Source organism: Streptomyces asoensis (assembly GCF_016860545.1).
Classification (GTDB): domain Bacteria; phylum Actinomycetota; class Actinomycetes; order Streptomycetales; family Streptomycetaceae; genus Streptomyces; species Streptomyces asoensis.
Window position 1 is genome coordinate 1374608 of sequence record NZ_BNEB01000002.1, and the last position, 57671, is coordinate 1432278.

Below are 57671 nucleotides of genomic sequence, written 5' to 3' on the forward strand. Positions count from 1 at the left end.
GTGACTTGGGGGACGTGTGAGGGGGTCGAGGTGACCATCGGGCGCGTGTTCGACGGGCTGATGTTCCAGCGTGTCAGGCCTGTGATGCAGGTCACATCAATTGGACACCGCTTTCGCGTAATGCAAAAGGCCCTCAGGAGGTCGTACATGCATGGACGTCACTCTGGAACAGCCTGTCCGCGCCCGCCTGATCACCTCGGAGGACCAGGAGCTGCCGGTACCGGCCACGCTCCGCTACGACTCCGCCGACCCGTTCGCCGTGCACGTCGACTTCCCGCCGGAGGTGTCCCTGGCCGGCGAGTCGGTCACCTGGACCTTCGCCCGGGCCCTGCTGGAACAGGGCGTGGACGGTCCGGCCGGCAGCGGTGACGTGCACATCTGGCCGTGCGGTCCGGTGCGGACCGTGGTGGAGTTCCACTCGCCGCTCGGCCTGGCCCTGCTCCAGTTCGACACCGGCGCCCTGCGCCGCTTCCTGCTGCGCAGCTACGCCGTGGTCGCGGCGGGCCGGGAGGACGTGGGTGCCGCCGTGGACCGGGGACTCGAGGCCCTGCTCGGCAACGTCTGAGGGCCGCCCGGTGTCAGTGACCGTCCAGGGCGTACAGGTCGGGCCGTGGGGCCGGTTCGACGGGGACGCGGGCGCCGCTCTCCAGGGCCCGGACGCCGGCCTCGGCGACGACGGAGGCCGCGTAGCCGTCCCAGACGGACGGGCCGGTGACCCGGCCGAGCCGGGTGGCGTCGACCCATGCCTGCACCTCGCGGTCGTAGGCGTCCGCGAACCGCACGAGGTAGTCCTGGGGCACGGCCGCGCCGGCGCCGCCGCCCGTGGTGACGAGCACGCCCCGGTCGTCGCCGATGCGCGCGCTGCCCGCCTCGCACACGGCCTCGCAGCGCACCTGGTAGCCGAAACCGCAGTTGACGAAGACCTCGACGTCGACCAGGGCGCCGCCGTCGGTCTCGAAGAGCACGAACTGCGGGTCGAGGAGTCCTCGCGGGGCGCCGGAGGAGGGGCGCGGCCGTCGTACCGTGACCGAGGTCAGCTCCTGGCCGAGCAGCCAGCGGGCCGCGTCGATCTCGTGGGACACCGAACTGTCGATCAGCATCGCGCTGGTGAAGCCCGGCGGTGAGGAGACGTTGCGGTGCACGCAGTGCAGCATCAGCGGCCGGCCGAGCCGCCCGCCGTCCAGCAGGGCCTTGAGCCCGCGGTACTCCTCGTCGTAGCGCCGCATGAACCCGACCTGCGTCAGCCGGCGGCCGAGTCGGGCCTCGGCCTCCAGCACGCGCAGTGCCCCGGCTGCCTCCGGCACCATGGGCTTCTCGCACAGCACCGGAAGTCCGCGGGCGAAGGCCGCGAGGAGCGCCTCCTCATGCGCGGGGCCCGGCGAGGCGACGATCACGGCCTCGACCCCGGGAGCCGCGAGCGCGGCCTCCGCCTCGGTGTGGACGCTCACCCCCGCGATCGCGGCGACGGCCTCCTTCGCGCGCTCGGCGTCGGGATCGGCCACCGCGACGACCCTCGCGCCGCTCACCACGCGATCGAGGCGGCGTATGTGGTCGGCTCCCATGTGTCCGGCACCCAGTACGGCAACGCCCAGCAGGTCACCCACGCGCCCTCACCCTCCCCGTCGACGATCATCCGCAGCGTACGCCGCGGGGAAAACCGCTGAACAGGGGCTCGGGCGGGGTCTCAGTAGCGCAGCACCCCCGCCATGCCGTCCGCGTCGACCAGGGCACCGTCGGGCACGAAGCGCACCTGCGCGCCGGTCTCGAGGCACTGCTCGACGATCTCGTCCACGATGTCGTCGCGGGTGTCCGGGTCGCCGCTCGCCGCCGGGACCAGGTGGTCCCCGCCGTCGCGCACCGTCACGCGGTAGTTCTCCTCGACGGCCAGCAGCCGGACCCGGCCCTCGCGCGCGCTCTGCCAGAGCTCGTCGACCCCGGCCGCGAACGTCTTGTGCCCGCGGGCCGAGTCGAGCTCCCGGGCCACCGCGGCGGCGTCGCGGCGGGCCTCTGCGTCGAGCAGCGGACGCATCGCCTGCCACACGGCCTCGGGCGTGGCGTGCGAGAGCCCGCCGTGCGCCAGGTGGACGGCGTCCCGGGTGACTCCGCCGAGCTCGTCCAGGAGCGAGAGGGCCGCCTGCTCGCCGGTGACGTACAATGGGCGCGGTCGGCCGCGCAGCAGCGCGCCCAGGGCGGTGTCCGCGTCGCGCAGGAACCGGCGGGTGTCCTCGTCGCGGAAGGTGCTGGGCAGGTCGCCGGTCCGCTCCATGCGCTCGGCGTCGAAGTTCTGCCGGCGCCTGACCGCCGGGAAGCCGCCCGTGCGCTCCTCGGTGACGCGGTCGGCGCCGCCGTTCCACAGGGTGACGTGGTCGGCGGAGACCGACAGCACCCAGAACGACCGCTCGGCGGCCTGGGCGGAGACGAGGTTGCGGGTCAGGAAGGTGTCGGAGAGCACGACGCGCTCGGGAACGGCGCGGCCCAGGGACCACACCTGGTGCTCACCCGGCGCGGCGTAGATGACCAGGCCGTCCTCGCTGTGCGCGAGATCGACCTCCGCGAGGGCCCGGTCGAGCTGGTCGGCGACGTCGGCGCGCCGCTCCCGCGTGATGTCCGGGTCGCTCTCCAACTGCTTCTTGGCCTCGGCGACGACATTGCGCAACCGGACGCGGTCCTGGGCGTTCTCGGGTTCGCGCCGGTGCGTCGGCGTCAGCACGGACACCGCGGGATAGGGGCGCGGGCGGCGCAGTTCGGAGAGGATCGCGGGGCTGAGTGCGTTCTCCATATCAGCACCATAGGGCGGATCCACGGCCGGGGCATTCGGGGAACGAGGCCGTGGCGCACCCCTGTTGGACACGCAGGGTTTACATATGTTCGACACACTGTGCGCACGGGCTTGCTAGGGTGTTACTCGCCGGTAGCAAGCCGGGTGGGGGCGGCAGGCATGCCATGTGACGGGCCGTCACGCGTTCCCGCTCGGCGGTCGCCTCGCGAACTCCCGTTCCCGCGCCTCCACATCCAGACAGGTGAGACTCGTCAACATGGCTCGTTCCCTGGTCGATCTGCTGACCGCGCACGCCGCACACCAGCCCGGGCGGACCGCCTACCGCCACCTCGTCACGGGCGACTGCGACGGAGAGATCCGGGAGATCTCCTACGCCCGCCTGGCCACCCGCGTCCGGGCCGTCGCCGCCTGGCTCCAGGAGCGCGGACTCGCCGGCTCCCGCGCCCTGCTGCTCCACCCGCCCGGTCCCGGGTTCGTCACCGCCTACCTCGGCTGCCTGGCGGCCGGCGTGGTCGCCGTGCCCGCGGTGCCCCCGCAGGGCCGCTCCCGCAACCACCGCACGCTGACCCGGACCAGACGCCTGATCGCCGACTGCGACGCCCGGGTGATCCTCGGCGGCCAGGAGATGATCGCCGAACTCGGCGGCCTGGCCGAGCACCTCCCCGAGCTCGACGGGATCACCCGCGCCGTCACCGAGGAGATACCCGACGAGGCGGCCGCCTCCTGGCGCGAACCGGACCTGGACGCCGACTCGGTCGCCTTCCTCCAGTACACCTCCGGCTCCACCTCCGCGCCGCGCGGTGTCGTCGTCACCCACGGCAACCTGCTGGACAACCAGCGGGTCATCACCGCACGCATGGGCCACACCCAGGACGTCATCGACGCCCACGACGGCGAACTGTTCGTCAGCTGGCTGCCCGTCTACCACGACATGGGGCTCATCGGCCCGGTCCTGAACACCCTCTACCTGGGCGTCACCGCCACCCTCTTCTCGCCGCTGCACTTCCTCCAGCGGCCCGACCGCTGGCTCACCGCGATCAGCCGCTACCGTCCGCACACCAGTGGCGGCCCCAACTTCGCCTACGAACTCGCCCTCAAGCACGCGACTCCCGCGCTCCTGGACGGTCTGGACCTGAGTTCCTGGAAGGTCGCCTTCAACGGGGCCGAGCCGGTGCGCGCCGCCACCCTGCGCCGCTTCACCGAGACCTTCGCCCCCGCCGGGTTCCGCGGCGAGGCCCTGTACCCCTGTTACGGCCTGGCCGAGGCGACCCTCATGGTCACCGGCGGCACGGTGGGCGCACCCCCGGTCCTCCTCGAGCCGGGGACGGGCACGGCGGACACCGCCGCCGTCGGCTGCGGACGGCCCGGCGAGGGCGTCACCGTGGTCATCGCCGCCCCCGAGGGGACCGGAGAGCGGCCCGAGGGGGAGACCGGCGAGATCTGGGTGCAGGGCGCGAGCGTCGCCAAGGGGTACTGGCGCAACGCCCTCGCCACCCGCGAGTCCTTCCGCGCCACCCTCCCCGGCCACGAGGGGCGCTTCCTGCGCACCGGCGACCTGGGCTTCCTGCGCGACGGCGAACTCTTCGTCACCGGCCGGCTGAAGGACCTCATGGTCGTCGACGGACGCAACCACTACCCGCAGGATCTCGAACTCTGTGCCGAGGCCGCCCACCCCGCGCTGCGGCCCGGCTGTACCGCCGCGTTCTCCGTGGACGGCGGCACCGAGGGCGAACAGCCGGTGCTGGTAGCCGAGTTGGCGCCGGAGGCGATCGGTGAGGCGGAGAAGATCACCGACCTGATCCGGGCCGCGGTCGGTGACGCCCACGGCCTGTCCGTGCACGACGTCGTGCTGGTCCGCCCGGGCACCGTCCCCAAGACCTCCAGCGGCAAGATCCAGCGCCGGGCCTCCCGCGCGGCCTACCTCGACGGCGCCCTCGCCCCGGTCGGAGCCGCCGGCTCCCCCTGACCACGGCCGCCGGGCCTCCCGCCGCGGCGGGAGGCCACGCCACCGTCCCTTTCACCTCCGTACGCCGGACGACCGCGCGCCGACGCGTCCCGTGCCGTACGTCCCCGCCGCGCACCCCGTTCACGAGGACTCTCCTTCCCGATGCCTGCGAACGCGTCCCCTCACCGGAGCACCGACTTGTCCACGACGACCCCCGAAGCCGTACGCGCCTGGCTGGCCGAGGCCGTGGCGAAGGCGGCCGGCCTCGACCCGCGACACGTCGACCCGCACCGCCCGATCGCCGAGTTCGGCCTCGGATCACGGCAGTTGGTGAGCCTGGGCGGCGAGCTGGCCGAGTGGACCGGCCGCCCCGTCGAGGCCTCGCTCGTCTTCGACCACCCGACGATCGCCGCGCTCACGGACGCCCTGTTCGCGCACGCCCCGTCCGACGCGGGCCCGTCACCCGCCGCCGGACGGCCCTCCCCGCCGGACGCCTCCGGGCGCTCCGCCGGTGACACGGCCATCGTCTCCATGGCCTGCCGCTTCCCCGGCGGAGCCGGCGACCCCGAGGCGCTGTGGCGGCTCCTCGACACCGGCCAGGACGTCATCTCCGAGGTACCGCAAGGGCGTTGGGACACCCACGGCCTGCTCGACCCCGACCCCGGGGCGACCGGCAAGGCCTACAGCCTGCGCGGCGGCTTCCTCGACGGCATCGACCGCTTCGACGCCTCCTTCTTCGGGATCTCCCCGCGCGAGGCCGCCGCCATGGATCCGCAGCAGCGGCTCCTGCTCCAGACCGCCTGGGAGACCTTCGAGCGGGCCGGGATCGTCCCCGCCACGCTGAACGGCAGCAACACGGGTGTGTACGTCGGCCTCTACGACAGCGGATACCTGGCCGCCGCCTCCCTCGGGCAGCTCGACGGACACGTCGGGACCGGTTCGGCGCCCAGCGTCGCCTCCGGGCGCATCGCCTACACCCTCGGCCTCCAGGGCCCCGCGGTCACCGTCGACACCGCGTGCTCCTCGTCCCTGGTCGCCCTGCACCTGGCGGCCCGGGCGCTCGCGGCCGGTGAGTGCGACCTCGCCCTGGCGGGCGGCGCGACGCTGCTGGTCACCCCGCGCGGCCACGTGGAGTTCAGCAGGCTGCGGGGCCTGTCGCCCTCCGGGCGGTGCAGCCCGTTCTCCGCCGACGCGGACGGGGTGGTCTGGGCCGAGGGATGCGGCCTGGTGCTGCTGAAACGGCTCGACGACGCCCGCCGGGACGGCGACCGCGTCCTCGCGGTCGTCAAGGGCTCGGCCCTGAACCAGGACGGCCGCAGCCAGGGCCTCAGCGCTCCCAGCGGCCCCGCGCAGGAACGGGTGCTGCGGGCCGCGCTGGACGCCGCCGGGCTCCGTCCGCGGGACATCGACCACGTCGAGGCGCACGGCACCGGCACCCCGCTCGGCGACCCGATCGAGGGCAACGCGCTCGCCGCCGTCTTCGGCCAGGACCGGCCCGCCGGCCGTCCGCTGGGGGTCGGCTCCCTCAAGTCGAACATCGGGCACAGCCAGGCGGCGGCGGGTGTCGCCGGGGTCATCAAGACGGTCCTGGCCCTCGCCCACGAGCGGGTCCCGGCCTCCCTGCACGCGCACCCGCCGACCCGCCACATCGCCTGGGACGGCGCCGGTCTGCGCGTGCAGGACACGGCCGAGGCCTGGCCGCGCCGCGCCGACCGGGTACGGCGAGCGGGCGTCAGCGCGTTCGGCATCAGCGGCACCAACGCCCACGTGATCCTGGAGGAGCCACCCCAGGACACCCTCCTGCCCGACGACGGCCCGCCCGCGGCCGAGGGACCGGACGGGGTGCCGCCCGGCCGCGACGGGTCGCGGCCGCTGTACTTCCCCCTCTCGGCCTGTGACCTGACCGCCCTGCGGGGGCAGGCCGCGCGGCTCGCGCGGGCCGTCGGGGACCACCCCCACTGGCCGCCGGCCGCCGTCGCGGCGACCCTCGCGCACCACCGCACCCACTTCGGGCACCGGGCCGTCGTCCGGGCCGCGGACCGCGCGGAACTCCTCGCCGCACTGGGCGAACTGGCCGACGGCCGGTCCGACCCCGAGCGCACCGCCGGGCCCGCGCAGGCCCTGCCGGGCGGGAAGGTGGCCTTCGTCTTCCCCGGTCAGGGCGCCCAGTGGACCGGCATGGCCCGCGACCTGCTGGCCCACGATCCGGTGTTCGCCGACGAAATCGACCGCTGCGACGGCGCGTTGCGCCCCTTCACCGAGTGGTCGGTCGCGGCCGTGCTGCGCGGCGACCCGGGCAGCCCGTCCCCGGACCGGGTGGACGTCGTCCAACCCGTCCTGTTCGCCGTGATGGTCTCCCTGGCGGCCGTGTGGCGGGCGAGGGGGGTCCGCCCCGACGCGGTCGTCGGGCACAGCCAGGGCGAGGTCGCCGCGGCCTGCGTCGCCGGAGCCCTCAGCCTCAGCGACGCCGCCGCCGTGGTCGCGCTGCGCGCGCGGGCACTGACCGCGCTGTCCGGCACGGGCGGCATGGCCGTCGTCGGCCTGCCCCGCACCGAGGTCGAGGAGCGCCTCGCGGGCCTCGGCGCAGGGGTCTGCGTGGCCGCCGTCAACAGCGGCCGCTCCACGGTCGTGGCGGGTGAGCCGGGGCCGCTGCTCGGCCTGATCGAGGACCTCGAACGGGAGCAGGTGTTCGTCCGCCGCCTCGACGTCGACTACGCCTCCCACAGCGCCGGCGTGGAACCGGTCCGCGACCTGATCCTCGACGAACTCGACGGCGTGACCGCCTGCCCGGCCTCCGTCGCCTGGTACTCCACCGTCACCGGTGAGCCCGTCACCGAGGAACTGGAGGCCGGCTACTGGTACACCAACCTGCGCGAGCCCGTCCGCTTCGCGGCCACCGTCGAACGCCTGGTCGCCGACGGCCACCGCTTCTTCGTCGAACTCGGCCCTCACCCCTCCCTGTCCACCGCCCTGCGCACCGTCGACGAGGACCTGGTCGTCGTCGCCTCCCTGCGCCGCGACGCGGACGGTCCCGCCTGCCTCGACCGCGCCGCCGCCGAACTCCACGTCCACGGCGGCCCGGTCGACCGGCGCCGCCCGGCCCCCGGCACGGCCCCGCTGCCGCTGCCCACGTACGCCTGGGACACCCGGCGCTACTGGACCGAGCCCGAGACGGCGAGCGCCGGCCCGGGACTCCTCGACCGCGCGGCCCACCCGCTGCTCGGGATCCAGCTCCGGTCCGCCGACGCGTCCCGCTGGACCTTCCGGGGCGAGTGGTCCCCGGCGACCGCCGGCTGGCTGCCCGACCACACCGTGTTCGGCCGGACCGTCGTCTCGGGCACCACCCTGCTCGAACTGTGCCGCGCGGCCCTCGGCACGGCGCGGCCCGACGAGCCCGGCGACCTCACCGGGCTGCTCCTCCTGGCCCCGCTCACACTGCCCGCCACCGGCACGGCCGAGGTCTCCGTCGAGGTCGTCGTGGAGGGTCCCGGCGCGGAGATCACCGTGCACAGCCGACCGCGCGGCCAGGAGGCCGCGGGCTGGACCCTGCTCGCCACCGCCTCGGCCGCCCCCGCCGTCCCGGCGCCCGCGGACCGGCCCCCGGCGTGGCCCGAGGACGGCACCCCGGCCTGGACGCCGGAGACCTACGAGCGGCTGGCCGGCGCCGGCCTCGGATACGGGCCCGCCTTCCGGGGCGTGCGCGAGGCCGTGCGCACCGGTGACGGCGAGCTGATCGCCCGGCTCTCCCTGCCCGGAGCGGCCCGGGACTCCGCCGACCCCTACCCGGTCCACCCGGCCCTGCTGGACGCCGCGCTGCACACGGCCGCGGCGTTCGGCGCCGCCGACGGCCGGGTGCACCTGCCGGTCGCGGTGGGCCGCTGCGTGCTGCCGCCCGGCGGCGCCGGCGAACTCGTCGCCGCCGTCCGCCGCACCGGGACCACGGCCACCGACCTCACCCTCGACGTCACCCTGTGGGACACCGACGGCTTCCCGGCGGGCCGGCTGGAGGACGTGCGGCTGCGCGCCGTGACCCCCGCGGACCTCACCGGCGGCCCGGCGAACGCCGGGCACCTGTACGAGGTGGCGTGGACGGCCGTCGACCCGGTGGCGGCCGCTCCCGGCGCGTGGACGCTCGTCGGCGCCCCGCGGGCGCTGCCCGGGTTGCGGGCGGCCGGGATCCGGGTGGGCGACCGCGGCGCCGACGTCGCCGTACGGTTCTGGCCGGGCACCGGCGCGGGCGCGGAGCCCGGCGCGGCGGCGCGGGAGGGCGCCGCGGAGGCGTTCGCCGAGCTGCGGGAGCTCATCGCGCTCCCGCCCGGCCGGGCACCGGCGCGGACCGTGTGGGTGACCCGCGGGGCGATCGCCGCCGGTGCGGGGGACGCCGTACCGGACCTCGCCCGGTCGGTGCTCTGGGGCCTGGCCCGCACCGCCCGCTCCGAGCATCCCGGTCTCGGCCTGAGCCTGCTGGACATCGAGGGGTCCGAGGGCGTGGAGGAGGCGCTGATCGCCGCCGCGCAGTCCGACGAGCCCGAACTGGCCCACCGCGGGGGCGCGCTGCTGGCACCCCGGCTGGTCCGGGCCCGCCCGGCGGACGGCGGCGCCGTGCCGGCCGACGGCACCGTCCTGATCACCGGCGGGCTGGGCGCGGTCGGCCTGCACATCGCCCGGCTGCTGGCCGAACAGGGCGTGCCCCGACTGGTGCTGACGTCCCGTCGGGGCGCCGCCGACCCGCGCGCCGCCTCGGCCGTCGCCGAACTGGCCGCACTCGGCGCCGAGGCCGAGACGGCGGCGTGCGACGTCACGGACGCGGACGCCCTGGCGGACGTCGTCGCGAGCGCGGGCGAAAGGTTGCCCCTGCGCGGGGTCGTGCACTGCGCCGGGGTCCTCGACGACGGGGTGCTCGCCGAACTGACCCCCGAGCGCCTCGCCCGGGTCCTCGGCCCCAAGGCCGAGGGCGCCGCCCACCTGCACCGGCTCACCGCCGGTCTGCCACTGGAGATGTTCCTGCTGGTCTCCTCGGCCGCGGGCGTCCTCGGCAACGCGGGCCAGGCCAACTACGCGGCCGCCAACGTCTTCCTCGACCAGCTCGCCCACCACCGGCGCGCCCGCGGCCTGCCCGGCGTCTCGGTCTCCTTCGGCGCCTGGGCGGGCGAGGGCCTCGCCGCCGGACACGCCGACCTGGCACGCATGGCCCGCCTCGGACACCGTGCCCTGACCGCCGAGCAGGGCCGCGACCTGGTCGCACTCGCCGTCCGCCGCGACACGCCCCACCTGGTCGCCTGGGCCCTGGACCTGCCGAGGCTGCGGGAGTCCGTCGCCGGGGACGCCCTGTGGCGCGATCTGCTGCCCGCGCCGCGGGCCGCCACCGCGGCGGGGGAGGGGCTCGCCGGACGGCTGGCCGCGCTGCCCGAGGACGAACGGGCCGCACGGCTGCTCGCCCTGGTCCGCGAGGAGGCCGCGCGCGCCCTCGGTCTGCGCTCGGCCGAGGCCGTCCGCCCCGACCTGCCGCTGCGCGAACTCGGCATGGACTCCGTCACGGCGGTCGAACTGCGCAACCGCATCAGCGGCCGCCTGTCCACCCGGCTCCCCGCCACCCTCCTGTTCGACCACCCCACCCCGACCCGGCTCACCACCCACCTCCTCGCCACCCTGCCCGGCGCGGCGCCCCGGCCGACCGCGGCGACGGCCCCGGCCGACGACACGGCGGGCAGAGCCCACGACGAGCCCGTCGCGATCGTGGCCATGGCCTGCCGCCTCCCCGGCGGCGTGCACGACCCCGACGCGCTGTGGCGCCTGGTCGCCGAGGGCCGGGACGCCGTCGGCCCCTTCCCGGCCGGACGGTGGGACGTCGAGTCCCTCTACGACCCCGACCCGGACGCCCCCGGCAAGACGTACGCCCGCGAGGGCGGCTTCCTCGACGACATCGAGTCCTTCGACGCCGGCTTCTTCGGCATCACCCCGAAGGAGGCCGCCGCCATGGACCCGCAGCAGCGGCTGCTCCTGGAGACCGCGTGGGAGGCCCTGGAGCGCGCGGGCATCGTGCCCGCCGCCCTCGCCGGCAGCACCACCGGCGTCTACGTCGGCATGTTCGGCAGCGACTACCTGTCGGGCTCACGCCTCGACCAGCTCGACGGGTACGTCGGCACCGGCTCCGCGCTCAGCGTCGCCTCCGGCCGGCTCGCCTACGCCCTCGGTCTGCACGGACCCGCGCTCACCGTCGACACGGCCTGCTCGTCCTCCCTGGTCGCCACCCATCTCGCCGCCCAGGCGCTCAGGGCGGGGGAGTGCGACCTCGCGCTCGCCGGCGGTGTCACCCTGATGGTCACCCCGCAGACCTTCGTGGAGTTCAGCCGCCTGCGCGGGCTCTCCGCCACCGGCCGGTGCCGCTCCTTCTCCGACGGCGCCGACGGCGCCGTCTGGGCCGAGGGCGCCGGCCTGCTCGTCCTGAAGCGGCTCGGCGACGCCCGGCGCGACGGCGACGAGGTGCTCGCCGTGCTGCGCGGCACCGCCGTCAACCAGGACGGCCGCAGCCAGGGACTGTCCGCCCCCAACGGGCCCGCGCAGGAGTTGGTGCTGCGCCGCGCCCTGGAGCTGTCCGCGCTCACGCCCGACGACATCGACCTCATCGAGGCGCACGGCACCGGCACCACCCTCGGCGACCCCATCGAGGCCAACGCCCTCGCCGCGGTCTTCGGCCCCGCACGGCCACAGGACCGGCCGCTGTACCTGGGCTCCCTCAAGTCCAACATCGGCCACACGCAGGCCGCTTCGGGAGTCGCCGCGCTGATCAAGACGGTGCAGTCGCTGCGCCACCGGACCCTGCCCGCCACCCTGCACGCCGGCACGCCGAGCAGGCACGTCGACTGGGACGGCAGCGGGCTGCGGCTGCTCCGGGAGGCGCGGCCCTGGACCGTGGCCGACGGACGGGTGCGGCGCGCGGGGGTCAGCGCCTTCGGCATCAGCGGCACCAACGCGCACGTCGTCGTCGAGGAAGCCCCCGCACCGGAGCTCCCGGCCCCGACCGCGGAGACCGGCACCGGCCCCGCGGAGCGGCTGTTCGTGCTCTCCGGACGCGGCGAGGCCGCCCTGCGCGGGCAGGCCGCGCGGCTCGCCGCGTACGTCACCGCGGACACGGACCTGCCGGACCTCGCCCACACGCTGGCCCGGCACCGCAGCCACTTCGAGCGGCGCGCCGCCGTCGTCGCGGACACTCCCGGCGAACTGCGCTCCGCACTCAAGGCGTTGGCGTCGGGCCGGACACCGCTGTCCGGAGCCCGTGAGGAACGCACCGGCAAGGTCGCCTTCGTCTTCGCCGGCCACGGCGGCCAGTGGCCGGGCATGGGCCTGGACACGATGGACCGGTCGCCGGCCTTCCGCGCCGAGCTGACCCGCGTCGACGAGGCGATCCGGCGGCACGTCGGCTGGTCCGTGCTCGACGTGCTGCGCGCACCGGAGGAGTTCTCGCCGCTGGCGCGCACCGAGTACCTCCAGCCCGCGCTGTTCGCCGTCAACGCCTCCCTGGCCGCCGCCTGGCGGGCCCTCGGGGTGCACCCGGACGCCGTCGTCGGCCACAGCCTCGGGGAGATCGCCGCCGCCTACAGCGCGGGCGCCCTCACCCTCGACGACGCCGTGACCGTGGTGACCGCGCGCGCCCGCGCGGTCGTCCCCCTGGTCGGACACGGCGGGATGATCGCCGTCGGACTCCCGCACGACGACGTCGCGGAACTGCTCGCACCCTACGCGGGCCAACTGTTCGTCGGCGCCGTCAACAGCGCCCGCTCCACCGCGGTCACCGGCGCCGCCGGCGCCCTCGCCGACCTGCGCGCACTGCTCACCGGGCGCGAGGTCACCGTGCGGACGCTGTCCACGCCGTTCGCCTCGCACAGCCCGCTCATGGAACCCCTGCGCGCGGACCTGCTCGACCGCTTCCGGACCGTCCGGGGCACCCGGACGGACACCCCGCTGTACTCGGCCGTCCTGGCCGAACCCGTGCCCGGGGACCGGCTGGACGCCGCGTACTGGTACGCCAACCTCCGCGAGCCGGTCCGCTTCGCGGACACCGTCGCCCGCATGCTGGACGACGGGTACCGCTTCTTCGTCGAGCTCAGCCCGCATCCCTCGCTCACCCCCGCGATCGAGGCCGTGGCCGCCGAAACCGGCGTCGACGCCGTGGGCATCGGCTCGCTGCGCCGCGGACAGGGCGGCCACGACGCCCTGCTGCGCCAGGTCGGCGCGCTGTACACGGCCGGACACGAACCGGACTGGGCCACGCTGTTCCCGCGCGGCCGCCGACTCGACGCGCCCACCTACGCCTTCACCCGCGAACGGCACTGGCTCACCCCGGCGCCCGCGGCCGCACCCGGCGCCTCCCCGCTGCTCGGCACCCGCGTCCAGGCCAGCGACGAACCCGGCCGGGACCTCTTCCAGAGCGAGATCGACCTGCGCGACAACCGCTTCACCTACCTCACCGACCACCGCGTCACCGGCGAGGTCTGGCTGCCCGGCGCCGCCTTCCTCGGCATGGCCCTGGAGGCCGCCGCCGCCACGTCGCCGGACGGCGCCGAAGTGAGCCTCGCGGACGTGCGGTTCCTCAGGCCCCTGCGCCTCACCGAGGACGCCCCCGTACGGCTCCAGCTCGTGCTGCGGCCCGCCGCCGACGGCACCAGGGTGTTCACCATCGCCTCGGCGGCCGCCGCCGGCGGCGACTGGGAGCGGCACGCCGAAGGCCGCGTCACGACCGGCGCACCTCCCGTCGGGGCCACCCTGGACGAGATCCGCCGGCGCTGCGAGGAGGACGTCGAACTCGACGCCGTCTACGCCCGGTTGAACGCCCTGGGCATCGACTACGGGCCCGCCTTCCGCAACCTGGAGTCGGGCCGCCGCACCGGCAGCGCCGCGATCGGCCGGCTGACCGACCGGCCCGCCGCCGGACACCTCCTGCACCCCGCCGTCCTGGACGCGGCCCTGCACGCCGCCGCCCTGCCGGGCGACGCCCCCGAGGGACGGGCGTTCGTGCCCGCCGGGTTCGGCCGGGTCCGCCGCACCGGCCGCCGCTCCGCACCCGCCTGGGTGACGTGCGTCCTGCGCGCGGTGGACGGGGACACCGCCGTCCTCGACCTGCACCTGTGGGACGAGGACGAACAACTCCTCCTGGAAATCCAGGAGTTCCGTCTCGCCGCCCTCTCACCGCTGGACGGCGCCCTCTTCGAGACCCGCTGGCGGCCCCGCCCCGACGCGCAGGAACCGCCCGTCGACGGCGGCTGGCTGATCCTCTCCGACACGACCGGCACCGGCAGCGATCTCGCCGCCCGCCTCGGCCCGTCCGCCGAGCCGCTCGTGATCGCCCGCCCCGGCACGGAGTTCGCCCAGGAGGGACCGGGCCGGTACGTGCTCGACCCCGCCGACCCGGAGCAGCTGCGCCGCCTGCTCGACGAGGCCTGCCCCGGCACCCTGCCCGCCCGGATCGTGCAGCTCACCGCACTCGACGCACCCGCCGTCGTGGACACGGAGACCGCCGGCGAAGCGGCCCGGCTGTGCTGCCTGAGCACCCTGCACCTCGCGCGCGCCCTCGCCGGACGCGCACCCGGCCGCTCTCCCCGGCTGTTCACCGTCGTCCGGGGCACCCAGGCCGCCGGCGACAGCGAGCAGGTCGTCCACCCGCAGCAGGCGCTCGCCTGGGGCTTCGGCCTCGCGCTCGCCCAGGAGCACCCCGAGCTCTCCGTCACCCTGGTGGACCTTCCCGCCGAGGGCGGCGCCGACGCGCTCCGGACCCAGCTCCTGCACGCCGACGACGAACGCCTCGTCGCCCTGCGCGCGTCGGGCCGCCTCGTCCCCCGGCTCGCCCGCACCCGCCCCGACGACACGGGCGACCTCGCGCCCGACGGCGTCCACCTGATCACCGGCGGCCTGGGCGGACTCGGCCGCGTCGTCGCCGAACGGCTGGTCCGCCGCGGGGTCCGCCGCCTCGCCCTGCTGGGCCGCGGCACCCCCGACCCCGACACGGCCCGCTGGATCCAGGAACTCCGGGAGCGCGGGGTCGCCGTGCACCTCGCGCGCGCCGACGTCGCCGACCGCGACGCCCTCTCGGCCGCCCTGGACGCCGTACGACGGGAGGCCGGGCCGCTCACGGGAATCGTCCACGCGGCCGGAGTCCTCGACGACGCGACCCTGGCGAACCTGACCGAGGACCGCGTCCTGCGGGTCCTCGCCCCCAAGGTGCTCGGCACCGCCCTGCTCACCGAACTGGCCCCGGAAGCACGCAGCCTGGTCCTCTTCGCCTCCGCCGCCGGACTGTTCGGCTCGGCCGGGCAGAGCCCCTACTCGGCGGCCAACGCCTTCCTCGACGCCTGGGCCCACCACCTCTCCCGCACCGGCCGGCGGGCGCTGAGCCTGGACTGGGGCGCCTGGTCCGGCGTCGGCATGGTCGCCGGGTCCGGCACCCGGGCCGCGCAGACCGGCCGCTCCGGCCTCCTCGCCTTCTCCCCGCAGGAGGGCGGAGAGCTCTTCGACCGCGTCCTTTGCTCCGCGCGCCGCCAACTGGCCCCCCTCGCCCTGGACCGCGAGCTGCTCGCCCTCGCCCCGGACCTCGCCCGCACCCGGCCGATCCTCGCCGGACTCGTCGGCGCCCCCACGGGCCCGGGCGACACGGACGGCCTCGTGCGGAAGGTCTTCGCGGCGGCCACCGCCGAGGACCGCGCCGTCTGGCTCGACGCCTATGTCCGCGCCCGGGTCGGCGAGGTGGCCGGCGGCGCCGTGGACGGCGGTGCGAACGCCGCGCTGAAGGAACTCGGCCTGGACTCCCTCATGCTGGTGCGCCTGCGCAACGCCTTCACGCGCGAGCTCGGCGTCGAACTGCCCACCGCCGAGATGTTCGCCGCCGCCGACATCCGCGGCCTGGTCGCCACCCTGGCCGGTGCCCTGCCGGAACGGCCGGTCCCGGCACCGGCGGCCACCCCGGCGCGGGAGGTGCCGGCGACCGAGGTGCTCCCCGTCACCCGGGACGTCGTCCGCCTGCTGCGCAGCGCCGCCCCCGGCATGCCGCAGGCGGCCCACGCCGTAGGCCTCGCCGTACGCCTCACCACACCCACCACCCGCGAGACCCTGACCGGCATCGTCGCCCGGCTCACGGCGCGGCACGCGGCCCTGCGCACCGCGGTCGTCACGGACGCCGGCGGACGACGGCTGAGCGTCGTCCGGGAACCGGCGGAGCCGCTGCTCCGGTGGACCGCCGTGGACGGCGAGCCGGACGCGGCCGCCCGGCTGCGGACCCTGCTGGAACCGCCGTTCGACCTGGCGGCCGCACCCCTGTGGCGGTTCCTGCTGCTCGACGGCGCAGCCCACGGTCAGGTCCTGGTCTTCGGAGCGCATCACGCCGTCAGCGACCTCCAGTCGCTGCTGCTCGTCGCCACGGAGATCGACACCGAGCTGTCCGGCACCCCGCTCGGCTCCGACGTCACCAACCGGGACCTCCACCTGCTGATCCAGGCCCAGCAGACCGTCGGCGCCGGGCCCGCGAGCGGCGAGGAAGGGGAGCCGGCGGCGGACGGCACGGCCTCGGCCGAGTGGCGCGCCGCCTTCGACGGCAGCGAACGCCTCGACCTCACCCTCTCCGGTCCACGCCCCGCCGAGCGGTCCTACCGGGCCGGCAGCGTCACCGTGCCGCTCCCCGAGGGGCTCACGGACCGGGTGGCGGCGGCCGCGAGCGCCCTCGCCGTCACCCCCGCCGCGTTCTGCCTCGGCACCCTGACCGTCCTGCTGGCCCGCGCACGCGAGAAGGAACGGTTCGTGCTCGCCGTGCCGGTGGACACCCGCCTGCACGCCGACGCCTTCGACGCGGTGGGCTTCTTCGGCGTACCCGTCCCCTTCCCGGCCGAGGCGCGCCCCGCCGAGCCCGTCGCGGACGTGCTGCGCCGCACCGACGCCCGACTGCGGCGGCTCCTGACCCCGGGCGCCATGTTCTCCGACGTCCTCGGCACGCTGGCCCGCCAGAACCTGCACCGGCCCGACGCCCCGCTGGTCGAGGTGTACTACAACCACGTCCGGCACGGCGGCCGCCTGGACCGTCTCGACGTCCTGCCCGCCGGGACGGGCCACACCGACCTGGACCTCATGATCACGATGCTGCCCGACGCGGGCCGCGTCCGGCTCGACCACAACCTCGACATCCTGGACACGGCGGACACGACCGCGCTGGCCGACGCGTTCCTGCGGCTGCTGGAGGAGACCGTGCGCGACACCACGGCCGCGGTACGCCCGCCCGCTTCGCCCGCCGCGTCCCGGGCCGCGGCGCCCCGGACGGAACCGGCCGCCGGGGAGCACACCGCCCCGCCGGCCGCCGCCGCTCCCGGCCGCACCCTCGTCCTCGCCGCGACCTTCGCGCTCGGCAACCTCCCGCCGATGTGCCGCGCGGCCCTCGGGGACGACGCCCCCACGGTCGTCGAGGCGCCCTACCACCAGGTGCTCTCCGCCCTTCGCGACCCCTCCGGCGTCTTCGCCGACCCCGCCACCACGGTCGGCGTGGTGCTGCTGCGGGCGACGGACCTGGACCGGTTCGGCCCGGTGGACGACACCCTCCTCGCCGAACTGCGCGAGGCGTACCCGGCCGCGCTGCGGGCCGCCGCCGAACGCACCCGCCGGCCGCTGATCGTCGGCTTCCTGCCCTCCGGCGCCGCGTCCCCGCACGACGACGGACGCCTCGCGAGGTGGGAACGCGAAGTCGCCGACGAGCTGACCGGGCTGCCCGGTGTCGCGGTCCTCGACACGGACCACTGGACGCTCCGCCACCCCGTCGAGGAACGCTTCGACGAACGCACCGAACGGCTCGCCCATCTCCCCTTCACCCCGCGGTTCCAGGCGGCGGTGGCGCTGTCCCTCGCCGAGACCGTACGGGCCGTGCTGCGGCCCGCGCCCAAGGTGATCGCGGTCGACGGCGACGAGACCCTGTGGGGCGGGGTGGCCGGGGAGAGCGGCCCCGACGCCGTGGACCTGTCCGGACCGCGGGCCCTGCTCGCGCGCAGACTCCTGCGGTGGCGCGAGGCCGGCACGCTGCTGGCCCTGATCAGCAACAACGACGAGGAGACCGTCCGGGCCGTGCTCGACCGGCCCGAAAGCCTCCTGAAACCCGAGCACTTCAGCGTCCTGTCCGCCGGCTGGGGGCCGAAGCCCGCCCGGCTGGGGGAGGCCGCCCGCACCCTCGGTCTCGGCGTCGACAGCTTCCTCTTCCTCGACGACAACCCCGCCGAGATCGCCAGGATGCGGGCGGAGCTGCCCCGGGTCCTGGCGGTGACCTGCCCGCCGCAGGCCGGACTGGCCGCGTTCCTGGACCGGTTGTGGCCGCTGGTGCCCGCCGCCGCGACCGCCGAGGACGCGTCGCGGGCCCGGTTCTACGACCAGGAACGGGAGCGGGACGCCGTCCGGGAACAGGCCGGGTTCGAGGAGTTCCTCGACCGGCTGGAACTGGAGGTCGACATCCGCCCCCTCGGCGACGAGGACGTCGAGCGGGCCGAACAACTGGTGCGCCGCACCAACCAGTTCACCCTGCGGGCCCGTTCGTCCGACGGCGCGGACCTCGCCCGGTGGCGCGGGCGGGGCGAGGTGTGGACCGCGTCGGCCCGCGACCGCTTCGGCGACTACGGCCAGATCGGTCTGCTCGCCGTGCGCGTCGAGGGCGACCGGCTCGACGTACTGGCCTGGCTGATGAGCTGCCGGGCGCTGGGCCGGGGCGTCGAGGAACGGCTCCTGGGGTGGCTCGCCGACCGCGCCGACACACTCGGCTGCTCGAAGATCGGCCTCACGGCCCGGCGCACCCCGCGCAACGCGCCGGCCCGCCGGATCGTCGCCGCGCTCGGTGGAGGCGAGCCCGACGACGAGCTCCTGGAGACCGTGGCCACGCCGGAACACCTGCGGGCGTTCCGCTCCTGGCAGCAGCAGTGACGAAAGGACCGTGCACACCGTGAAGGGCTTCCATGCGTGACATGAACGAGGACGCGGCGGTCGGCGCCGCCCAGCGGGCGACCGCCGAGGCGATCGAGGGCGTCGGGGACCAGGGCCCGAGCGTGACGGACCTCCTGTCCATGCTCACCCCCACGCCCCCGCCGACACCGGCACAGGCCGCATCGCCCGGCCTCGCGGCCGCTGAGCCCGGCTGCGCGGTGACAGCGGACACCACACCACCCCGACCTGCGCCTTCGCCGACCGCGCCCGCCGCCGGGCCGGTTGCGCCCGCATCGCCCGGTCCGGCGGCGGCCGAGGCTGCCGTACCGGCTTCGCCGGCCGCGGACGGCGTTCCGGCCGCGGAGCGGGCGCCCGTCCCGGGTCGGGGTAAGGCTTCCGGGGCGGGTGGGTCCGACGCGTCGATCGCGCCCGTCCCGGACGTGCGGGGTCTCGCCCTCGCCATCGCCGACGCGGCCGGACGCCATCTGCCGAAGGGGCGGCTGGACCTGGATACCGACTTCTTCGACGCCGGGGGCGGCTCCGTGCACGCGGTGGAACTCGCGGCGGAGCTGGAGCGCGATCTGGGCGTCGAGCTGAGCCTGGACGACGTGTTCGCCGACGCGCGCCCCCTCAGCCTGGCCCGCCGCTGGCTCGCGGCCACCGGCCTCACCACCGGTACCGTCCCCGAGACCTCCGGGGAGGCGGCCGCGCCGTCCGGAGCCGGGACACCGGCCGTCGCCGTCGTGCCCCGTGGCGCCCAGCCGGTCACCACCCTTGCCCTGCCCGACTTCCCGCCGTCCGGCGAGCCCCCGCACTCCCGGGCCCGGCAGGAGGACCTGGAACAGATCCTGGCCGATCTGGCCCTCGCCGACCGGCTGCCCTTCGTCCGCTCGCCCGAGCCGCTGCCGCCCCGGCGGATCCTGCTCACCGGCGCGACGGGCTTCCTCGGCGGGCATCTGCTGCTGGACCTGCTCCGGCACAGCGACGCGCACGTCCACTGCCTGGTGCGCGGCGCGGACGAGGCGTCGGCCGCCGCCCGCCTCGGCGAGAGCCTGCGCGGCTACCGGCTGCCCTGGAACTCCGAGATCCGCCGCCGCGTCACCGTCGTCCCCGGCGATCTGCGCGAGCCCCGTCTCGGTCTCTCCGAGGAGCAGTGGCTCACCCTCGCCCGGGAGCTGGACAGTGTCGTCGGCGTGGCGGCGGCCGTGGACTTCCTGCGCGGCTACCGGTCCCTGCGGTCCGGCAACGTGCTCGGCACCCTCACCCTCGCCGAACTCGCCGCCACCGGACGGCCCAAGCCGCTGCACCACATCTCCTCGATCGCCGTGTTCAACGAGGTGGGCATCACCTCCATGGGGGAGGACGACCCCTTCGCGCACGTGGACGGGCTCGTCGCGGGCTACGACCAGTCCAAGTGGGCCGCCGAGACCGCCCTGCGCCGCGCCCGCGACCACGGCCTGGTGGTGTCCGCCCTGCGACCGGGCGGCATCGGCGGCCACAGCAGGACCGGCGCCTACAACCCCCAGGACCTGAGCAGCGGACTGATCTCGGCCTTCGGCCGCTTCCGCACGGTGCCGGCGTTCCGTCACCTCAATGTGGCACCGGTCGACTGGGTCAGCCGCGTGGCCGCGGCCGTCGTCTGCGAACCGGACGCGTGGGGCTTCGACTACCACCTCACCGGTGTGCCCGGCACCCTCGACGACGTCGTCCGGGACATGGCGTCGGGCGGCATGCACGTCCGGGTGCAGGACTGGGACGCATGGCGGGCCGACGTCCTGGCCCGTCTGGAGGCCGAGCCGGTCCCCGAACTCGGTTTCCTGACCCGGGTGTTGCGCAGCCCCACCGCCCTGAAGCTGTGCGAGGCCACGCTCGGCGGCCCGGCCGCCGTCGCCGCCCGCACCGACGCCCTCGTCGAGGCGCTCGGCCTGCCGCCCGCCGCGCGCTACGACGCCCGCGCCCAGCTGCGGACGTTCGAGAAGCTCGCCGAGGACGGTCTCGGCCGCCTCCCGGGCAAGGGCGACCAGCCCTACCTGTGGTTCGCCGAGACCGCCGAGGGCAGCGTCCGCGCCCTGGACGGCGGCACGGACGACACGCCCTGTGCCCTGTCCCTCACGCTCTCCGTCGCGAGCATGCACCAGCTCGTCGAGGAGCGCAGGATCGACGTCACCGGCGAGGTCGTGTGCCCGGCGATCCACGGCCGCCCGCTCACCGTCGTGTCCGGCGACGTCTGGGTCCGCCCCGACGAGGGCATCCCGCGCCATCACGGCCTCAAGCACCAACTCCTGCGCTACCGGATCGCGTTGAGTGACGAGGACGGCGAACTGTGGTGGCTGGAGGGCCACAAGCACGCGCGGGCCCGCCGTGACCTCTGGCACCAGACCCGCGCCCTGACGATCGAGGCCGGCCGCGAGGGCGGACCCGCCGTCCTGGCCGGCGAGGTCGTCGTCCCGGCCGACTCCTACGTGCGGGACCAGATCGACGGCATCAAGGTCGCACCGCACCTCACCGCGGGGGAGAAGCGCGCCGCCAAGCTGACCTGGCTCGCCTGGTTCGGCCTGGAGATGGGGCGCGGTCTGCTCGGCCCGTTCGCCCGGGCCGCCGCCGACCTGCTCGACCTGCGCCGCACCCCGAACCTCACGGAGCAGCACCGATGATCTTCCGGACCACCCCCGCCCGCCGGCCGGCCCTGCGCAGGGTGCGGACCACACCCGCGCCCCGGCCCCTGCGCCACCGCCTCGACCCGGCCCGCGTCGAGGAGATCCCCCTGCGGGCCCCCGACGGCGTCCGCCTCGGCCTGACCCGCATCCACACCGGCGACACCGGACGCCCGGCCGTGCTGCTCCTGCACGGTCACACCGCGTCCGCGGACATGTTCCTGCTCCCCGAGACCCGCAACCTCGTCGACTCGCTCCTCGACGACGGCTACGAGCCCTGGCTGCTCGACTGGCGCGGCAGCTGCCGCCTGCCCTACAACGAGACCGGGCAGCGCTACACGTACGACGACGTGGCGCTGTACGACGTCCCGGCGGCGGTCTCCCACATCCGGGCGGCCACCGAGGACCGGCCCCTGTTCGTGGTGGCGCACTGCATCGGCTCCCTCGCCCTGTCGCTGAGCATGACGGCCGGACTCGTGCCCGGGCTCGCCGGGGTCGTCTCCCAAGGGGTGTTCCTCACGCCGAAGCTGGCGGGGCGCACCTCGCTGCGGATGTCCGTCGCCGGGGAGCTGCTGAAGACCCGGATCGACCACATCCCGGTCGACTTCCGCAAGGTCGGCCTGTGGTCCCGGTACACCCCGCTGTTCGCGCTGGCCTCGCGCGGGGCGACCTGCCCGGACCCGACCTGCCAGATCCTGCACAACTCGGCCTGGGGGACCGGGGCCTCGCTCTTCGTCCACGAGAACCTGAGCGCGGCCACCCACGACCGGCTCGCCGAGCTGCTCGGCCCCGCCCCGCTGTGGATCCTGCCCCATCTGCGCCGGATCGAGCTGGCCCGCAGCGTGGTCCGCTGGCACGAGACCGACCGGCGCTACGCCGCACTGCCGCCCAACGCCCTGGACGCGGCCGGCCGCGTCGACGCACCGGTCCTGCTGCTGTCCGGCAGCGAGAACGGGCTGTGGCTCGATTCCCAGCGGCTCTGCCACGACGTCCTCGCCCACCGGCAGCCCCACCTGGACGTCCGGTACACGGAGATCCCGGGCTACGGTCACCTCGACACCTTCCTCGGCCGCGGCGCGGCGCTCGACGTCTTCGGACACATCCTCGAATTCCTGGGCGAACGACGGTGACGGCAGCCCCGGCGGCCGGTTACCGTACGCGTCAGTAACCAGGACCGCACCGCAGGAGGCACCATGCCGCAGCTCGAAGTCGCCGGCGCAGCACTGACGTACGACGACGAGGGTCCGCGCGACGGCGACGGCGTGCCCCTGGTGTTCGTGCACGGGTGGACGGCCAACCGGCACCGCTGGGACCACCAGGTGGCGCACTTCGCGCGTAAGCGCCGGGTGGTCCGGCTCGACCTGCGCGGGCACGGCGAGAGCGGCGGGGCGGGCGTGAAGACGGTCGCGGAACTGGCCGCGGACCTGCTCGCGCTCCTCGACCACCTGGAGATCGAGCGGTGCGTGCTGGTCGGCCACTCGATGGGCGGCATGATCTCGCAGACCGTCGCCCTGTCCCACCCGGAGCGGGTGGAGCGCATGGTGCTGGTCAACTCCATCGGGCGGATGACCTACAGCCGGGGCCGGGGGCTGCTCATGGGCGTCTCCACCCTCGTCCCCTTCAAGCTGTTCGTCGCCGCGAACATCCAGCGCGCCTTCGCCCCCGGCTACCCCCGCGAGGAGATCCGCGCCTACGTCAAGGCTTCCGCGGACACCCCGCGCGAGGTCGTGATGACGCTGTACGGCGCCATGCGGGCCTTCGACGTCCTGGACCGGGTGGGGGAGATCCAGGCCCCGACCCTGATGATCCACGGCTACCACGACATCCAGCTTCCGGTGCAGCAGATGCTGCGCATGGCCAAGGCCTATCCGGACGCCACGGTCCGCATCCTCGACGCCGGACACGAACTCCCCGTCGAGAAGCCCGCCGAGCTGACGGCGGCGATCGACGCGTTCGTCGGCGGCAAGCCCGCCTGACCGCCCGCCGGGGGGACCGCGTCCCGGTCCGCAGCGTGCGCACGCCGTCTCACCGCCTGCGTGTCAGCAAAAGCCGTCCGGGTCCGCCGCCTTCCAGTCCGCCTCCCAGGACCGCGGCGGCCCGGCGAGCAGCTCACCCGGCGCCAGCCACTCGTACAGTTCCGCGTACGAGCGGGCCGGACCGGTGTCCGACCGCCGCACCAGATGGGCGGGGCCGAGCCCGCCGGGGTCCCGCACGCCCATGGCCGCCATGATCCGTACGGCGTCGCGCACCGTCTCGTGCTGATGGAGCCGCACCCGCCGGGCCCCCTCGGCCACGTGCAGGGCGCGGGTCCGCAGCGGGTCCTGGGTCGCGACACCCGCCGGACAGCCGCCCGTGTGGCAGCGCAGGGCACCGACGCAGCCGAGGGCGCGCATCATCGAGCGGGCCGCGTTGGTGTAGTCGGCGCCCTGCGCGAGACGCCGCACGATGTCGGCGCCCGTGGCCACCCCGCCGCTCGCCCCGATCCGGACCCCGCCCCGCAGCCCGACCCCGGTCAGCGCGTTGTGCACCGTGATCAGCCCCTCGGTGAGCCGCATGCCGAGGTGTCCGGCCAGGCCCGCCGGAGCCGCGCCCGTACCGCCCTCCGAGCCGTCCACGACCACGAAGTCCGGGGCGACGCCCTCCGCCACCATCGCCCTGCACACGGCGAGGAACTCCTGCCGCGACCCGACGCACAGCTTGAACCCGGTCGGCTTGCCGCCCGCCAGCTCCCGCAACCGGGCCACGAACAGCACCAGTTCACGCGGCGTCGCGAACTCCCGGTGCCCCGCGGGCGACACCACCGTCTCGCCCGCCGGCACCTTCCGCTCCCGCGCGATCTCGGCGCTCACCTTCACCCCGGGGAGCACCCCGCCGGTGCCCGGGGACGCCCCCTGCGACAGCTTGAGCGACACGCACCTCACCTCGGGCAGCGCCGCCTTGTCCGCGAACTCCCGCGCGTCGAAGCCGCCGTCGGCGTCCCGGCAGCCGAAGTACCCCGTCCCGATCTCCCAGACGAGGTCGCCCCCGCCCCGCAGATGGTGCTCCGACAGCCCGCCCTCACCGGTGTCCTGCGCGAAACGCCCGAGCTCGGCACCCCGGTTGAGGGCCAGGACCGCACGCGCCGACAGCGCGCCGAAGCTCATCGCGGACACGTTCAGCAGCGCCATGTCGTAGGGCCGGGTGCAGCCCGGCCCGCCCACCCGCACCGACGGCGGCTCCTCGGACGCCTCCACCGGCCGCAGCGACGACACCAGGTACTCGTCGTCCGGGCCGTGCGCGACGCCGACGGGTACGGCGCGGACCTCCACGCCGTCGCCGGACGGCTCCCGCGCGCCGGCCGGGACGCGGCGCACCGCGGCCGGCTCCGGGCGGTACCGCAGACGGCCGACGAGCGGGTGGTTGCGCAGGACGGGGCGCCGCCGCTGGAGCAGGTCGCGGCCGCCCAGACAGGCCGCCGCCAGCAGCGGGACGGCCACGGTCCACCACCACGGGGACCGTGCGAGCGAGGCGAGCACCGCCCCGGTCCCGAGCACCCACACCAGGAGCAGTGGCAGGAACCGGCGCACTCAGCCGTCGTCCTCGTCGGGCCCGCAGGAACTGCCGGTGGGCGGGAGCGAACCGTACAGCAGGAAGTCGTCGACCTTGCGGTGCACGCACTTCGACGACCCGTACCCGGTGTGACCGTCGCCCTTGTTGTCGAGCACCACCGCCGAGGAGCCGAGCCGCTCCGCCGTCTCCACGGTCCAGCGGTAGGGCGTCGCCGGGTCCCCCCGTGTGCCCACCAGGAGCATCTTCGGGGAGTCCAGGTCTTTCACCTCGTCGCGGATGAAGTCCGTGCCCCTGGGGCGGCCGTAGCACATCAGGACCTCGTTGAGGCGGTAGCGGCCGAACACCGGGGACGCCTTGTCGTAGGCGGCCCGCAGCCTGGTGAGATCTGCCTTGACCTGCGCGGCCGTGGGGCGGTCGGGGTCGTCCGCGCAGTTGATCGCCATCAGTGCCGCGGGCAGGTTGTCGAGGGGGACGTCCTCCTCGTCGACGAGCGCCCCGGGGGAGGGGTCGGGGCGGCCCGCCGTGCGCAGCGGCAGCGGGAGGGCGGAGCCGCCGCCCGCGAACCCCAGGACCCCGCTCGCGTCGCCGCTCTCGACGAGCTGCGCCAGCGCCCGCTCCAGCAAAACCCACAGTTCCCGGCTGTACAGGCCCTGACCGAGGGCGGCGACGAGGTCCTGGCCGGAGAAGTCGGCGCCGAAGTCCGTCGGCACCGGATCCTCGTCGAGCGAGCGCACGAGCCGGACGACCTCCTCGCGGCCCACGCGCGGATCCTGCCCGAACGGACAGGCGATGTCCTTCGTGCACCAGCCCACGAAGTCGTCCAGCGCCACCTGCTGCCCCCTGGCGCCCGCGACGCCCTGCTCGGTGAGCGGCTCGGTCAGGGTGTCGACACCGTCGAGCACCAGCCGGCCCACCCGGTCGGGGAAGCGGGCGGCGTACACCGCGCCGAGCCGGGTCCCGTAGGAGAAGCCCAGGTAGTTGAGGTCCTTGTCGCCGAGCGCCGCGCGCAGCACGTCGAGGTCCTTGGCCGCGTCGACCGTGCCGATGTGCGGCAGGACCGGACCGGAGTGCTCGGCGCAGTCGGCGGCGACCCGCCGCAACCGGTTCAGCAGGCCCTGGGGGTCGGTGAGCGCCGAGGCGTCCTCCAGGGTGCTCAACCCGCTGTCCTCGCCCTCCCCGCAGCTGACGGGGGAGGAGCGGCCCACCCCGCGGGGATCGAAGGACACGACGTCGTACTCGTCGGTGAGGTCCATGAACTGTTTCCCGCCGTAGGCGAGTTCGGGGACACCCGCGCCCCCGGGGCCGCCGAAGTTGAGCACCACCGAACCGCGTTTGTCACCGGTGGCGCGGTAGCGGGCCAGCGCCAGCTCGAGCGTGCCGGCCCCGGGGCGGCCGTAGTCGAGCGGGACGGTCAGTCGGGCACACTGGAGATCGTCGGGCATGCCTTCGCCCTCGCAAGCCGACCACGCGATCTTCTGTCCGTAGAACCGGGACAGGTCGGGACGGTCGCCGCCGTCGGCGTTCCGGTTCGCGGTCGCGGTGGGCAGTCCCGCACCCACCAGGGTCAGGGCGGCGGTCGCGGCGAGCGCGCAGCGCCGCAGTCCGGGCCGCGTCGGCAGCTTGGCCAGCATCAGTGCCTCCAGGGACGCCCGCAGCGGTCCGGGAACGGCGCCCGAGCTCACGATAAGCGGCCCGCGGAAGGCCCGCCTCCGGGCGGGCGGGGCCTGGTCGCAGGCCCGCCGGGGCCCGTGGTCCGCCCGCCGTGCGGCGCCCGTACGAGGGGTTCGACACCAGTTCGAGGAGACGTCCCGTGAGGGACCCCCAAGGGGGTGAATGGACGCGCGGGCATTACCCGCCCCGGTCCGGCGGCGTTCTACGGGTGCGGGCGAGTGCCCGCGATCCATGTCTGGAAGGCAGGGACCCATGAGACGGGTTACCCGAACCGGTGTGATGGCCGTCGCCGCAGTGTCGGGCGCGATGGCCGTGGCACTGCCCGCGCACGCCGACTCCGCCGCGGACGGCTCCGCGGCAGGCTCGCCCGGACTGATCTCCGGCAACGGCGTGCAGCTGCCGGTGCACCTCCCGGTGAACCTGTGCGGGAACACCGTGAACGTGGTCGGCGTGCTGAACCCCGCCGCGGGCAACACCTGCGCCAACCAGGGTGCGGGCGGGACGTCCGGGAAGCACGGCGCGTCCTCCGGCGGCGGAGCCACCGCGCGGGGCGCCGAACAGGGTTCGCCGGGCGTCGTCTCCGGCAACGGCGTCCAGCTGCCGGTCCACCTCCCCGTCAACGCCGGCGGCAACAGCGTGAACGTCGTCGGCATCGCGAACCCGGCGTTCGGCAACCGTTCCGTCAACGTCTCCGACGAGGAGCCGCAGCCGCCCGTCGAGCCCGAGCCGCGGCCTCCGGTGCGGCACAACCCGCCCTCGCAGGCCCAGCACCCGGGCCCGCGGACCGACCCGCCGGCGCCCGCGGTCCGGAGCACCGTGCCCGAGGCCGTCGGCTCCCTCGCCCACACCGGTTCCGACGCCGCGGCGCCCGCGGTCGCCGCCGCGGCCCTGCTGCTCGGCGGAGTGGCCCTCCAGCGGCGCTTCCGGCCTCGCCCGCAACGCTGAACGCACCGCGTCCGGCAGCATCCGCCGACCCCCTCGTACCCCGGCCGGTCGGGACACCCCCGGTCGGGACACTCCTGGTCGGGACGACCCCGGTCGGGACAGGGGGCCTGCGACGCACCCGCTCAGGGCGACGACCGCGGCGGCGGCCCGGGCCCGCCCCGGGCCGCCGCGGCCGGACCCGGCCGTCATGGCCGGTCCACCCCCATCCTCGGGAAACCCGACCGGGCGTCAGGACCGGCCCGGGCCTTCACGGGTGGACCGGGACCGCGCACCCGAGGCCGGGCGGGGCGCCCGGCCTCGGGCCCGCCGAGGCACCGGACCCTGACCCCGCCGCGCGGACCCTGCCCTCACCGCGCCGACCATCTCCGGCTCCGCGCCGGGAAAGCGTGGGCCCGGCCCGCCGCGACGGCCGTGAGGGCCGGCGCGACCAGCGGCAGCGCCGTCCACGGCAGGACACCCGGCCCCCGCGCGTCCAGGACGACACCGCCGAGCAGGGAACCGCCCGCTGCTCGACTCCGGCCTGACCACCGAGATGATCCGCACGCTCCTAGCGCCAACCTGGCGGCCGTGCGCCCGGACGGCGGCGCCGCGGACCGCCGTCCCGTGGCGGGACCGTAAACCCGTTGTGGGGGCCGGTCGGGGATGCTGGAGTGAGGCCATGGATCACGCTGCGGTACTCGCCCTGTACGACCGGGACATGCGTGAAGGCGCGCGCCCGGAGAGCTCCGACGCGCGCGTCGAACGCACCGGGGGCGTGGTCCGTCACGTCGGCGGCGAGGACGGCTGGAGCGGGGTGCTCTGGTCGGACCTGGACGCGTCCGACGCGGACGCGGCGATCGCGGAACAGATCGCCTACTTCACCGGACTGGGGCACGAGTTCGAGTGGAAGCTCTACGGGCACGACCGCCCGGCCGACCTGGGCCGGCGGCTCGTCGCGGCGGGTTTCACGGCCGATCCCGAGGAGACCCTGATGATCGGCGAGACCGCCGACCAGCTGGTGGACGCGCAGCCGCCCGAGGGTGTCCGCATCGTGCCCGTCACCGACCGTGCGGGTGTCGAGCTCATGGTGGAGGCGAACGAGAAGGCCTTCGGCCGTGACGGCTCCTGGCTCCGCGACCTGATGGACGCCCGGCTGTCCAGCGACCCGGACGCGATCGTCGCCCTTCTCGCGACGGCCGACGGCGTGCCGGTGAGTTCGGCGCGGATGGAACTCCTGCCCGGCGCCCGGTTCGCGGGCCTGTGGGGCGGCGGCACCGTCGAGGCCTGGCGGGGCCGGGGGATCTACCGCGCGCTGATCGCCCACCGCGCCCGCATCGCCGCCGAGCGCGGGTACCGCTACCTCCAGGTCGACGCCTCCGACCAGAGCCGCCCTATCCTGGAACGCCTGGGCTTCGCCCCTCTGAGCACGACGACACCGTACGTCTACACGGGGGGCGACCGGCGTCGCGGGTAGCGCGGACGGGGCCGCCGGGTCCGCCGGACCGGCGGACCCGGCAGGCAAGTGTCGACGTTTTCGCTCACGTTATTGCCCGCGTTTGATGTTCACCGGTCAGTCATGCCATGTACCTTTCAATCGTTCCACGCGGGTAGAACCATCGAATCCGGTGTCTACGCGCGAAGATTTGGCGCCCGCACCCGCCTCGTGTCCCCCACCTCACGGAGGTTCGCCGGATGCTCGGATCACAGCGACACCGCCGCAGGGCCACCAGCGCCCTGGCCGGCCTCGGACTGCTCGCCACCGCGGTGGCCCTTCAGGTCGGTACCGACGCCACACCCGCCCACGCGGCCACCCCCCACCGCGTCCTGTTCGACGACGGCCACGCGGAGGAGGCCGGCAACGCCGACTGGATCGTCTCGACCGCCAAGCCCGACCCGCTCGCGCAGGACTCCTCCCCGTCCGCGGAGACGGACTGGACCGGCGCCCTGTCGTCCTGGGGCGTCGCGTTGCAGAAGACGGGCGACTACAGTCTCAAAACCGCCACGAGCGCCCTCACCTACGGCGGCTCGTCCACCACGGACCTGTCGAACTTCGACACCCTGGTCCTGCCCGAACCCAACACGCTCTTCACCACCGCCGAGAAGACGGCGATCATGAACTTCGTGAAGAACGGCGGCGGCCTGTTCATGGTCTCCGACCACACCGGCGCCGACCGCAACAACGACGGCGAGGACGCGGTCGAGATCCTCAACGACCTGATGACGAACAACAGCGTCGACTCCACCGACCCGTTCGGCTTCTCCGTCGACTCCCTCTCCATCGGCTCCGGCTATCCGGCCGCGATCAGCGACAGCGCCGACCCCGTGCTGCACGGTTCCTTCGGCACCGTCACCAAGAGTCTGATCGCCTCGGGGACCACGGCCACGCTCAAGCCGGCCGACAACCCCTCGGTCAAGGGCCTGCTGTACCGCAGCGGCTACTCCGGGAACACCGGCGCCTTCTTCGCCACCAGCACCTTCGGCAGCGGCCGGGTCGCCTTCTGGGGTGACAGCTCACCCGTCGACGACGGCACCGGCCAGTCCGGCAACACCCTCTACGACGGATGGAACGACACCGGCGCCACCAACGCGGCCCTCGCCCTGAACGCCACCGAGTGGCTCTCCGGCGCGAGCGGCGGCGGGGGCGGCACGGACTGCACCGACACCCAGCTGCTCGGCAACGCCGGCTTCGAGTCGGGCGCCACCACCTGGAGCGCAGGCAGCGGCGTCATCACCGACTCCACCGGCGAGTCCGCCCGTACGGGGTCCTACTATGCATGGCTGGGCGGGAACGGCACCGCCGGCACCGAGACCCTCGCCCAGTCGGTGGTCCTTCCTGCGGGATGCACCGCGACCCTCGCCCTCTACCTGCACATCGACACCGCAGAGACGACCACCACCACCGCCTACGACACGCTCCGGGTACAGGTGCTGAACAGCTCCGGCACGGTCCTCGGCACCCTGGCCACGTACTCCAACCTCGACGCGGCCTCCGGCTACACCCGGCGCACGCTCGGTCTGAGCGGCTATGCGGGCCAGACCGTCACACTCCGGTTCACCGGCACCGAGGGCTCCAAGCTCCAGACGTCGTTCGTCATCGACGACACGGCCCTCGACGTCACCTGACGGCCGAACGGGATCGTCCCCGACGGCGCCGGGCGTGACGGCCGGGCCGGTCCGCACGGGCGGACCGGCCCGGCCGTCCTCCGGGGCGGGCCGGAGGTCACCGGCCCGCGAGGGCCTACGGCTTGGAGGTGCTCCTCGCGGCCGTCGCGGTGCACATCAGCCCCAGGATCAGGGCCAGGGCGCCGATGATGATGTTGTTGACCACGACACCGGCGTCCGGGCTGTCGCCGACGACCCAGGGTGCGACGATCATCCAGATGCCCGCCGCGCACATGGCCCAGCTCAGGCCGTACATCCGTGCGGGAGCCGCGGTGAATCCGAGGCCCAGCAGGCCGATCGCGATCCCGACGATCAGGTTGTGGGTGGCGAGCGCCGGCTGACTGACGGTGTAGTGGAGTATCCACGGGGACACGGCGCAGTACAGACCGAGCAGGAACACCGGGCCGTCCACGAGCGCCACATCGCGGCCCTCGAGCATGCGGGCGTACCTCGCCTGCATCTCGGGCACGTCGGGATGTGTCGACATGTCACCTCTGGTGGGCGAGACGTTGGCCATGATTCGTCTCCTTCGACTTCCGGGCCCGACCGCTGAGGAGCGGTGTGCGGTAAGTGCCGCGCCTCACCATTCTGCTCTTATTCGGTCTTTATGTGTAGATCTCGTGCACAGTGCCTGCATCCCTGCAAATCGGAAGCTCGCGGCGCGGGATTCCGGGGGCAGGACCCTTCGAGGATGCCTACGGAGCGTTCGGGTGCCGAAAAGCGATTCGGCAGGGGAGCGCGCGTCCGGTTATTGGTGTGCGCCGGGTCGGCGAGGAGTGGCGCGGGGCGGGACGTCGTCCTGTGAGCGGTGTCCGGGGTGCCTCAACATGCGTCGTTTCTGCGTCGTATCGTCGTCCCATGAGCGCATCCCCGACCTCCGACGACGCCGGCCTCACCACCGGGGCACTGGCCCGCCGTCTGGGCGTGGCGCCCACCACCCTGCGGTCCTGGGACCGCCGCTACGGCATCGGGCCCGCCGTCCGCGCCGACGGGCGGCACCGGCGCTGGCGGCCCGACGACGTCGCGGTGCTGGAGGCGATGTGCCGGCTCACCTCCTCCGGTGTGCCGCCCGCGGACGCGGCCCGCGCGGCGCGGGGCGGGGCGCTCGTGGCCGCCGCGGAGCTCGCCGAGGGGGCGCCGGGGCGGCCGGGCGGGGCGGGCGGCGCCCTCCCGTTCGGCGGCGACGTCCGCCAGGAGTGCCGCGGACTGGCCCGTGCGGCCGTCCGGCTGGACGCGCCTGCCGTCGCGGAGCAACTGGCGGCCGCTGTCGAGGGGCACGGACTCACCGTGGCCTGGCAGGAGGTGATGGTGCCGACCCTGCACGCCGTCGGACGCAAGTGGGCCTCGTCGGGCGACCGGTACGTCGAGGTGGAGCACCTGCTGTCCTGGCACATCTCCACCACCCTGCGGCGCGCCGCCCGCCCGGTCGTGACGGGAGAGACGGGCGGGCCCGGGCCGGTGGTGCTGGCCTGCGTGCCCGGCGAACAGCACAGCCTGCCGCTGGAGGCGCTGAACGCGGGACTCGGCCGGCTCGGCGTGCCCACCCGGATGTTCGGCGCCGCAGTGCCGGTGGAGGCGCTGACCGGGGCGGTGCAGCGGCTGGGCCCGGCCGCGGTGGTCCTGTGGGCCCAGGCCCGCTCCACCGCGAGCCTGCCCCTCGCCCGGCACGTGGCGGACACCCGCTGGGGTGTCACCGGGGCGCGGCGGGCTCCGGCCGTGGTGCTCGGCGGCCCCGGCTGGGCCGGCCGCCCCACCCCGGGCCTGCCCCGTCCCACGGGCCTGGAAGAAGCCCTGACCCTCCTGGCCAAGGCCTACGCCACCTGAGCGACCCGACGACCTCACCCCGCCCCCAAAACCCGCCGCCCCCGGCCCGCGCCTCCCGGCCGGGGTCCCCCCGGCACCTGACCTAGGCGCCAGCGGCCGTACGGCCCACGGCCCACCGCGCTGCGGGCCACGGCCCACGGATCCGCGGCTATGGGGCCTTGCGACCTGCTGGTCACGGCTCACGCCCGTGAGCGCCTGCGGCCCTCAACACGGCAGGGCGGCAGGCGCCTACGCCAACTGAGGGGCTTCCCGGAGCCCCGGCCCCGGCTTCCCGGGCGCCGACTTCATGAGCCCGGGCCTCCGGCCCTGGTCCTGCGGGGCTACCGCCCAGCGGGCCAGCGGGCCCGCGGGCTGGCGGGCGGCAGCCCGTGGCGGGCGCCTGCGGGCAGCGACAGGGCTTCTCGGCCCCGGCCTCCCGTGCCCTGGTCCTGCGGGGCCACCGCCCTACGGGCCAGCGTGCCTGCGGGCTTCCGGGCTGGCGGGCGGCAGCCCGTGGCGGGCGCCTGCGGGCAGCCACAGGGCTTCTCGGCCCCGGCCACTCGGGTCTGCGGGGCTACCGCCCTGCGTGCCAGCGGGCCAGCGCGCCTGCGGGCTGACGGGCGGCGCCCCTGGCGGGTGCCTGCGGCGACAGGGCTTCTCGGCCCCGGCCCCGGCCTCTCGGGCTCCGGCCCTGCGGGGCCCCGGTCCTATGGGCCGGCGTGCTTGCGGGCTTCCCGGCTGGCGGGCGGCAGCCCGTGGCGGGCGCCTGCGGGGGTCTTCGGCCCGCAGGGCCGACCCGGCCAGTTCTTCCGGTGCCCCGGGCCTGCGGCCCTCGGGGTCAGGTGCGTTCTCTGGCGCGGCGGAAGCGGGCGAGGCCTTCGGGGAGGGGGACGATCGGCTCCGGGTAGCCGAGCGCGACCCGTTCCTCCTCCGGCAGTTTCCACGGCTCGTGCACCGCGGACGCGGCGACGTGCTCGAGTTCCGGCACCCAGCGCCGCACATAGGCGCCGTCGGGGTCGTACCGCTTCGCCTGGGTGACCGGGTTGAGGACGCGGTTGGGCCGCGAGTCGGTGCCCGTTCCTGCCATCCACTGCCAGTTGAGCTGGTTGTTGGCCACGTCACCGTCGACCAGCAGATCCAGGAAGTGCCGGGCGCCGACGCGCCAGTCGACGTAGAGCGTCTTGGTGAGGAAGCTCGCGGTGAGCAGCCGGCCCCGGTTGTGCATCCACCCCTCGTGGCGCAGCTGCCGCATCGCCGCGTCGACCACCGGGTAGCCGGTGCGGCCCTCCCGCCACGCCTCGACGTCCTCGCGCGCCGTCCGCTCCGTGCGCCAGCGGTCGCGTTTGGTGCGGTAGTCGGTGCTCGCGGCCTCGGGCCGGGCCGCCAGCACCTGACGGTGGAAGTCGCGCCAGGCCAGTTGCCGTACGAAGGCCTCGGCCCCCGGACCTCCCGCCCGGCGCGCCCGGTGGACGAGCTCCACGGGGGACAGGGTGCCGAAGTGCAGATGGGGCGACAGCCGGGAGGTCGCGTCGCCCGCCAGGTCGTCGTGACCCTCCTCGTAGGCGCCGATGCCCGAGCGCAGCCAGGCGGTGACCCGCTCGCGGCCCTCGCGCTCCCCGCCGGTGGCGAGGGCCGGCGAGAGGCCGCTCAGTCCCTTGCGGCTGGGCAGGTCCTCGGAGCCGATGCCCTCCGGCACCCGCACGGTACGGGGGGCGTCCAGCGGTTCGCGCAGCCGCCACCGCGACCAGTGCCCGAAGTACGGCGTGAACACGGCGAAGTGGTCGGAGGAGGCGGGGGTGACCGTCCCCGGGCCGACGGCGGTGGTCACCGCGTCGTGCACGTGCAGCCGCACTCCCTCCGCCTCCAGGGCGGTGCGCAGCCGTTCCTCCCGGTGCCGCGCGTGCGCGCTGCCGTCGGCGGCCAGATGGACCTCGTCCGCCTCGGCCTCGCCGGCCACCCGGCACACCTGTTCCACCAGGTCGCCGGAGCGCAGCACGAGCCGGCCGCCCCGCGCGCGCAGTCCCGCGTCGAGGTCACGCAGACAGTCGGCGAGGAACGCCAACCGGTTCGGCACGGCGAACCCGGCGCGGTCCACCGCCCGGTCGCGCACGAACAGCGGGACCACCTGCCGTGCCCCGTCGAGGGCAGCGCGCAGCGGCGGATGGTCGTGCAGACGCAGGTCCGCGGTGAACAGGACGAGCGAGACGTTCATGGACGGGCTCCGGGAACAGGGGACGGACGGCGGGACGGGATCGGACGGCGGGACGGGATCGGTGAGTCGGGCGCGGACGGTGTGCGCGGCCGGGTACGGGCCCGTCGCGGCCGTGTACGGGCGCCGGCGGCCGCGGCCCGGCCCCGGACGATGACTGCTTCGGCCGGGCGGCGTCCGGCGGATGCACGAGCGGCGGGTGACGGGTCGACGCGCCCGGCCGCTCCTCGGCCCGCGCCGACCCCGGTGCGGGCCACGCCGGACCCACGCCGGCGCCGTCGCTGACGCCGATGCCGGCACGTCCCGCACCGTTCAGCTCGCCGGGGCCCGTTCCCGCGCACCCCGCGTCCCGTCCGCGGCCGCGGCCGCCCGCGCGATGTTGCGGGCCATGCCGCCGAAGACGACGGAGTGGAAGGGGGAGACGCTCCACCAGTAGGCGTGGCCGAGCAGCCCGTGCGGGTGGAACAGCGCGCGCTGGCGGAAGCGGGTGCGGCCGCGGCCGTCCGTCTCGGCGTACATCTCCAGCCAGGCCAGCCCCGGCAGCCGCATCTCGGCCCGCAGCCGGAGCAGATGTCCGGGCTCGATCTCCTCGACCCGCCAGAAGTCCAGCGAGTCGCCCACCCGCAGCCGGGCGGCGTCCCTGCGGCCGCGGCGCAGACCCACTCCGCCGACCATCCGGTCGAGCCAGCCGCGGACGGCCCAGGCGAGCGGGAAGGAGTACCAGCCGTTCTCGCCGCCGATCCCCTCGATCACCTTCCACAGCGACTCGGGGCGCGCGTCGACGGTCACTTCGCGGACGTCGGTGTAGAGGCTCCCGCCCGCCCAGCCGGGGTCGGTGGGCAGCGGGTCGCTCGGCGCGCCGGGCACGGACGCGGAGGACCACCGGGTCACGACGCCCGCGTCCCGTACCTTGCGCAGGGCGAGCCGGACGGCCTCGTCGAAACCGAGCGGGTGGCCGGGCGGGTCGGGCACGTACCGGGCGAGGTCGTGCTCGTGACAGACCACCTCGTGCCGCAGCGACTCGGTGAGCGGCCGCGCGATGGAGGCCGGCACCGGGGTCACGAGGCCCACCCAGTGGCTGGACAGACCGGGGGTGAGCATCGGCACGGACAGGATGATCCGGCGGGGCAGTTCGGCGACGGCGGCGTAACGCATCATCATCTCGCGGTACGTCAGGACGTCCGGCCCGCCGAGGTCGAAGGCCCGGTTGACGTCCTGCGGCATCCCGGCCGAGCCGACGAGGGCGCGCAGCACGTCCCGGACGGCCACCGGCTGGATCCGGGTGTGGACCCAGCTCGGTGTGACCATCACGGGCAGCCGTTCGGTCAGATAGCGCAGCATCTCGAACGAGACCGAACCCGAACCGATCACCACCGCCGCGCGCAGCACGGTGGTCGGGACGCCGGAGTCCAGCAGGATCCGCCCCACCTCGGCCCGGGAGCGCAGATGCGGTGAGAGCTCGCGCTCGGGCACGCCGGCCGGGGTGAGGCCGCCGAGGTAGACGATGCGGCGCACGCCCGCCGCCCGGGCCTCCTCCCCGAAGATCCGCGCCGCCCGGCGGTCCGTCTCCTCGAAGTCGCCGCTCGTGCCCAGCGCGTGCACGAGGTAGTAGGCGACGTCGACGCCGCGCAGGGCCGCCGCGACGGAGGGGGCGTCCGTGACGTCGCCGCGCGCCGTCTCCACGTCGCCGGCCCACGGGTGGTCACGCAGCCGGTCGGGGGACCGGGCGAGACAGCGCACCCGGTGACCGGCCGCCAGCAGTTCGGGAACGAGCCTGCCGCCGATGTACCCCGTGGCGCCGGTGACCAGGCACAGCGTTCCGGTGCCGCGGCCGTCTGCGGTCATGAGCCTCGCTCCTTCTCGTGGTGGCCCCCCTCGCAGATCGCTTCCACGCACGGGGGCGCCGCGGATGCGACCGGGGCTCGTGCGCACGAACGAGTGATCGCGGACGGCGGCTACGCTTGCCCCGTGGCCACAGCGAACGACCGTGAGGAGCCGGTGCCGCAACAGCGGCCCGAGGCGCCCGGGACACCTGCCGACCTCCAGGCCTTCGCGGTCCGGCTGCGGCGGATGAACGGTGAGATCAACCGGCTGGTGCACGCGTTCGCGGGTGACCAGGGACTGCACCCGACGGACGTGCAGGCGCTCGCCGCGATCCTCGACGCCGACGGGCCGATGACCCCGAAGCGGCTGCGCGAGCATCTCGGTCTGACCTCCGGCGCGGTCACGGCGTGCGTGGACCGACTGGAGCGCGCGGGGCACATCCGCAGGGTCCGCGAGAGCGCCGACCGCAGGGTGGTGCACCTGTACTACGCGGCGGACGCCCGGTCGGTGGCGCGCACCTACTTCCGGCCGCTGGCCGATGCCACCCGGGCCGCGCGCGCCCGCTTCACGGAGGAGGAGCTGTCGGTGGCGCTCCGCTTCCTGACGGCCATGGGCGAGGAGCTGTCCGGGATCACCCCGCCGGGGCGCTGAAAAGGCCGGGGTGCGCCGCATCCGGGGGCCGGTCGCGGGCAGAAGCACAGGCAACGTCTAGGATCACTCGACCGCAACTTGCTCAATCATTGAGATTGTTTGTTGTCGAGATACATGTGCCCGACGACGTGTCGCGCGTCGATGTGCCGACTTGTCGATGTGTCGTCGCGAACCCGCCCCTTCCGCAGCTGGAGAACGATGTCCACCACCCCCCGACGCGCCCGCTGGCTCGTCCCGGTCCTCCTCGTCGCCGTGTGGCTCGGCGTCGGCGGCGTACTCGGTCCCTACGCCGGACGGCTGGGCGAGGTCGCCACCAACGACCAGGCCGCCTTCCTGCCGCGCAGCGCCGAGTCGACCGAGGTCATCGCCGCGCAGCGCGCCTTCCGGCAGGACGAGACGCTCCCGGCGATCGTCGTCTGGACCGCCCCGGCGAAGGACGGCGCGGCCGAGGGAACCAAGACAGGCGAGCCGGTCGAGGACCGGCTCGACGCGGCCGGCCGGGCCCTGGCCTCCCTCGCCGGCGACCCCGGCGTGGCCGGTGAGGTCTCGCCCGCGCTGCCGTCCGACGACGGCCGGGCCATCGAGGGCGTGGTGCCCCTGCGCCCCGACCTCGGTGACGACCTCGCCCCCACCCTCGACCGGATCCGCGCCGCCGCGGAACGCGTCCCCGGCACGACCGTCCAGCTGGCCGGCCCGGCCGCGAGCCAGGCGGACCTGTCCGACGCCTTCGCCGGCATCGACGGGCTGCTGCTCGGCGTCGCGCTGGCCACCGTCCTCGTCATCCTGCTGCTCGTCTACCGCAGTGTGCTGCTCCCGCTGGTGATCATCCTCGGCGCGGTGTTCGCCCTGGGCCTCGCCTGCGCCGTCGTGTACGCCCTCGCCGACCACGACGTGGTCCGCGTCGACGGACAGGTCCAGGGCATCCTCTCCATCCTGGTCATCGGCGCGGCCACCGACTATGCCCTGCTGCTCACCGCCCGCTACCGGGAGGAGCTCGCCGCCCGCACCGACCGGTTCGCCGCCGTCACCGCCGCGCTGCGCAAGTCCTGGGGCGCGGTCGTGGCCAGCGCCGCGACCGTCGCCCTCGGGCTGCTCGCCCTGCTGCTCAGCGACCTCACCAACAACCGGGCCCTCGGGCCGGTCGGCGCCATCGGCATCGGCTGCGCCGTCCTCAGCACGCTGACCTTCCTGCCGGCGGTCCTGGTGCTCCTGGGCAGGACGGCCTACTGGCCCGCACGACTGGCGGCCGGGAGCACGGGCCACGGGGTGTGGCAGCGCGTCGCCGCCCTGGTGGACCGGGCACCGCGCCGGGTCTGGGCGGTCACCCTCGCCGTGCTGCTGGCCGCGGCCGCGTTCGCCCCGACGCTCGCCTCGAAGGGGGTCCCCCTCGACGAGACCTTCGTGAACGACGCCCCCTCCGTCGCCGCGCAGGAGACCCTCGGCCGGCACTTCCCGGGCGGCTCGGGGAACCCCACCGTGGTCATCGCGGACGCCGACCGGCTGCCGGGCGTCCTCGCCGCGTCCCGGCGCACCGAGGGCGTCGCCTCGGCGGCCGCCGCCACCGCGTCGGGCCGTCCCGGCGCCGACCCCCTGGTGGTGGACGGTCGGGTGCGGGTCGACGTGACCCTCGACTCCGCCGCCGACGGCGACGCGGCGCTGCGGACCGTGGCCCGCCTGCGCACCGCCCTGCACGCCGTGCCCGGCGCGGACGCCCTCGTCGGCGGCTACACCGCCCAGCGCTACGACACCCAGCGCACCGCCGAGCGCGACCGCACCCTCATCGTCCCCGTCGTGCTCGCCATCATCTTCCTCATCCTGACCGTCCTGCTGCGCTCGCTGCTGCTGCCCGCCCTGCTGGTGGCCACGGTGGGGCTGAACTTCCTCGCCACCCTGGGCATCTCCGGCCTCGTGTTCCGGCACGTGTTCGGCTTCAGCGGCACCGACCCGTCCGTGCCGCTGTACGGCTTCGTGTTCCTGGTGGCGCTGGGCGTCGACTACAACATCTTCCTCATGTCCCGGGTGCGCGAGGAGAGTCTGCGGCACGGAGTGCGCCAGGGTGTCCTGCGGGGACTTGTCACCACCGGCGGTGTCATCACCTCCGCGGGTGTGGTGCTCGCCGCCACGTTCGCCGCGCTCGGCGTGATCCCGCTGGCCTTCCTCGCCCAGATCGCCTTCATCGTCGCCTTCGGCGTCCTGCTCGACACCCTCGTCGTGCGCTCGCTGCTGGTGCCCGCCCTCGTACGGGACATCGGGGCACCAGCCTGGTGGCCGGGGCGCCTCGGCGTGGCCCGCGACACGGCGGACGACGGCCCGTCGGCAGAGAGGTGAACATGCTCGCGCCGATCCCGGGAAGCCGGAGGAGGACAGGTTGTCCGTTTCGCATCGGGAGGTGTCTGCCGCTATGAGCGCGAAGGTCTTGGAGCGTTTCCCCGCCGGATCCCCGCGAGGATCGTGGCCGGCGGAGGAGTACGCGGCACGGCGGCGAGCCGAGGGGGAGCCCGCGACCGTGGTCATGGACCTGAAGTCGGATGCCTTCCTCGTGGTCGTCCAGCTGGGCGAAGAGGACTGACACCGCGGGTCGTACGGCGGCGGTGAGGGCGGGCGAGGGGTGGCCGGCGGGGCCGTCCCGCTCCGGCTCCGCCCCCGCCGTACGGCCCGCGCGGCGGCCCCGCGACGATTCGCGGCGACGCCTAGGACACCCCGGGGCCCGCGCCGATGGCGCGGGCCCTGCGGACGAACACCTCGTGCAGGTCCCGCGCGGCCTGCGGCACGGACTCCGCCCGCCGCCGTTGCAGCATCAGCAGCACACGGGTCGCGTCACCGCTGATCGGCCGGTGGGTGAGCGCGCCGCGCCGTTCGAGCGGATCCCCGATCACACTGAAGTCGGGCAGGACCGTCGCCCCCAGCCCCTCCGCCACCATCAGCTTGCCCATCTCCGCGCCGTCCGTGGAGTAGGCGAACGCCAGACCGCGTCCGTCCAGCAGTCGGTGGACGTAGCGGTGCATGACGTACCCCGACCGCATCCCGATCAGCGGTACCCCGAGCAGGTCGTCCACCGAGACCGAGGGCCCGGCGGCCAGAGGGCTGTCGGGGCGCACGCACACCACCGGCCGGCCGCGCAGCAGCTCCGTCGACTCGAACGCGGCCGGCACGTCGTCCCCCTCCAGATGGTTGACCAGCCCGAGGTCGAACCCGCCCTCCAACAGGGTCCGGTGGATGTCGGTCTGCTGGGCGCCGACCACCTCCACCTGGGTGACGGGATGCGCGGCGCGGAACTCCCTGACCACCGGAATGAGCAGCGGCACCGTCGCCGCGTTCACCGTGCCCACCCGCACCATCCGGCTGATCCGGTGCTGTTCGCCCGCCGCCGAGCGCAGCCGGTCCACCGCGTCCAGCACCCCGATGATGTGCGGCAGGAGTTCGCGGCCCGAGGCGCTCATGGTGGCTCCGGACCGTTTGCGTTCCAGGAGGTCCACCCCGAGTTCCCGTTCGAGGTTGCGTACGGTCTCGCTCAACGCGGGCTGGGACAGGCGTAGTTCGTCGGCCGCCCGGCGCAGGGAACCGAGCCGGGTGACCGCCGCGATGTATTCCAGCTGTTCCGTTCGCACCACGGAAGAATGCGGGCCCGTCCGGCACCCGTTCAAGGGTTTCCCTGTCACACCTTCGTGAAATTCAATGGTCCGCGATACGAGAACGGTCGGGTTTTCCTTGACTGCCGTCACGGGCGGCTGCCACGATCGACGACATGAAGATGCGACTGGACCTCACGCGGCGACGCCATGTCGATCTCGCGCGCGTCTCCAGCGCCTCCTGTTGCGCCGCGGCCTGATCACTTCCCCGCGATCCGCCGCGCTTTTCCTTTTCCCGGCCTGAATCGGCCGCGCCCGCGCACGACTTCACATCCCGGTATTCGCCGGCGCCCGCACGGTGCGTGAATTCGGCCTGCCCGAATACATTCCGCACCAGGAATCCCGCCTGCCCGCCACCGGGCCGTTCAGGGGGCGGACCGCCCGGACCCGCCCGGTACTCATGACTGCTCGTCCCCACCGGGGTGCCCTGCCGCGCCGGAGCACCCCGGGCTCCTTCGAAAGAGGATCCATGGCCACCGTCCTGTCCGTCTCCGGCAGCCCCTCCGTCTCCTCCCGCACCGGCCGTCTGCTGCGCCACCTCGACCAGCGGCTCGCCGCCCAGGGCCACGAGGTGATCCCGCTCGACGTCCGCACGATCCCGGCCGAGGCCCTGCTCGGCGCGGACTTCCGGCACCCGGCGATCGTCGAGGCGACCGAGCTGGTCGCGCGTGCCGACGGCGTCGTCGTGGGCACCCCGGTCTACAAGGCGTCGTACTCCGGAGTCCTCAAGGCGCTCCTCGACCTGCTTCCGCAGTACGCGCTCACCGGCAAGACGGTCCTGCCCCTGGCCACCGGCGGCTCCACGGCCCATGTGCTGGCCATCGACTACGCCCTGCGCCCCGTCCTCAACTCCATGGGCGCGGCCCACATCGTGCAGGGCTGGTTCACCCTCGACAAGGACATCACCGCCCACGAGGACGGATCCATCACCATCGCCCCGCCCGCCACCGAGGCGCTCACCCAGGTCGTCGACCAGTTCTCGGCGGCGCTCGGACGCACGCCCTACCTGGCCGCGGCGAGCTGAGCCCACGATGTCCGCCCACATCATCGCCGACGACGCCGAGGCCCTCGCCGTGGCCGCCTCGCTGGCCGCGGAGTTCCGCCCCGGCGCGTCCGCGCGCGATGCCGGACGACGCCTGCCCCGCGCCGAGCTGGACCGGATGTCCGCCTCCGGGCTGCTCGCCGTGACCGTGCCCGCCGACCACGGCGGGGCGGACGTCGGCGCGCGGACCCTTGCGGAGATCTTCCGCCTGCTCGCCACCGCCGACGCCAGTCTGGCCCAGATCCCGCAGAGCCACTTCGCCTACGTGAACGTGATGCGCCGTCAGGGCACGCCAGAACAGCGGGAGTTCTTCTTCGCGGAACTGCTCGCCGGCCGACGGTTCGGCAATGCCCAGTCGGAGGCCGGCACCCGGCACGTCCAGGACATCCGTACCCGGCTGGAGCCACGGCCGGACGGTTCGTACGTCCTGACCGGCGTCAAGCACTACTCCACCGGCGCCCTGTTCGCCGACTGGATCCCGGTCCTGGCCCGCACCGGGGACGACCGACTGCACGTCGCCTACGTGCCGTCCGGCGCGCCCGGGCTCACCGTGGTGGACGACTGGTACGGGCTCGGGCAGCGCACGACCGCCAGTGGCACCGTCCGCCTGGACGGCGTCCCGGTGCCCGCCGACCGTGTCCTGCCCCACCACCTGACCTTCGAGGGGCCGCAACTGCACGGTGCCCTCGCGCAGTTGCTGCACGCCGCGATCGACACCGGGATCGCCGCCGGCGCGCTCGCCGAGGCCGCGGAGTTCGTGCGGACGAAGAGCCGGCCGTGGTTCGAGAGCGGTGTGGAGACCGCCGCCGAGGACCCGCTGCTGATCCAGCGCTTCGGCGAACTGGCCCTGTGCATCAAGGCGGCGGAGGCGCTGCTGCGCGAGGCCGCCCGTTCGGTCGACGCGGCGCGGGCCGATCTGAGCGACGACACCGCGGCCGAGGCGTCCGTCGCGGTCGCCGCCGCGAAGGTGCAGGCGGCGCGGGCGGCCGTGGAGGTGTCGAGCGCCCTGTTCGAGGTCTCCGGCACCCGGTCCGCCGCCGACTCGCTGAACCTGCACCGGCACTGGCGCGACGCCCGCACGCACACCCTGCACGATCCGGCCCGTTGGAAGATCCAGCACATCGGACGGTTCGTGCTGAACGGCACCCGGCCGCCCCGCCACGGCCTGCTGTAGCCCCACGATCCCGGATCGGAGACCCCCGTGTCCCTCACCTTCCACTGGTTCCTCCCCACCAACGGCGACAGCCGCGACGTCGTCGGCGGCGGCCACGGCACCCCGGCGACCTCCTCCGGCCGCGACCGGCCGCCGACGGTCGCCTACCTGAGCCAGATCGCCCGCGCGGCGGAGGACCTCGGCTTCGTGGGCGCGCTCACCCCCACCGGCGCGTGGTGCGAGGACGCCTGGCTGACCACGGCGATGGTCAGCCGGCACACCGAGCGGCTCAAGTTCCTGGTCGCGTTCCGGCCCGGCTTCGTCTCGCCGACGCTCGCCGCGCAGATGGCGTCCACCTTCCAGCGGCAGAGCGGGGGACGGCTCCTGCTCAACGTCGTCACGGGTGGCGAGAGCCACGAGCAGCGGGCCTACGGCGACTTCCTCGACAAGGACGACCGCTATCGCCGTACCGGTGAATTCCTGCGGATCGTGAGGGAGTTGTGGAGGGGCGGGACCGTCGATCTGAAGGGCGAGCACCTCCGGGTCGAAGACGCGCGACTGGCCCGGCTGCCCGATCCGGTGCCCGAGGTGTACTTCGGCGGGTCCTCACCGCTCGCCGGAGAGGTGGCCGCCAAGTACGTCGACGCCTATCTCACCTGGGGCGAGCCCCCGGCCCAGGTCGCGGACAAGATCGCCTGGATCAGGGGGCTCGCGGCGAAGGAGGACCGGACCCTGCGGTTCGGCATCCGCCTGCACGTCATCACCAGGGACACCTCGCAGGCGGCGTGGGCGGAGGCGGACCGGCTGCTCGCCGGGTTCGACCCGGAGACCGTGAGGTCCGTGCAGGCGGGGCTGGCGCGCAGCGAGTCCGAGGGGCAGCGGCGGATGCTCGCCCTGCACGGCGGCGGCAGCCTCTCCCGGTCCGGGCACCGCCCGGGCGAAGGCGCCTCTGGCGGGCTGGAGATCCACCCCAACCTGTGGGCCGGGATCGGGCTGGTGCGCGGGGGCGCGGGGACCGCTCTGGTGGGCAGTCACGAGGAGGTCGCCGCCCTGATCAAGGAGTACGCGGCGCTGGGGATCGAGGAGTTCGTGCTGTCCGGTTACCCGCACCTGGAGGAGGCGTACTGGTTCGGGGAGGGCGTCCTGCCCAGGCTGGCCGCCGACGGGCTCTGGAGTCATCCCTTCCGCACCGACGCGGCCCACTCGGCGCAGGTGCCCTTCGCGAGCTGACCGATATCCCGCCCTGGTGCCGCCGTGCGGAATTCCGTGAGCCGTTCAGTCGAACCTTCAAATGGCACACATTCGAACGGCGGCCCATCACAGGAGGCGGCTGAGGCGCCCCGGGCGGCACCTCAGCCGCGCAGCGCGTCGAGGTGCGCCGCCCGTGACTGCCGGGTCTGCGCCTGGACCATCAGGAACAGGGCCTCCCTCGCCAGACGCTGGGCCCGGTTCGTCAGCAGCATCGATCGGCCGCCGCCGTTCACCACCGCCGCCGTGGTCGCAGCCTGGAGCACCTGGTAGGCCCGGGTCCTCAGGGCCAGGCGTTCCGCCGCCCGCTCCCGGGGCGCGGCGTCGTCGGCCAGCGCGTAGGCCCGGGCGCGGGTCTCGGCGAGACGGGCGCGCAACGGGGCCGCCGTGTCCTCGTCCAGCAGGGCGAGGGCCGCCTCCGTCACGCCGAAGACCGCCGGATTGGCGTTCGCCGTCCGCAGACGGTCCGCGGCCGCCCAGTGCTCGTACGGGGTGCGCAGCGCGACCGACTCCTCCGGGAGCCACAGGCCGTCCAGCTCCAGGGAGACCGTGCGGGCCGCGGTCAGCGCGGCGAGGCGCAGCGGGGCCGAGGCCCGCAGGCCGGGCTGTTCACGCGCCTCGGCGAAGGCGAACAGGGCCTCGTCCGTCTCGGTGATCCCGGCGAGGAGCAGCACGTCGTTCAGGCCCCACCCGGTGTACCAGGGGACCGTCCCGTCGAAGCGCCAGCCGGTGCCCTCGCGGGTCGCCCGCACCGGGACGCGCGGGAACGCCCGCAGGTGGGCGTAGGCCACCCCGGAGAGCAGCTCCCCGCTCGCCAGCCGGCCCAGCAGGCGTTCGCGCGCCGGGCCCTCGCAGGCGGCGAGGGTCAGGACGGGGGTGTGGTGCTGGGCCTGCACGAACCAGGTCGAGCAGCACGCCCCGGCAAGGATCTCCGCCGTCTCGCGCGCCACCGCGGCGGGCGCGGCGGCCCCGCCGTACGCGCGCGGCGCGTGCAGCCCCAGCAGGCCCGAGGACCTGATGCGCGCGAGGTGGCCCACGGGGACCTCCGTCCGGTCCACCTCTTCGGCGTGCGGGACGAGGACCTCGTCCGCGAGACGGCGGGCTCCGGCGACGAGGGGGTGCGGTGCGTGGGGCGGGCGCGGTGGGTGCGGTGCGGTCATGAGCGGAATTCTTCCGTCACCGCGGGGCGGGTGCCGCACCACCGGCCCGGTGTGATGACGCCCGGCGAGGACGGTTCCTGAGCCGGGAATGTATTTTGGTGCATGAAAGGTTGGCATATACATCGAGCTTCCGCTCGTGCCGGGACCGCGCCGAAAGGCCGCCCCGGGACGAGCCGGCGGCCCGCAACCGAGCACCCAGGGCCGCGAGGCCCGCGCACCCCCCAGTGAGGCACCGTGACCACCGCCGCTCCCGAGCAGCCCGCCGACGTCGTGAACCGACTGCGCGCCACGTTCCGCACCGGCCGCACCAAGCCCATGGCCTGGCGCACCGGACAGCTGCACCGCCTGCGTGAGCTGCTCACCGAACGGGGCGCCGACGTGGCCGCCGCCCTCCACACCGACCTGGGCAAGAGCTCCACCGAGGCGTACCGCACCGAGATCGACTTCACCGTCCGGGAGATCGACCACACCCTCGAGCACCTGGACGCCTGGCTGCGTCCCGAGTCCGAGCCGGTCCCCGTCCACCTGGGCGCCGACGCGCGCGCCTGGACGCAGATCGACCCGCTCGGCGTCGTCCTCGTCATCGCGCCCTGGAACTACCCCGCCCAGCTCCTGCTCGCCCCGCTGGTCGGCGCCCTCGCCGCGGGCAACGCGGTCGTCGTCAAGCCCAGCGAACTGGCTCCGGCCACCTCCGCGGCGCTGGCCCGTCTGCTGCCGGAGTACCTCGACACCGACGCGGTCGCCGTCGTCGAGGGCGGGATCCCGGAGACCACGGCCCTGCTGGCCGAGCGCTTCGACCACATCTTCTACACCGGCAACGGCACCGTCGGCCGGGTCGTGATGCGTGCCGCGGCCGAGCACCTGACCCCGGTCACCCTCGAACTGGGCGGAAAGTCACCGGCGTTCGTCGACCGCGACGCCGATCTCGCCGTCGTCGCGGACCGGTTGGCGCGCGGCAAGTTCCTCAACGCCGGCCAGACCTGTGTCGCCCCCGACTACGTCCTCACCGACCCCGGGACGGCCGCGGCCCTCGAACCCCTGCTGGCCCGCGCGGTCGAGACGCTCTACGGCACCGACCCGCAGACCTCCGCCGAGTACGGCCGCATCGTCAACGAGCGTCACTACGACCGGCTGAGCGGCCTGCTGGACTCAGGCCGGGTCGTGGTCGGCGGCGAGGGCGACCGCGCGGACAAGTACCTCGCGCCGACCGTGCTCGCCGACGTCGACCCCGGGTCGCCCGTCATGCAGGAGGAGATCTTCGGGCCGATCCTGCCGATCGTCACCGTGGACGGCCTGGACGAGGCGATCGGCTTCGTCAACGACCGTGACAAGCCCCTCGCCCTGTACGTCTTCACCGAGTCCGAGGAGACCCGCGCCCGCATCGCCGCCGAGACCTCCTCCGGCGGGCTCGGCTACGGACTGCCGCTGGCCCATCTCACCGTTTCCGACCTGCCGTTCGGCGGGGTGGGCGAGAGCGGTATGGGCAGCTACCACGGCCGCTGGTCCATCGAGACGTTCGGTCACCGCAAGGCGGTGCTGGAGAAGCCGCTGCACTGAGCGACACGGGGCGCGTACGGCCGGCCGGCGCCGGCGTACGCGCCTTCGCGCGGGTGGAAGCGGGCGGGAGTGGGCGTGAGTGGGCGTGAGTGGGCGGAAGTAGCCCATCAAGCGTCACCCGCGGGGCGGTTGTTAGTCCGGAACGGCACGGTCCGTAGTCCGAAGCGGCCAATTCCATCGGGCTTTCGAATCCGGCTGCACGAAACGGCGCCGCCGGACGCCGTGGAGGCAGAAGGTGTGACCGATGCCTTCCGGGGTCCCTGCGCCCCGCACAGCCAGCGGAAGGACCGAAGGGTCCGTGAACGACCAGTTCGAACAGCTCGCCCGCGACATGGCGTTGTCCGTGCTCGCCCTCCGGGTCTTCGGGCCCGGCGTCCTCAACCTCGCCCGCCGGTTCGTCGCCGCGCTCGTGCGGGTCGGCGTCCGCGAGATGGACCACCGGCTCCCGGGGGGCGATCGGTGACCCAGGAGGAGCTGCGCCCCTCGGGAAACCCGCGGGCACCGGAGAAGCTGCCGTTGGACTTCAGCGCGTTCCACCAGATGTACCGCCCCCTCTACGTCCGTGAGGCGGAGCGCTGTCTGCGCTGCCGGGCGGACGCCGAGGAGGCCGTGGACGAGGCGTTCGTCCAGCTCGCCCGGCAGTGGCCGCGGATACTGCGGGCCGAGAACCCGGCGGCGTACGCCTGGCGGGTCATGAAGAACCGGGTCATCGACCACGCCCGGGCCCGCGGGCGGCGCGCCACGCTGATGGACACGGCCGTCTTCGAGACGGTCACCCTCCAGGGCGCGGAGGACGCCTTCGAGGTGATCGAGCAGAACCTCCGGCTGTTCCGGGCGATCTCGGCGCTCCCCGAGCGCCAGCGGGACGTCATCCGGCTGCGGTACTGCGAAGGGTGCAGTACCGCCGACGTGGCGTTCCAGCTGGGGATCACCGAAGCCGGGGTGCGGTCCACCGAACGCCACGCCAAACGCCGTCTGCGGGAGATCTACGCCTCGTGCGCCGAGGAGGAGGGGGAGCGGTCATGACCTTCGGCACCGCGAGCGACATCGAAACCCTGCTGGCGGGGGCCCGGCTGCGGCCCACGGCCCCCTACAGCCGCTCGGACATCGAGGCGGCCGAGGCCCGCGTCGCCGCCCGGGTCGCGGCGGGCGGCTCCGAGGGGCCCGCCGTCCGGGTGTGTCCGCAGCGTGCGGCTGCGGCCCGCAGATCTCCGGCCGCGCACCCCGCGGCCCGGGACCTGCGCTCGCTCTGCGAGGCGCTGCTGACCCGCACGGGAGCCCTGGAAGGGCTCGGCAACTTCCTCGGCAGCGCCCTGCCCGAGCCCTCCGGCGCGCGGATCCTCGGCGCCCTGCTCTATCTGGCGGACTGCGAGGACAGCGCCCGCTTCTGGTGGCAGTACGGCGCCGGCGCCTCCGACACCGTCTCCTCGTACTGCCTCTACCTCCACCACCGCTCGATGGGGGAGGAGACCGAGGCCGACTGGTGGCTGCGGCACACCGAGATCACCCCCGCCACGCTGAGCCGGGAGGCCACCGAACTGGAGATCGCCACGGCGCTGCACGTGCTCAGCGGGCTGCGCCGCGGCGGCAGGGGGCTGCCCGCGACGCTGCGGGCCCTGGTCGAGTACGTACCGGCCGTGGTCGGCTTCGTCGACGACGACCTCGAGCTGCCCCTGCCCGACGGTGATCTGGCCGAGATCGTGGAGGAGGTCGTCGCCCACGGAACGCCTTCCGTCCAGGAGTGCCGGCGCGGCAGGTCCGACGCGCTGCCCGAACGCCGGGAGCCGGCCGTGCACACCGTGTCCTCGGCCACCCCGCGCACGGCCCGGCGCTGGAGCCGCGACGTCCAGGAGGCGCTGCGCAGGTGCGAGGAGACGGTAGCGAGCTAGGCCCCCGCCGCCCGTGGCGCCGCCCACGAGTACCCGGAGGCCGGCCGGCGTGCCGGCGGTACCGCCTGCGACACGGTCCGCCGCAGACGTGCGCCCGCGACCCGCGCCCGGACGTCACCAGGCAGACCCGCTCGGCCCCGCCCGCCGGCCCGGCCGCGGGTCGCCGGGCGCGCGACCGCGACCCGCGCCCGGCGACGCCGCCTCCGGCACGGACCCGCCGCCGACGCCGGCCGTCCCCGGCGCACGGCCGATCGCACCGCACACGAGCGGCCGCCTGCGCGGTGTGCCGGGTGGCGGCGGCGCTTGCGCGCGCGGCCCCGTGTCCGACGCGGGCTGGTGCCCGGCTCTACGCAACCCGCGGGGCCCGGGGCGGCCTGCGCCCCGCGGCGGTGCCTCACGGGCATGGCCCGCCTCCGGCGCGGGCCGTCCCGGCGCACGGCCGCTCGCGCGCACGCGAGCGGCCGCCTGCGCGGTACCGGACGGCGGCCCTTGAGGGGGCGCGGCCCGGAGTCCGGCGCGGCCCGGAGTCCGGCGCGGGCCGGTGTCCGGCTCTCCGCAAGCCGCAGGGTGTAGGTGCGGGCTGCGCCCCGCGGCGGTGCCTCACGGGCATGGGCCGCCCGCCTCCGGCGCCGGCCGTGGTCGGGCAGGCCGGGCGTGGGGGCGGTGGGGCGGGGTGACTGGCGTGTGGGGGGTTTTACGTATAACCTCACCCGTCAATCGCTTCTCCCGACAGCCTCCGCGCGCTCCCCGAAAGGCCACGATGAGTCGTATCGCCCTGGTCACGCTTGTCGTCGACGACTACGACGAGGCGATCCGCTTCTACACCGAGGCGCTCGGCTTCCGGCTCGTCGAGGACGAGCCCCGGCCCGACGGCGCCCGCTGGGTCGTCGTGGGGCCCGCGGGCCACCAGGACGGCACCGGGCTGCTGCTCGCCCGGGCCAAGGGGGACGCCCAGCGCGCCCGGGTCGGCGACCAGACCGGCGGCCGTGTCGGGTTCTTCCTGCACACCGAGGACTTCGCCGGCGACCACGCCCGCATGCTCGCGGCCGGCGTGACCTTCCTGGAGGAGCCCCGCCACGAGGCCTACGGCTCCGTCGCGGTCTTCCAGGACCTGTACGGAAACCGCTGGGACCTGCTCCAGCCCGCCACCATCTGAGAACCACCTGCCGAGGAACACAGACTCATGACCGCGCCCCGCATCGACACCGACACGCTCCGCCGACTCCCCAAGGCCGTCCTGCACGACCACCTCGACGGCGGCCTGCGCCCCGCCACCGTCGTGGAACTCGCGGACGCGGTCGGCCACAAGCTCCCCACCACCGACCCCGGGGAACTGGCCGCCTGGTACTTCGAGGCCGCCAACTCGGGCGACCTGGTGCGATACATAGCCACCTTCGAGCACACCCTCGCCGTGATGCAGACCCGCGAGGGCCTGCTGCGCACGGCGGAGGAGTACGTCCTCGACCTGGCGGCCGACGGCGTCGTGTACGGCGAGGTCCGCTACGCCCCCGAGCTGAACGTCAACGGCGGGCTGAGCCTCGCCGAGGTCGTGGAGACCGTCCAGGAGGGTCTCGCCGCCGGCATGGCGAAGGCGGCGGCGGCCGGGACGCCGGTCCGGGTCGGCACGCTGCTGTGCGGCATGCGGATGTTCGACCGCGTGCGCGAGGCGGCGGACCTCGCGGTCGCCTTCCGGGACGCGGGCGTCGTCGGCTTCGACATCGCCGGCGCCGAGGACGGCTTCCCGCCCGCCGACCACCTCGCCGCCTTCGAGCACCTGCGCCGCGAGAACGTCCCGTTCACCATCCACGCGGGCGAGGCGCACGGCCTGCCCAGCATCCACCAGGCCCTCCAGGTCTGCGGCGCGCAGCGCATCGGCCACGGCGTGCGCATCACCGACGACATCGTGGACGGCAAGCTCGGCAGGCTCGCGGGCTGGGTCCGCGACCGCCGCGTCGCCCTGGAGATGTGCCCGACCTCCAACCTCCAGACCGGCGCCGCCACGTCGATCGCCGAGCACCCGATCACCGCGCTGAAGGACCTCGGCTTCCGCGTCACCCTCAACACCGACAACCGCCTGGTCTCCGGCACCACGATGACCCGCGAGATGTCGCTGCTGGTCGAGGAGGCGGGCTGGACCGTCGAGGACCTGCGCACCGTCACGGTGAACGCCCTCAAGAGCGCGTTCGTGCCGTTCGACGAGCGCAACGCCCTCATCGAGGACGTCGTCCTGCCCGGTTACGCCGCCGCGCTCTGAAGCAGCCCGCGGACATAGGCGGCCTGTCCGACGTGCTGGAGGTCGTCGGACAGGACGCTGACCAGCCGTACGCCAAGGGTCACCGGCGGATCCCAGCGCTCGTCGACGACGCGTTCGAGATCCGCCGCCGTCAGCGCGCGCAGCGCCGTGAGGCTCTGCGCGTGCACGGCGTCGTGGTACCCGGTCAGCAGGCCGCCGTCGTCGACGCGGACCTCGGCGACCTGCCCGGCGTCGTGTCCGTACCCGGTGTCACGGCGCGGCAGATCGAGGCCGAACCGCTTCTCCCAGTCCTGGGCGGTCCACACCTGGTCCAGCCCGAAGGCGTCGGCGAGGTGGTCGTCCTGGACGCGGGTGAGATGCCAGACGAGCCAGGCGATCGAGTTGGCCCCGGCGGCGGGCCGGGCGGCGAGCTCGTCGGGGCCGAGGCCCTCGACGGCCGCGTGGACCTCTTCCCGGATGCGGTCGTACCCGTCGATGAGGATGTCCTTGGCATGCATACGTCCACCATGGCGCACCCCGCGCTCAGCCGCTCCCCGTTTCCAGCAGCGCCATCAGCGCCCGGGCCGCCGGACTGGTGGCCCGGACCGGCGGCAGCAGCGCGACCGTCTCGTACACCGCCTCGCCCGTCCCTTCGAGGGGCAGCGCGGTGAGCGCCTCGCGCTTGTGCCGGAAGTGGCGCGGCACGACGGCGACGCCGAGGTTCTCGTCCACCAGGTCCAGCAGGCTGTGCACGTCGTTGACCTCGAGGGCGACCGTGCGCCGCACCCCCGCCTCGGCGAACGCGGCGTCGGTGACCCGGCGCGGGCCCCAGTCGGGGTGGAAGTCGACGAACACCTCGCCCGCGACGTCCTGCGGCGTCAGGGCCCCCGGCACCGCGGCCAGCCGGTGCTCGGGATGGCACAGGACGTACATCGGCTCGCCGGCCAGCGGCGCGCAGCGGAGCTGTTCGGTGTCCGTCTGGGTCCGGTAGGCGAACGCCAGGTCGAGCCGGCCGGCCGCCACCTCCTCGCCGAGCGCGCCCGAACCGGTCTGCCGCAGCCGGATCTCCACGTCCGGGTGCCGCCGCCGGAACGAGGCGAGGAGCCCCGCCACATGCACTCCGGCGATGCACTGCTCGGTGCCGACGGACAGCGTGCCGCGCACCACTCCCTGGACGGCGGCCACCGCCTCGTGGGCCGCCCGGACCTGCGCGAGGACGCGCTCCGCCTCGCAGAGCAGCGCCCGGCCCGCCTCGGTCAGCGTCACCCGCCGGGTGGTCCGCACGAACAGCGGCGCGCGCAGTTCACGCTCCAGTGCCCGGATCGACGCCGACAGGCCCGACTGGGACACCATCAGGCGTTCCGCGGCCCGGGTGAAGTGCTGGTCCTCTGCGACCGCGACGAAGTGCTGGAGATGGCGCAGTTCCATGATTGAGAAGCCTAGCCGCACAATTCCATCGGATTCTTCTGTTGGACCACTACCCGCAGGTCGGCGAGAGTGGAGGACGGTCCCGTGACCGATCCCTTGTGCCAACCTCTCCTGGAGTCGCGTTGTACACCGCACACCCCGACCGCTACGCGGACATGCCCTACCGGCGCACCGGACGCAGCGGCCTGAAGCTTCCCGCGCTGTCGCTCGGACTGTGGCACAACTTCGGGCCGGACCGTCCGGTCGAGACGCAGCGCGCCATCCTGCGCCGCGCCTTCGACCTCGGCATCACCCACTTCGACCTGGCCAACAACTACGGCCCACCGCCCGGCGCCGCCGAGTCCGCGCTGGGCGAGGCGCTGAGGACGGACTTCGCGTCGTACCGCGACGAGCTGGTCGTCTCGACGAAGGCCGGCTATCTGATGTGGCCCGGCCCCTACGGCGAGTGGGGTTCGCGCAAGTACCTGCTGTCCTCGCTCGACCAGAGCCTGACCCGGATGGGCCTGGACTACGTCGACGTCTTCTACTCGCACCGCCCCGACCCGGAGACTCCGCTCGAGGAGACCATGGGCGCCCTGCACACCGCCGTCCAGCAGGGCAAGGCGCTCTACGTCGGCGTCTCCAACTACTCGGCCGAGCAGACCCGGGAGGCGGCACGCATCCTGAGCGAGCTGGGCACCCCGCTGCTCATCCACCAGCCGCGCTACTCGATGCTCGACCGCCGCCCCGAGAGCGAGGGCCTGCTCGACGCCCTGGACGAGCTCCAGGTCGGCTCGATCGTGTTCTCGCCGCTGGAGCAGGGTCTGCTGACCGGCCGCTACCTGGACGGCATCCCGGAGGACTCGCGGGCGGCGAGCGACAGCCCCTTCCTGAACTCCGACGCGCTGACCGAGGAGCTCGTGGGCAAGCTGCGCGCCCTCGACGACATCGCCACCGCGCGTGGTCAGTCCCTCGCCCAGCTCGCGCTGGCCTGGGTGCTGCGCGGCGGACGGGTGACGTCCGCGCTGGTGGGCGCGAGCAGTGCCCGGCAGATCGAGGACAGCGTCGGCGCCCTGGCCAACCTGGACTTCGAGGACGAGGAGCTGGCCCGGATCGACGCGGTGATCAACGGCTGAGCCGCTCCGCCGGGAGGGCGCGCACGGCGTAGCCCTCCCGATGTCCGGCCCTCCCGATGTCCGGCCGGCCCCGGCGTGCGCCGGGGCCGCGTCCGTCGGCGGCCAGGTGATGCGCTTGGGCCCGCGGATGCGCGCAACCCGCTGGTGCGCAATAGGGGTGCGGCCGGCCGCCCGTCGCCTTTCCCGGGGCCCTTTCACGGGACGGCCGTGAATTCGGTATCCGGTATTCCGTTTCTACCGCCGATGTCCGCCGCCCGCGGTGATCTCCTTTTCGGCGGATCACCGCGGGCGGAGGTAATTCGGAAGGGTCCTGCCGCGGGCCCGCGGGGCGCCGGCCGGACTTCGGATCAGGCGGGCACCCGGTCGAGAAATCCGAGGACGGACGTGATGCGGTCCTGGGCGTCCAGGGTGATCACGTCGGATCCGGCCACCGGTGCCGAAACGCCCCCCGCGGAGCTGTCCTCGGCCTCGCTCACCAGCTCCCAGGAGAAGCGGGCCGTGTCGTGGTGCCCGTCGACCGCGCCGGTCAGGCGGAAGGCGAAGCCCGGGAACTGCGCCCGCGCCGCCGTGATCAGGGCCGCGATGTGCTCGTGGCCCCGCACCTCGGCCAGCGGGTCGGTGTAGCCGCCGTCCACCGCCCAGGCCGCGGCAACAGCCTTGGCCAAGGCTTCGGCTCCGGGCGCGTTCCACGCCTCGAAGTAGCGGGCGACGGCGTTCTCGTAACGGTCGGTGTGCGCGGACATGGTGAATCAGCCCCCAGTGAGGTCGTCGATACTGGTCAGAACCCGGATCCGGGATTTCCCCGGTCCGCTGTGACCACCCTGCCCGCACCCGCTCCGCGGGTCGATTACCCGTCGGGTAATGACGGCACTCTCCGGGCGTCGCCGCATTTCGGCCATGAACACCGGGGAATATGCCAAGAGACTGGCCAAAAAGTCATGGTGACAGTGTTTCAAGAGTGAACATACTCGAACGTCAGGGGCAGTTCACCCCACAGGAGCCGCACGGAAAGCGAGGCACTGCCGGCAAGCGAGCACCGGGGGAGAGAGACGTGCACGACGAATTCCTGTGCCATGTCACCGCGTACGGCGTCTGCGACGGCCGGCGCATCGGCGTACCGCTCGGCACCTACCGGGCGCCGACGCTGGCGCTCGCCCTGTGGTGGCTGCGCGACCGGGCCTCCTGGATGGCCGAACGGCTCGATCCGCGGCCCGAGAGCGAGCACATCCCGCCGGGCGCCCTGGTCCCGGTCGCCGACAACGTGCCCGACGTGCCCGAACTGCTGCGGGCCTGGTGCGCCGACTCGGGCCGCCAGGAGCTGGTGGCCGACGAGTTGGCGGGCGGGCGGCTGGTGCGGATCGCGATCAGCGACGAGACCACCGAGTACGAACTCCTCGCCGAATCCGTGGACGCCCTGCGCATGCAGCGGACGGTCCCGGCGCTCGTCCTCCCCGTCGGCTGAGGCCCCCGTCGCCCGTGGGGCGGACAAAGGGGCTCCTCGATAGAATTCGGGCATGGTGGAGCGACCGGTCTCCTCGACCGCGCCCGAACTCGTGCTGGAGACCGAGACGGGTTCCAGCACGCTGATCCCGGGCCACGACTACCGCATCGGCCGGGACCCGCTCAGCGACATCGTCATCGACGACACCCGGGTCTCCTGGCACCACGCGGTGCTGCGGCCCGACGGCGATCACTGGGTCCTCGCCGACGAGCAGAGCACCAACGGGACCTACACGGACGGCAGCCGGGTCCGCGAGCAGGGCGTCGGCCCCGGCAGCGTGATCCGCTTCGGCAGCCCGTCCGACGGCCCGCGCCTCGTGCTGTCGGTGCGGCCGCCGGCCCCGGCCGAGCGGCTCTCCGCCGTCTCCCGGCCCGGCCTCACCGGGACCTTCCGGCAGCCCACCAGCGTCCGGCCGCTGCCACCACGCACGGTCCGCATCGGCCGCGCGACCGACAACGACCTCGTCGTGGACGACCTCGTCGTCTCGCGCCGGCACGCCGAACTGCGCGCGCTGCCCGACGGCGGCCACGAGATCGCCGACCTCGGCAGCCACAACGGGACGTACCTCAACGGGCTGCCCGTCACCCGCGCCCCGCTCGGTCCCGGTGACGTCGTCGGCATCGGTCACTCGGCCTTCTGCCTGGTCGGCGACCAGCTCCAGGAGTACGTCGACACCGGTGAGGTCTCCCTCGACGTGCAGGACCTGACGGTCTCCGTCGACCGGGGCCGCAAGGTGCTCCTCGACCACGTCTCCTTCCCGGTGGGGGAGAAGTGCCTGCTCGCGGTCGTCGGCCCCAGCGGCGCGGGCAAGTCCACCCTGCTCGGCGCCCTCACCGGCCAGCGGCCGGCCGGGCAGGGCACGGTGGTCTACGACGGCCGCGACCTCTACCGCGACTACGCCGAACTGCGCCAGCGCATCGGCCTCGTCCCGCAGGACGACATCCTGCACGCCCAGCTGACCGTGCGCGGCGCCCTCGGCTACGCGGCCGAGCTGCGCTTCCCCCAGGACACCGCGAAGGCCGAGCGCCGCGAGCGGGTCGAGGAGGTCATCCGCGAACTGGGACTCGAACAGCGCGCCGGCCAGCCCGTGCACACCCTCTCCGGCGGCCAGCGCAAACGCGTCAGCGTCGCCCTGGAACTGCTGACCAAGCCCTCCCTGCTCTTCCTCGACGAGCCGACCTCGGGACTCGACCCCGGTATGGACCGTTCGGTGATGCACATGCTGCGCGGCCTCGCCGACGACGGCCGTACCGTCATCGTCGTGACGCACAGCGTCCTCAGCCTCGACGTGTGCGACCGGCTGCTGGTCCTCGCGCCGGGCGGCAAGGTCGCCTACTACGGTCCGCCCGAGGACGCCCTCGCCTTCTTCGGCTTCGCGCACTGGCCCGAGGCGTTCGAGGCATTCGAGCGCGACCGGGACCGGGACTGGGCGGGGGAGTACGGCGCGTCGCCGCTGCGCCGGCGGTACGTCGTCGGGGACAGCGAGCAGCCCCGGCTGCCCCGGTCCGGCCCGGTGGACGTGCCGCCGCCGCCCAGGCCCCGCAGCAGGGGAGCCCAGCTCGCCACCCTGATCCGCCGCTACACGGCCGCCCTCGCCGCCGACCGCACCTTCCTCGCCATCATGATCGCCCTGCCGTTCGTCATGGGCGCCATGGCCCGCGCCCTGGCAGGCGGCGCCCTGGACCGGGAGCACGCGATGAACGTGCTGCTCATCCTGTGTGTCGGCGGGGTCCTCACCGGCGCGGCCAACGCCGTCCGCGAGCTCGTCAAGGAACGCGTGATCTACCAGCGCGAACGCGCCGTCGGCCTGTCCAGATCGGCGTACCTGATGTCCAAGGTCGTCGTCCTCGGCGCCGTGACGGTCGTCCAGGCGGTGGTGCTGACCCTTGTCGCCCTGCTCGGGGTCGACATCGGCGCACCGGGTGGCGAGGGCGTGCTGATGCCGCCCCTGGTGGAGATCACCGTCGCGGTGGCCCTGCTCGCCTTCACGGCGATGATGCTCGGGCTGCTCATCTCCGCGCTGGTCCGCAAGGAGGAGGTGACGATGCCGCTGCTGGTGCTGCTCGCCATCGTCCAGGTGGTCTTCTGCGGGGCCCTGCTGACGCTGGACGGCGTACCGGGCCTGGAACAGCTGTCGTGGCTGGTCCCCGCGCGATGGGCGCTCGGCGCGATGGCCGGGACCATCGGTCTCGCCAGGATCGTGCCCGGCGACATCACCGCCGATCCGCTGTTCGAGCACGCGGTGGGGGTGTGGCTGCTCGACATCGGCATGCTCGTCGTGCTGTCGGCCGTCTGCGGGTTCCTCGTCTCCCGGCTGCTGCGCCGGCACGAGCCCGCCGTGATGCGGAAGTAGGGACGGCCCATGGCGACCCCTGAGTTCCGGCCCACGCACGTGGCCCCGCGGCACGGCATGCCCGCCTGGGAGGAACCCGACCCCGCCCGCCCCGCCGTACCCCTCGATCCGCTGCTGCCCGTGCAGCTCCTGGAGCGCCGGGGCGACTGGGGGCACGTCCTGTGCTCCAACGGCTGGTCGGCCTGGGTCGACGGCCGCCGTCTCGTCGCCGTCCCCGAGGACCCGCCCGCCGCGGACGCCCCCGACGGCCCGCGGGGGGA

General features: G+C 74.5%; 39 protein-coding genes (1 of these 39 cut by a window edge). 26 read left to right on the plus strand and 13 right to left on the minus strand.

Annotated features, from left to right (window positions below; genetic code table 11):
• The first annotated feature begins 151 nt into the window (after positions 1-151).
• On the plus strand, positions 152-565 hold the full coding sequence (locus Saso_RS09110) for an SsgA family sporulation/cell division regulator (protein ID WP_189922417.1): 414 nt from the start codon (positions 152-154) through the stop codon (positions 563-565).
• 13 nt (positions 566-578) lie between these two features.
• Here the strand turns inward: Saso_RS09110 and Saso_RS09115 are convergent, their stop codons facing one another.
• Both Saso_RS09115 and Saso_RS09120 read right to left on the minus strand, forming a co-directional pair.
• A complete protein-coding gene (locus tag Saso_RS09115; protein ID WP_189922415.1) occupies positions 579-1604 on the minus strand; it encodes a Gfo/Idh/MocA family protein in 1026 nt (341 codons plus the stop codon).
• 80 nt (positions 1605-1684) lie between these two features.
• The gene (locus Saso_RS09120) at positions 1685-2779 is read right to left on the minus strand and encodes a baeRF3 domain-containing protein (protein WP_189922413.1); all 1095 of its coding nucleotides are present in this window, start codon (positions 2777-2779) and stop codon (positions 1685-1687) included.
• Between the two features lie 256 nt (positions 2780-3035).
• Here Saso_RS09120 and Saso_RS09125 point away from each other — a divergent pair, with 256 nt between their 5' ends.
• The 5 genes from Saso_RS09125 to Saso_RS09145 all read left to right on the plus strand — a co-directional run bounded on the left by Saso_RS09125 (position 3036) and on the right by Saso_RS09145 (position 23286).
• Positions 3036-4745, plus strand: a complete 1710-nt coding sequence (locus Saso_RS09125; protein WP_189922411.1) for a fatty acyl-AMP ligase — start codon at positions 3036-3038, stop codon at positions 4743-4745.
• A 141-nt stretch (positions 4746-4886) separates the two neighbouring features.
• Complete coding sequence (locus Saso_RS09130; protein ID WP_189922409.1) at positions 4887-18656, plus strand: type I polyketide synthase; 13770 nt, start codon at positions 4887-4889, stop codon at positions 18654-18656.
• A 41-nt stretch (positions 18657-18697) separates the two neighbouring features.
• On the plus strand, positions 18698-21310 hold the full coding sequence (locus tag Saso_RS09135) for a thioester reductase domain-containing protein (RefSeq protein ID WP_229901299.1): 2613 nt from the start codon (positions 18698-18700) through the stop codon (positions 21308-21310).
• The gene (locus Saso_RS09140) at positions 21307-22440 is read left to right on the plus strand and encodes an alpha/beta hydrolase (RefSeq protein WP_189922399.1); all 1134 of its coding nucleotides are present in this window, start codon (positions 21307-21309) and stop codon (positions 22438-22440) included. The genes Saso_RS09135 and Saso_RS09140 overlap by 4 nt, the downstream gene beginning before the upstream one ends.
• 63 nt (positions 22441-22503) lie before the next feature.
• Positions 22504-23286 carry an alpha/beta fold hydrolase gene (locus Saso_RS09145; protein ID WP_189922397.1) on the plus strand — a complete coding sequence of 261 codons (783 nt, stop codon included), beginning with the start codon at positions 22504-22506 and terminating at the stop codon, positions 23284-23286.
• Positions 23287-23349: 63 nt separating this feature from the next.
• Here Saso_RS09145 and Saso_RS09150 read toward each other — a convergent pair whose 3' ends face one another.
• Entirely contained in the window at positions 23350-24876 is a 1527-nt protein-coding gene (locus Saso_RS09150) for an FMN-binding glutamate synthase family protein (RefSeq protein ID WP_189922395.1), read from the minus strand.
• Complete coding sequence (locus Saso_RS09155; protein ID WP_189922846.1) at positions 24877-26490, minus strand: alpha/beta hydrolase; 1614 nt, start codon at positions 26488-26490, stop codon at positions 24877-24879.
• Positions 26491-26809: 319 nt separating this feature from the next.
• Here Saso_RS09155 and Saso_RS09160 point away from each other — a divergent pair, with 319 nt between their 5' ends.
• The 3 genes from Saso_RS09160 to Saso_RS09170 all read left to right on the plus strand — a co-directional run bounded on the left by Saso_RS09160 (position 26810) and on the right by Saso_RS09170 (position 30577).
• Positions 26810-27475, plus strand: a complete 666-nt coding sequence (locus Saso_RS09160) for a chaplin (RefSeq protein ID WP_229901298.1) — start codon at positions 26810-26812, stop codon at positions 27473-27475.
• Positions 27476-28133: 658 nt separating this feature from the next.
• Entirely contained in the window at positions 28134-28928 is a 795-nt protein-coding gene (locus tag Saso_RS09165) for a GNAT family N-acetyltransferase (protein WP_189922391.1), read from the plus strand.
• Positions 28929-29146: 218 nt separating this feature from the next.
• Positions 29147-30577: a hydrolase gene (locus Saso_RS09170; protein WP_189922389.1), complete on the plus strand. Its 1431-nt coding sequence runs from the start codon at positions 29147-29149 to the stop codon at positions 30575-30577.
• Positions 30578-30692: 115 nt separating this feature from the next.
• Here Saso_RS09170 and Saso_RS09175 read toward each other — a convergent pair whose 3' ends face one another.
• Positions 30693-31133, minus strand: a complete 441-nt coding sequence (locus Saso_RS09175) for an SPW repeat protein (protein WP_189922387.1) — start codon at positions 31131-31133, stop codon at positions 30693-30695.
• A gap of 341 nt (positions 31134-31474) precedes the next feature.
• Between Saso_RS09175 and Saso_RS09180 the strand changes: the two genes are divergently transcribed.
• On the plus strand, positions 31475-32440 hold the full coding sequence (locus Saso_RS09180) for a MerR family transcriptional regulator (RefSeq protein ID WP_189922385.1): 966 nt from the start codon (positions 31475-31477) through the stop codon (positions 32438-32440).
• 817 nt (positions 32441-33257) lie between these two features.
• Here the strand turns inward: Saso_RS09180 and Saso_RS09185 are convergent.
• Together Saso_RS09185 and Saso_RS09190 are read right to left on the minus strand one after the other, a co-directional pair.
• Positions 33258-34631: a cryptochrome/photolyase family protein gene (locus Saso_RS09185; protein WP_189922383.1), complete on the minus strand. Its 1374-nt coding sequence runs from the start codon at positions 34629-34631 to the stop codon at positions 33258-33260.
• A 309-nt stretch (positions 34632-34940) separates the two neighbouring features.
• A complete protein-coding gene (locus Saso_RS09190) occupies positions 34941-36473 on the minus strand; it encodes an SDR family oxidoreductase (RefSeq protein ID WP_189922381.1) in 1533 nt (510 codons plus the stop codon).
• 123 nt (positions 36474-36596) lie between these two features.
• On the opposite strand from Saso_RS09190, the gene Saso_RS09195 reads away from it, so the two are divergent.
• The 3 genes from Saso_RS09195 to Saso_RS09205 all read left to right on the plus strand — a co-directional run bounded on the left by Saso_RS09195 (position 36597) and on the right by Saso_RS09205 (position 39672).
• Complete coding sequence (locus Saso_RS09195; RefSeq protein ID WP_372442412.1) at positions 36597-37103, plus strand: MarR family winged helix-turn-helix transcriptional regulator; 507 nt, start codon at positions 36597-36599, stop codon at positions 37101-37103.
• A 198-nt stretch (positions 37104-37301) separates the two neighbouring features.
• Positions 37302-39431: an MMPL family transporter gene (locus Saso_RS09200; protein WP_189922379.1), complete on the plus strand. Its 2130-nt coding sequence runs from the start codon at positions 37302-37304 to the stop codon at positions 39429-39431.
• A 73-nt stretch (positions 39432-39504) separates the two neighbouring features.
• Positions 39505-39672 (plus strand): hypothetical protein, encoded by a 168-nt coding sequence (locus Saso_RS09205; protein ID WP_189922378.1) that lies wholly within the window; start codon positions 39505-39507, stop codon positions 39670-39672.
• A gap of 121 nt (positions 39673-39793) precedes the next feature.
• Here Saso_RS09205 and Saso_RS09210 read toward each other — a convergent pair whose 3' ends face one another.
• The gene (locus Saso_RS09210) at positions 39794-40711 is read right to left on the minus strand and encodes a LysR family transcriptional regulator (RefSeq protein WP_189922376.1); all 918 of its coding nucleotides are present in this window, start codon (positions 40709-40711) and stop codon (positions 39794-39796) included.
• A 64-nt stretch (positions 40712-40775) separates the two neighbouring features.
• Entirely contained in the window at positions 40776-41066 is a 291-nt protein-coding gene (locus Saso_RS39230) for a hypothetical protein (RefSeq protein WP_189922374.1), read from the minus strand.
• 135 nt (positions 41067-41201) lie between these two features.
• Here Saso_RS39230 and ssuE point away from each other — a divergent pair, with 135 nt between their 5' ends.
• The 3 genes from ssuE to Saso_RS09230 are packed head-to-tail and all read left to right on the plus strand — an operon-like array spanning position 41202 to position 44157.
• Positions 41202-41756: an NADPH-dependent FMN reductase gene (gene ssuE, locus Saso_RS09220; RefSeq protein WP_189922372.1), complete on the plus strand. Its 555-nt coding sequence runs from the start codon at positions 41202-41204 to the stop codon at positions 41754-41756.
• A 7-nt stretch (positions 41757-41763) separates the two neighbouring features.
• Entirely contained in the window at positions 41764-42948 is a 1185-nt protein-coding gene (locus tag Saso_RS09225; protein ID WP_189922371.1) for an SfnB family sulfur acquisition oxidoreductase, read from the plus strand.
• A gap of 27 nt (positions 42949-42975) precedes the next feature.
• The gene (locus tag Saso_RS09230) at positions 42976-44157 is read left to right on the plus strand and encodes an LLM class flavin-dependent oxidoreductase (RefSeq protein ID WP_189922370.1); all 1182 of its coding nucleotides are present in this window, start codon (positions 42976-42978) and stop codon (positions 44155-44157) included.
• A 122-nt stretch (positions 44158-44279) separates the two neighbouring features.
• On the opposite strand, the gene Saso_RS09235 is transcribed toward Saso_RS09230, so the two are convergent.
• On the minus strand, positions 44280-45335 hold the full coding sequence (locus Saso_RS09235) for an acyl-CoA dehydrogenase family protein (RefSeq protein ID WP_189922369.1): 1056 nt from the start codon (positions 45333-45335) through the stop codon (positions 44280-44282).
• A gap of 234 nt (positions 45336-45569) precedes the next feature.
• Here Saso_RS09235 and Saso_RS09240 point away from each other — a divergent pair, with 234 nt between their 5' ends.
• The 6 genes from Saso_RS09240 (at position 45570) to Saso_RS09265 (ending at position 51035) form a co-directional block, all read left to right on the plus strand.
• Positions 45570-46892: an aldehyde dehydrogenase family protein gene (locus tag Saso_RS09240; protein ID WP_189922368.1), complete on the plus strand. Its 1323-nt coding sequence runs from the start codon at positions 45570-45572 to the stop codon at positions 46890-46892.
• Positions 46893-47190: 298 nt separating this feature from the next.
• The gene (locus Saso_RS09245) at positions 47191-47355 is read left to right on the plus strand and encodes a hypothetical protein (protein ID WP_189922367.1); all 165 of its coding nucleotides are present in this window, start codon (positions 47191-47193) and stop codon (positions 47353-47355) included.
• The gene (locus Saso_RS09250; RefSeq protein ID WP_229901297.1) at positions 47352-47918 is read left to right on the plus strand and encodes a sigma-70 family RNA polymerase sigma factor; all 567 of its coding nucleotides are present in this window, start codon (positions 47352-47354) and stop codon (positions 47916-47918) included. The genes Saso_RS09245 and Saso_RS09250 overlap by 4 nt, the downstream gene beginning before the upstream one ends.
• Entirely contained in the window at positions 47915-48781 is an 867-nt protein-coding gene (locus Saso_RS09255; protein WP_189922366.1) for a hypothetical protein, read from the plus strand. Before Saso_RS09250 ends, Saso_RS09255 begins: the two co-directional genes overlap by 4 nt.
• Positions 48782-49541: 760 nt before the next feature.
• The gene (locus Saso_RS09260) at positions 49542-49937 is read left to right on the plus strand and encodes a VOC family protein (protein ID WP_189922364.1); all 396 of its coding nucleotides are present in this window, start codon (positions 49542-49544) and stop codon (positions 49935-49937) included.
• Positions 49938-49964: 27 nt separating this feature from the next.
• Positions 49965-51035 carry an adenosine deaminase gene (locus tag Saso_RS09265; protein ID WP_189922362.1) on the plus strand — a complete coding sequence of 357 codons (1071 nt, stop codon included), beginning with the start codon at positions 49965-49967 and terminating at the stop codon, positions 51033-51035.
• Here the strand turns inward: Saso_RS09265 and Saso_RS09270 are convergent.
• A complete protein-coding gene (locus tag Saso_RS09270; protein WP_189922360.1) occupies positions 51017-51532 on the minus strand; it encodes a mycothiol transferase in 516 nt (171 codons plus the stop codon). The genes Saso_RS09265 and Saso_RS09270 overlap by 19 nt on opposite strands.
• A 25-nt stretch (positions 51533-51557) precedes the next feature.
• Entirely contained in the window at positions 51558-52442 is an 885-nt protein-coding gene (locus Saso_RS09275) for a LysR family transcriptional regulator (RefSeq protein WP_189922358.1), read from the minus strand.
• A gap of 122 nt (positions 52443-52564) precedes the next feature.
• Between Saso_RS09275 and mgrA the strand changes: the two genes are divergently transcribed.
• On the plus strand, positions 52565-53557 hold the full coding sequence (mgrA, locus tag Saso_RS09280; protein WP_189922357.1) for an L-glyceraldehyde 3-phosphate reductase: 993 nt from the start codon (positions 52565-52567) through the stop codon (positions 53555-53557).
• 347 nt (positions 53558-53904) lie between these two features.
• Here mgrA and Saso_RS09285 read toward each other — a convergent pair whose 3' ends face one another.
• Positions 53905-54300 (minus strand): nuclear transport factor 2 family protein, encoded by a 396-nt coding sequence (locus Saso_RS09285; protein ID WP_189922355.1) that lies wholly within the window; start codon positions 54298-54300, stop codon positions 53905-53907.
• Between the two features lie 308 nt (positions 54301-54608).
• On the opposite strand from Saso_RS09285, the gene Saso_RS09290 reads away from it, so the two are divergent.
• The 3 genes in view from Saso_RS09290 to Saso_RS09300 are tightly spaced (at most 52 nt apart) and all read left to right on the plus strand, a layout consistent with a single transcriptional unit that may run on beyond the window.
• Positions 54609-55019 (plus strand): hypothetical protein, encoded by a 411-nt coding sequence (locus tag Saso_RS09290; RefSeq protein WP_189922353.1) that lies wholly within the window; start codon positions 54609-54611, stop codon positions 55017-55019.
• A gap of 52 nt (positions 55020-55071) precedes the next feature.
• Positions 55072-57411 carry an FHA domain-containing protein gene (locus tag Saso_RS09295; protein ID WP_189922351.1) on the plus strand — a complete coding sequence of 780 codons (2340 nt, stop codon included), beginning with the start codon at positions 55072-55074 and terminating at the stop codon, positions 57409-57411.
• A 9-nt stretch (positions 57412-57420) separates the two neighbouring features.
• Positions 57421-57671 carry the 5' portion of a hypothetical protein gene (locus Saso_RS09300; protein ID WP_189922349.1) on the plus strand. It continues 304 nt past the right edge of the window, so 251 of the gene's 555 nt are visible here — the first part of the coding sequence; it begins with the start codon at positions 57421-57423; its stop codon lies off the right edge, out of view.

Excerpts from the sequence above, each read along its gene's own strand:
- Saso_RS09130 (WP_189922409.1), top strand. The coding sequence starts at position 4,887 with ATGCCTGCGAACGCGTCCCCTCACCGGAGCACCGACTTGTCCACGACG.
- ssuE (WP_189922372.1), top strand. The coding sequence starts at position 41,202 with ATGGCCACCGTCCTGTCCGTCTCCGGCAGCCCCTCCGTCTCCTCCCGC.
- Saso_RS09185 (WP_189922383.1), bottom strand. The coding sequence starts at position 34,631 with ATGAACGTCTCGCTCGTCCTGTTCACCGCGGACCTGCGTCTGCACGAC.
- Saso_RS09200 (WP_189922379.1), top strand. The coding sequence starts at position 37,302 with ATGTCCACCACCCCCCGACGCGCCCGCTGGCTCGTCCCGGTCCTCCTC.
- Saso_RS09140 (WP_189922399.1), top strand. The coding sequence starts at position 21,307 with ATGATCTTCCGGACCACCCCCGCCCGCCGGCCGGCCCTGCGCAGGGTG.
- Saso_RS09190 (WP_189922381.1), bottom strand. The coding sequence starts at position 36,473 with ATGACCGCAGACGGCCGCGGCACCGGAACGCTGTGCCTGGTCACCGGC.
- Saso_RS09180 (WP_189922385.1), top strand. The coding sequence starts at position 31,475 with ATGAGCGCATCCCCGACCTCCGACGACGCCGGCCTCACCACCGGGGCA.
- Saso_RS09205 (WP_189922378.1), top strand. The coding sequence starts at position 39,505 with ATGAGCGCGAAGGTCTTGGAGCGTTTCCCCGCCGGATCCCCGCGAGGA.
- Saso_RS09170 (WP_189922389.1), top strand. The coding sequence starts at position 29,147 with ATGCTCGGATCACAGCGACACCGCCGCAGGGCCACCAGCGCCCTGGCC.
- Saso_RS09270 (WP_189922360.1), bottom strand. The coding sequence starts at position 51,532 with ATGCATGCCAAGGACATCCTCATCGACGGGTACGACCGCATCCGGGAA.
- Saso_RS09110 (WP_189922417.1), top strand. The coding sequence starts at position 152 with ATGGACGTCACTCTGGAACAGCCTGTCCGCGCCCGCCTGATCACCTCG.
- Saso_RS09125 (WP_189922411.1), top strand. The coding sequence starts at position 3,036 with ATGGCTCGTTCCCTGGTCGATCTGCTGACCGCGCACGCCGCACACCAG.
- Saso_RS09265 (WP_189922362.1), top strand. The coding sequence starts at position 49,965 with ATGACCGCGCCCCGCATCGACACCGACACGCTCCGCCGACTCCCCAAG.
- Saso_RS09260 (WP_189922364.1), top strand. The coding sequence starts at position 49,542 with ATGAGTCGTATCGCCCTGGTCACGCTTGTCGTCGACGACTACGACGAG.
- Saso_RS09175 (WP_189922387.1), bottom strand. The coding sequence starts at position 31,133 with ATGGCCAACGTCTCGCCCACCAGAGGTGACATGTCGACACATCCCGAC.
- Saso_RS09155 (WP_189922846.1), bottom strand. The coding sequence starts at position 26,490 with ATGCTGGCCAAGCTGCCGACGCGGCCCGGACTGCGGCGCTGCGCGCTC.
- Saso_RS09135 (WP_229901299.1), top strand. The coding sequence starts at position 18,698 with ATGAACGAGGACGCGGCGGTCGGCGCCGCCCAGCGGGCGACCGCCGAG.
- Saso_RS09285 (WP_189922355.1), bottom strand. The coding sequence starts at position 54,300 with ATGTCCGCGCACACCGACCGTTACGAGAACGCCGTCGCCCGCTACTTC.
- Saso_RS09275 (WP_189922358.1), bottom strand. The coding sequence starts at position 52,442 with ATGGAACTGCGCCATCTCCAGCACTTCGTCGCGGTCGCAGAGGACCAG.
- Saso_RS09255 (WP_189922366.1), top strand. The coding sequence starts at position 47,915 with ATGACCTTCGGCACCGCGAGCGACATCGAAACCCTGCTGGCGGGGGCC.
- Saso_RS09165 (WP_189922391.1), top strand. The coding sequence starts at position 28,134 with ATGGATCACGCTGCGGTACTCGCCCTGTACGACCGGGACATGCGTGAA.
- Saso_RS09120 (WP_189922413.1), bottom strand. The coding sequence starts at position 2,779 with ATGGAGAACGCACTCAGCCCCGCGATCCTCTCCGAACTGCGCCGCCCG.
- Saso_RS09225 (WP_189922371.1), top strand. The coding sequence starts at position 41,764 with ATGTCCGCCCACATCATCGCCGACGACGCCGAGGCCCTCGCCGTGGCC.
- Saso_RS09235 (WP_189922369.1), bottom strand. The coding sequence starts at position 45,335 with ATGACCGCACCGCACCCACCGCGCCCGCCCCACGCACCGCACCCCCTC.
- Saso_RS09145 (WP_189922397.1), top strand. The coding sequence starts at position 22,504 with ATGCCGCAGCTCGAAGTCGCCGGCGCAGCACTGACGTACGACGACGAG.
- Saso_RS09160 (WP_229901298.1), top strand. The coding sequence starts at position 26,810 with ATGGCCGTCGCCGCAGTGTCGGGCGCGATGGCCGTGGCACTGCCCGCG.
- Saso_RS09295 (WP_189922351.1), top strand. The coding sequence starts at position 55,072 with ATGGTGGAGCGACCGGTCTCCTCGACCGCGCCCGAACTCGTGCTGGAG.